The 57,671-nt window shown below is 41.0% G+C and carries 43 protein-coding genes and 3 pseudogenes (1 of these 46 running past the window's edge); 32 read left to right on the top strand and 14 right to left on the bottom strand.

Annotation, left to right across the window (positions count from 1 at the left end; all coding sequences use genetic code 11):
* Window positions 1–118: 118 nt before the first annotated feature.
* From BS333_RS20830 to BS333_RS20840, 3 genes are all read left to right on the top strand, one after another.
* The gene (locus tag BS333_RS20830) at window positions 119–826 is read left to right on the top strand and encodes a S24 family peptidase (RefSeq protein ID WP_101903986.1); all 708 of its coding nucleotides are present in this window, start codon (window positions 119–121) and stop codon (window positions 824–826) included.
* Window positions 823–2,103, top strand: coding sequence for a Y-family DNA polymerase (locus tag BS333_RS20835; protein WP_021709076.1), 1,281 nt, complete (start codon window positions 823–825; stop codon window positions 2,101–2,103). Before BS333_RS20830 ends, BS333_RS20835 begins: the two co-directional genes overlap by 4 nt.
* 345 nt (window positions 2,104–2,448) lie before the next feature.
* Window positions 2,449–3,402: a DNA-binding protein gene (locus BS333_RS20840; RefSeq protein ID WP_021709075.1), complete on the top strand. Its 954-nt coding sequence runs from the start codon at window positions 2,449–2,451 to the stop codon at window positions 3,400–3,402.
* A 139-nt stretch (window positions 3,403–3,541) separates the two neighbouring features.
* On the opposite strand, the pseudogene BS333_RS20845 reads toward BS333_RS20840, so the two are convergent.
* Window positions 3,542–3,733 (bottom strand): annotated as a pseudogene (locus BS333_RS20845) (IS6 family transposase); the annotation flags it as partial.
* Between the two features lie 66 nt (window positions 3,734–3,799).
* Window positions 3,800–3,886: pseudogene (locus tag BS333_RS22410) on the bottom strand (S24 family peptidase); the annotation flags it as partial.
* 878 nt (window positions 3,887–4,764) lie between these two features.
* Between BS333_RS22410 and BS333_RS20855 the strand changes: the two are divergent.
* Window positions 4,765–5,835, top strand: a complete 1,071-nt coding sequence (locus BS333_RS20855; RefSeq protein ID WP_021709073.1) for a replication initiation protein — start codon at window positions 4,765–4,767, stop codon at window positions 5,833–5,835.
* A 29-nt stretch (window positions 5,836–5,864) separates the two neighbouring features.
* Here the strand turns inward: BS333_RS20855 and BS333_RS22705 are convergent, their stop codons facing one another.
* Window positions 5,865–6,089 carry a ParE family toxin-like protein gene (locus BS333_RS22705; RefSeq protein ID WP_033003515.1) on the bottom strand — a complete coding sequence of 75 codons (225 nt, stop codon included), beginning with the start codon at window positions 6,087–6,089 and terminating at the stop codon, window positions 5,865–5,867.
* Between the two features lie 339 nt (window positions 6,090–6,428).
* On the opposite strand from BS333_RS22705, the gene BS333_RS20865 reads away from it, so the two are divergent.
* The 3 genes from BS333_RS20865 (at window position 6,429) to BS333_RS22530 (ending at window position 9,602) form a co-directional block, all read left to right on the top strand.
* Window positions 6,429–7,661, top strand: coding sequence for a ParA family protein (locus BS333_RS20865; RefSeq protein WP_158297105.1), 1,233 nt, complete (start codon window positions 6,429–6,431; stop codon window positions 7,659–7,661).
* 8 nt (window positions 7,662–7,669) lie between these two features.
* On the top strand, window positions 7,670–8,641 hold the full coding sequence (locus tag BS333_RS20870) for a ParB family protein (RefSeq protein ID WP_021709070.1): 972 nt from the start codon (window positions 7,670–7,672) through the stop codon (window positions 8,639–8,641).
* Window positions 8,642–9,470: 829 nt separating this feature from the next.
* Window positions 9,471–9,602: a hypothetical protein gene (locus BS333_RS22530; RefSeq protein WP_255209433.1), complete on the top strand. Its 132-nt coding sequence runs from the start codon at window positions 9,471–9,473 to the stop codon at window positions 9,600–9,602.
* A 199-nt stretch (window positions 9,603–9,801) separates the two neighbouring features.
* On the opposite strand, the gene BS333_RS20880 is transcribed toward BS333_RS22530, so the two are convergent.
* Window positions 9,802–10,317, bottom strand: coding sequence for a hypothetical protein (locus BS333_RS20880; RefSeq protein WP_021709069.1), 516 nt, complete (start codon window positions 10,315–10,317; stop codon window positions 9,802–9,804).
* Between the two features lie 139 nt (window positions 10,318–10,456).
* Between BS333_RS20880 and mobH the strand changes: the two genes are divergently transcribed.
* The 20 genes from mobH (at window position 10,457) to BS333_RS20980 (ending at window position 33,078) form a co-directional block, all read left to right on the top strand.
* A complete protein-coding gene (mobH, locus tag BS333_RS20885) occupies window positions 10,457–12,322 on the top strand; it encodes a MobH family relaxase (RefSeq protein WP_021709068.1) in 1,866 nt (621 codons plus the stop codon).
* Window positions 12,315–12,647 carry a conjugal transfer protein TraD gene (locus BS333_RS20890; protein ID WP_021709067.1) on the top strand — a complete coding sequence of 111 codons (333 nt, stop codon included), beginning with the start codon at window positions 12,315–12,317 and terminating at the stop codon, window positions 12,645–12,647. The genes mobH and BS333_RS20890 overlap by 8 nt, the downstream gene beginning before the upstream one ends.
* On the top strand, window positions 12,622–14,169 hold the full coding sequence (gene traD / locus BS333_RS20895; protein ID WP_021709066.1) for a conjugative transfer system coupling protein TraD: 1,548 nt from the start codon (window positions 12,622–12,624) through the stop codon (window positions 14,167–14,169). The genes BS333_RS20890 and traD overlap by 26 nt, the downstream gene beginning before the upstream one ends.
* A gap of 1 nt (window position 14,170) precedes the next feature.
* Entirely contained in the window at window positions 14,171–14,821 is a 651-nt protein-coding gene (locus tag BS333_RS20900; protein ID WP_033003513.1) for an IncC plasmid conjugative DNA transfer DtrJ family protein, read from the top strand.
* 187 nt (window positions 14,822–15,008) lie between these two features.
* Window positions 15,009–15,308 (top strand): type IV conjugative transfer system protein TraL, encoded by a 300-nt coding sequence (locus BS333_RS20905; protein WP_021709065.1) that lies wholly within the window; start codon window positions 15,009–15,011, stop codon window positions 15,306–15,308.
* A 21-nt stretch (window positions 15,309–15,329) separates the two neighbouring features.
* Entirely contained in the window at window positions 15,330–15,932 is a 603-nt protein-coding gene (locus BS333_RS20910) for a TraE/TraK family type IV conjugative transfer system protein (RefSeq protein WP_021709064.1), read from the top strand.
* Entirely contained in the window at window positions 15,929–16,741 is an 813-nt protein-coding gene (locus tag BS333_RS20915; RefSeq protein WP_021709063.1) for a TraK domain-containing protein, read from the top strand. Before BS333_RS20910 ends, BS333_RS20915 begins: the two co-directional genes overlap by 4 nt.
* Window positions 16,738–18,051 (top strand): TrbI/VirB10 family protein, encoded by a 1,314-nt coding sequence (locus tag BS333_RS20920; protein WP_021709062.1) that lies wholly within the window; start codon window positions 16,738–16,740, stop codon window positions 18,049–18,051. Before BS333_RS20915 ends, BS333_RS20920 begins: the two co-directional genes overlap by 4 nt.
* Complete coding sequence (gene traV, locus BS333_RS20925; RefSeq protein WP_021709061.1) at window positions 18,048–18,650, top strand: type IV conjugative transfer system lipoprotein TraV; 603 nt, start codon at window positions 18,048–18,050, stop codon at window positions 18,648–18,650. Before BS333_RS20920 ends, traV begins: the two co-directional genes overlap by 4 nt.
* A gap of 26 nt (window positions 18,651–18,676) precedes the next feature.
* Window positions 18,677–19,006 (top strand): TraA family conjugative transfer protein, encoded by a 330-nt coding sequence (gene traA / locus BS333_RS20930; protein ID WP_021709060.1) that lies wholly within the window; start codon window positions 18,677–18,679, stop codon window positions 19,004–19,006.
* 16 nt (window positions 19,007–19,022) lie between these two features.
* Window positions 19,023–19,742, top strand: coding sequence for a thioredoxin domain-containing protein (locus BS333_RS20935; protein ID WP_021709059.1), 720 nt, complete (start codon window positions 19,023–19,025; stop codon window positions 19,740–19,742).
* Window positions 19,743–19,753: 11 nt separating this feature from the next.
* Window positions 19,754–22,336 (top strand): type IV secretion system protein TraC, encoded by a 2,583-nt coding sequence (gene traC, locus BS333_RS20940; RefSeq protein WP_021709058.1) that lies wholly within the window; start codon window positions 19,754–19,756, stop codon window positions 22,334–22,336.
* Window positions 22,329–22,880, top strand: a complete 552-nt coding sequence (locus BS333_RS20945) for a S26 family signal peptidase (RefSeq protein ID WP_033003512.1) — start codon at window positions 22,329–22,331, stop codon at window positions 22,878–22,880. Before traC ends, BS333_RS20945 begins: the two co-directional genes overlap by 8 nt.
* The gene (locus BS333_RS20950; protein ID WP_021709056.1) at window positions 22,874–24,025 is read left to right on the top strand and encodes a TrbC family F-type conjugative pilus assembly protein; all 1,152 of its coding nucleotides are present in this window, start codon (window positions 22,874–22,876) and stop codon (window positions 24,023–24,025) included. The genes BS333_RS20945 and BS333_RS20950 overlap by 7 nt, the downstream gene beginning before the upstream one ends.
* A gap of 10 nt (window positions 24,026–24,035) precedes the next feature.
* Window positions 24,036–25,070, top strand: a complete 1,035-nt coding sequence (locus BS333_RS20955) for a TraU family protein (protein WP_021709055.1) — start codon at window positions 24,036–24,038, stop codon at window positions 25,068–25,070.
* A 15-nt stretch (window positions 25,071–25,085) separates the two neighbouring features.
* On the top strand, window positions 25,086–25,532 hold the full coding sequence (locus tag BS333_RS20960) for a lytic transglycosylase domain-containing protein (protein ID WP_021709054.1): 447 nt from the start codon (window positions 25,086–25,088) through the stop codon (window positions 25,530–25,532).
* A gap of 144 nt (window positions 25,533–25,676) precedes the next feature.
* Window positions 25,677–26,348 (top strand): hypothetical protein, encoded by a 672-nt coding sequence (locus BS333_RS20965; protein WP_021709053.1) that lies wholly within the window; start codon window positions 25,677–25,679, stop codon window positions 26,346–26,348.
* A gap of 35 nt (window positions 26,349–26,383) precedes the next feature.
* Entirely contained in the window at window positions 26,384–31,165 is a 4,782-nt protein-coding gene (gene traN / locus BS333_RS20970; protein WP_021709052.1) for a conjugal transfer protein TraN, read from the top strand.
* A gap of 278 nt (window positions 31,166–31,443) precedes the next feature.
* The gene (locus tag BS333_RS20975; protein WP_021709051.1) at window positions 31,444–32,361 is read left to right on the top strand and encodes a hypothetical protein; all 918 of its coding nucleotides are present in this window, start codon (window positions 31,444–31,446) and stop codon (window positions 32,359–32,361) included.
* Window positions 32,362–32,427: 66 nt separating this feature from the next.
* Entirely contained in the window at window positions 32,428–33,078 is a 651-nt protein-coding gene (locus tag BS333_RS20980) for a DUF2726 domain-containing protein (RefSeq protein ID WP_021709050.1), read from the top strand.
* On the opposite strand, the gene BS333_RS20985 is transcribed toward BS333_RS20980, so the two are convergent.
* The 3 genes from BS333_RS20985 to BS333_RS20995 all read right to left on the bottom strand — a co-directional run bounded on the left by BS333_RS20985 (window position 33,065) and on the right by BS333_RS20995 (window position 36,993).
* Complete coding sequence (locus BS333_RS20985; RefSeq protein ID WP_021709049.1) at window positions 33,065–33,655, bottom strand: hypothetical protein; 591 nt, start codon at window positions 33,653–33,655, stop codon at window positions 33,065–33,067. The genes BS333_RS20980 and BS333_RS20985 overlap by 14 nt on opposite strands.
* A 416-nt stretch (window positions 33,656–34,071) precedes the next feature.
* A complete protein-coding gene (locus BS333_RS20990; protein ID WP_158297108.1) occupies window positions 34,072–34,851 on the bottom strand; it encodes an ATP-binding protein in 780 nt (259 codons plus the stop codon).
* Between the two features lie 624 nt (window positions 34,852–35,475).
* Complete coding sequence (locus tag BS333_RS20995; RefSeq protein WP_081638490.1) at window positions 35,476–36,993, bottom strand: ISNCY family transposase; 1,518 nt, start codon at window positions 36,991–36,993, stop codon at window positions 35,476–35,478.
* Window positions 36,994–37,523: 530 nt separating this feature from the next.
* On the opposite strand from BS333_RS20995, the gene BS333_RS21000 reads away from it, so the two are divergent.
* The 5 genes from BS333_RS21000 to BS333_RS21025 all read left to right on the top strand — a co-directional run bounded on the left by BS333_RS21000 (window position 37,524) and on the right by BS333_RS21025 (window position 45,924).
* The gene (locus BS333_RS21000) at window positions 37,524–37,973 is read left to right on the top strand and encodes a hypothetical protein (protein ID WP_033003526.1); all 450 of its coding nucleotides are present in this window, start codon (window positions 37,524–37,526) and stop codon (window positions 37,971–37,973) included.
* Between the two features lie 19 nt (window positions 37,974–37,992).
* Complete coding sequence (locus BS333_RS21005) at window positions 37,993–42,504, top strand: PAAR-like domain-containing protein (RefSeq protein WP_021709045.1); 4,512 nt, start codon at window positions 37,993–37,995, stop codon at window positions 42,502–42,504.
* Entirely contained in the window at window positions 42,501–43,454 is a 954-nt protein-coding gene (locus BS333_RS21010; protein WP_021709044.1) for a hypothetical protein, read from the top strand. Before BS333_RS21005 ends, BS333_RS21010 begins: the two co-directional genes overlap by 4 nt.
* Before the next feature lie 577 nt (window positions 43,455–44,031).
* The gene (locus BS333_RS21020) at window positions 44,032–44,859 is read left to right on the top strand and encodes a hypothetical protein (RefSeq protein ID WP_021709042.1); all 828 of its coding nucleotides are present in this window, start codon (window positions 44,032–44,034) and stop codon (window positions 44,857–44,859) included.
* A 669-nt stretch (window positions 44,860–45,528) separates the two neighbouring features.
* On the top strand, window positions 45,529–45,924 hold the full coding sequence (locus BS333_RS21025; protein WP_021709041.1) for a cysteine peptidase family C39 domain-containing protein: 396 nt from the start codon (window positions 45,529–45,531) through the stop codon (window positions 45,922–45,924).
* 159 nt (window positions 45,925–46,083) lie between these two features.
* Here the strand turns inward: BS333_RS21025 and BS333_RS22415 are convergent.
* The 7 genes and pseudogenes from BS333_RS22415 to brxC form a co-directional block, all read right to left on the bottom strand.
* Window positions 46,084–46,209: pseudogene (locus BS333_RS22415) on the bottom strand (IS6 family transposase); the annotation flags it as partial.
* A 17-nt stretch (window positions 46,210–46,226) separates the two neighbouring features.
* Complete coding sequence (locus tag BS333_RS21035) at window positions 46,227–46,688, bottom strand: hypothetical protein (RefSeq protein WP_021709040.1); 462 nt, start codon at window positions 46,686–46,688, stop codon at window positions 46,227–46,229.
* 597 nt (window positions 46,689–47,285) lie between these two features.
* Window positions 47,286–49,355 (bottom strand): protease Lon-related BREX system protein BrxL, encoded by a 2,070-nt coding sequence (gene brxL, locus BS333_RS21040; protein ID WP_033003524.1) that lies wholly within the window; start codon window positions 49,353–49,355, stop codon window positions 47,286–47,288.
* Window positions 49,356–49,403: 48 nt separating this feature from the next.
* Window positions 49,404–52,124, bottom strand: a complete 2,721-nt coding sequence (gene pglZ / locus BS333_RS21045) for a BREX-1 system phosphatase PglZ type A (RefSeq protein WP_021709038.1) — start codon at window positions 52,122–52,124, stop codon at window positions 49,404–49,406.
* Entirely contained in the window at window positions 52,121–52,567 is a 447-nt protein-coding gene (locus tag BS333_RS21050; RefSeq protein WP_021709037.1) for a hypothetical protein, read from the bottom strand. Before BS333_RS21050 ends, pglZ begins: the two co-directional genes overlap by 4 nt.
* A gap of 2 nt (window positions 52,568–52,569) precedes the next feature.
* On the bottom strand, window positions 52,570–56,226 hold the full coding sequence (pglX, locus tag BS333_RS21055; RefSeq protein WP_021709036.1) for a BREX-1 system adenine-specific DNA-methyltransferase PglX: 3,657 nt from the start codon (window positions 56,224–56,226) through the stop codon (window positions 52,570–52,572).
* Between the two features lie 83 nt (window positions 56,227–56,309).
* A protein-coding gene (brxC, locus tag BS333_RS21060; protein WP_021709035.1) for a BREX system P-loop protein BrxC crosses the window boundary here: on the bottom strand, window positions 56,310–57,671 show its 3' end. The gene runs 2,328 nt beyond the window's last position; 1,362 of the gene's 3,690 nt are visible here — the last part of the coding sequence; its start codon lies off the right edge, out of view; the stop codon is at window positions 56,310–56,312.

The following is a 57,671-nucleotide window of genomic DNA, read 5'->3' on the forward strand; positions in this document are numbered from 1 at the left end:
GCGAAGCTTTGACTGTGGTTCATCACTGAGCAAGGTGTTATGGCCAAGCTTCTCAAACCTTGCCACCTACACAAAATGATCCTAATATAACTGTACATGCATACAGTTATATTTAAAAATGATTACACTTAACACTTACGTACAGGCAGGGATCACCGGCTTTGAAAACCCCACTATTCGCTTTCGAAAAAAATCGCTAAACCTACAAACAATGTTTGTACATAGCCATTCATCTATGCGATTACTGGCTGCCGATAGTACTTACAAAAGGCTGGGGATCGCTAAAGGAGACTGGTTACTCATAGATAGTGTCTTTCAGCCTCTAAACAGCGATCTTGTTGTATTTGAGCAACACGGCGAAAACCATATCGCTCGTTGGAACGAGCTATGCCAACACATTGCTGCATCAGACAAAGAGTGGGATGACTTACATGTCATTGGCGTTATCACTCTCTCTATCCATCACTTCAGACAACCGCCGTTATTACCATGGCACCATGATTTAACCGAACTCGACCTACACCAACTTGTGATCACCCAAGAGCATTCCACCATCTTATGTCGTGCAGCTGGCCTCTCCATGCTGCCGTACATTTGGGACCAAGATATTCTAGTATTGGAGCGCCACCTAACCCCCGAGAATGAAGACGTTATCGTGCTTTCCTTAAACAACGATCTTGTCGTAAAACGCGTCAACCTGCACAACAGAACCCTGTATTCAGATAATCCCAGCTTCAAGCCATACCAAATGAACCCAGACGATTACACTCGCCTACACGGCGTTGTACGTTACAGCTTACGGCTACACCGCCCTATTTCCTTATGATCTGTTTGTGTGATGGCACACGTTTTTATGCAGAAGCATGCGTGACCTACAAGCCCGCCCTAAGAAACACCCCATTACTGGTCACAGCTGGCCAAGGGATCTCCATTGCAGCTAACCGCGCTTGCACTAACATCGGTATTGCAAAATTCACCCCAATTTGGGAAGAAATAGACCGCTTACGGATGCACAAAGGCATTGTGTATAAAGCCAACTTCAACACCTTTTCTCACCATTCAGATCGCTTTATGACAGCCCTTGAAAAGCGCATAGAAGGTGCTCGTTCCATGCGCTATAGCGTAGATGAAATGTTTTTTGATGTGAGCCACCTGCACCGCATTAACGTCGATCTTAATGAGTACGTACAAAACTTACGCAAAGCCATCTACAAAGAAACTGGCGTACCGACAGGAGCAGGTGTCGGTAAAACTCTGACCTTGGCCAAAGTCGCCTCGTGGGCGGCGAAGAACTGCCAACCTTACCAGGGACAATGTGTATTACTCAGTGAAAAAGAAACCGATATGGTTTTAAAGCAAATGCCCGTAGGTAAGCTTTGGAACATTGGAAGACAACTGAATAAACACCTGACACAAGAAGGCATTGTAACAGCCTACCAACTCAAACAGTGCAATATCAAAACCTATCAAAAACGTTATTCCATCAACGTAGCCAACGTCATATCAGAGCTCAATGGCATTACCTGTTTGGACTTTTCCGCTGAGCGAGAAAAGAAAAAACAGATATGGTCTACCGCTTCTTACCGTGATCGCTTACACCATCAAGACGACCTTTTTGCAGAGTTAGCCCACCACTGCGCTGAAGTAATGCGAAAAATACGAGACCAAAAAAGCGAGATGAAAACTCTATCCGTCTTTGTAAGTACCTCAAAATACGACCGTTGCCCACCGTTTTATCGTCGTGGTGAACTCGCCTTAGAGAACGGCCTAACCGATACCTGTTTTGCTCTGAAACAATTACGTGCCTTGTTCGAAGATTTGCTCCCCGATAACCTTGCCAAGCAACCGATATACAAAGTTGGTGTCGGTGCCCCTAGCCTTATTGATGCTGAAGTAAAACAGTTCGAGCTATTTAATCGATTTGATAACAAAGACACCTTGAACAGTACCCTAGATATACTGAACGATCGTTTCGGTAAAGGTGTGATCGGTTTTGCGAGCCAGCAACGCGGCTACCAAGAACGACAAGGTGAAATAGAAATGTTAGAGCTGGAGAACTACTACACCGACATTAAAGACATTGTGGTAGTGAACTGTGTTTAATTTTCCAATACACCAAGCACACTTTTACAAGGATAGTTGTAAAAATAGTAGATGTGACTGAGGTGCTTATCTGAGCACCTCTTTTCATGCGTAAATTCCAAAGATATTGAAGAGTTCATTGAGGAAGGCGGAACTCTACTGCATCCTCAGTTTCGACTCATCACGACGTAATCAAAAATCAAACTGGCCTTCATTCAGTATCCGTATCCCTTCAAACCCTTGAATCGACCACCGTCATGGTGTTTTTTAAGTTCACAAGGGAAACGAATTTATTGGGAAACACTTGTTACCCGTTTCCCAATGGGCTATAATTTATTCAGTTAAGTTTATTTGGAGTGTTCAACCATGGCGGAACAATCAGGCGTGACCTTTGATTTGGTATCAAAAGCTGCCACTGCAATGTTAAATCAAGGGACTAAACCATCGGTTCGCAATGTTATGCAAGTGACAGGTGGCAAGACTGAAACCGTCTCCAAGCTTTTACGCGACTTTAACGACAAGCGAAATGCTGAAGTGTTAAAGATGGCTGATGAGCTAGGTAGTAGTAAGATTGCTCAGTTATTAGCGGATGAAATGCAGAGCGTTGTCGAACGTAAAACTGCGACTCTTCAACAAATGCTCTCCGACCAAAAAGCTCAGTTAGATGAGGCTATAGAGCTATTGGAGGAAAAAGAAAAAGACTGCCTCCACCGTATTGAAATGGCTGAAGCTAAAGCAACCCAATTAATCAATGAAGCCAATGAAAAAGCAACCAAAGCCCTTGAACAAGTCGACAAGGCCGAGCAAAGGGCGACCGAAGCGATAGCCTTGAGCGAAGAAGCTAAGAAAGAAACTGAAAAGTCGATTTCTGATAATGAAAATAAATGTGAGCTTTTAGTCCTCAACGCAAAAAGTGAAGCACAAAGCCTGGTACAAGCGGCAAACCTACGAGCCGATAAAGCTGAGCAAGAATGCACAGGCTTACGAGAGCAAGTGAAGTTGCTCACTGTCGATCAAGCCAAAAGAGAGATTGAGCAAGCTCTCCATGAAAAGACACAACTCCAACACGATGAAGCACTGCATCTACTGGCTAATGAGCGTACAACTGTCGTTCAGTTACGAACTCAAGAAGAAAGCCGCAAAGCGGAAATTGAGCGTTTATCTGGAGAGTTGACAGACGCGAAATCTGACAGTAAACAATTAGCCGCGGCACAAGGTCAACTGGTTGAGCTGCAAAGACAAATATCTCAACTGCAAAGCGACTTGTCTCTATCCGAACGAGAGCGTGAATCTTTGTCTGTGGCTCTTAGAAGTAAATAAAACGGACCGGACTGTCTGTCAGATACTCTAACCATTACCGACATTAAAGACATTGTGGTAGTGAACTGTGTTTAATCTTCCAATACATTAAACACAGTTTTTGTCAGGATTTTTTTGTAAAATAGAAGATGCGACTGAGGTGTCTATCTGAGCGCCTCTTTATTGCGCTTATGAGAGAAGAATAAATCGTGGAGCGATTCATTAATACACCGCGTTCGGCTAACATATCACTGAGGTTTGCGTAGCTCATTGCGGTAGTGCCATACCACCGCACACACCATAAGATAAGTTCAAGGATGAAATGTCGCCATGTAAATTCAGACTTGGCCATAACGCATTGCTCAGTGGTCAATCATAGTTAAAGTCTTGCGGGCTGTGAGGTTTTTGCAACAAGCCCCAATGCATCGAGATCTAAAGGTAACTGACGGTATTCTGCCGCCAGTGATTCAAAACCAGTAATCCCTGCACTGGCAAAAACAAGAATGACTTTCTTAAACTAACATCAGTTATGCTCAATATTGTTAAGTTAACAAAAATAGAAAAATACTTTATTGTTCTTTTTATAAACCTATGATCTTACCTTTAATTTACTTTTGAAAACCTTTGATCACCTCTAAGATCTTATATATACCTATAAGGAGCGAAATAACCACGTAGGGCGCTGATTAATAAAGTTTTTCTTTTCTTATTGTGTATTTTTTTTGGTGTTTATGTATTTGATTTTGTGCGAAATGATCATTTTTTTGTGCTGAAGGATCATTTTTTTGTGATAGGTAGATTTAATTTTGTGATCTTTCGACTTTTTTTTGTGGCTACTTGAATTTATTTTTGTGGTAAATCACAGGATATCTACAGGTTTTGCACAGGTTTGTTTGTGTGGTCATGAGGTATAAGGTTCATTAAAAGCATACATACATCTGAACTCATAAATTTTTTTTGTGGTTTAGCACTTAAAATTTATGAACTTACGCTGGTTTTTGGATGGTTTGAACTTATTTTTGTGCTGGTTGTATTTATTTTTGTGGTGGTTGAACTTAGTTTTGTGATTTTTGTACTGAGTTTTGTGGTTTTTTACTTTTTTTTGTGGTGGGTTTATTCAGAGAGTTCATTTAAAACTTGAGGTTTAGGAAATCCCAATACAAATGGTATAATGAATTAAATGTTTTAAATCAACACCTTAAGATTTTACTTTCATGGGGATACATGCTCTTTGTGAAAATGCTACTAGTAAAAACTCATGACATGCCTCCCATTGTGAACTGAGTTTTGTGCTGGTTTTTACTTAGTCTTGTGCTAATATAAACTGAGTTTCGTGTCTATTGGACCGAGTGTTGTGGTGAAACAACAAATTTAAGTACACGTATGACGGAAAAGAATATAGAGCTGGTTACTGAAGACCACTTAGATTATCACTTTAAAACGCATGGGTTAATTTATGCGTCAACTAGCCTTACATGCCGAATGATGGACATGTTCGCACTGATGCTAACCCATATGAAAGAAAGTGATTGGAACAAGAATAACGATCAACATTTTGTTCCTGAATACAGATTCAACACGAGTCAGTTAACTCAATGGTTTGATATTGATGTTAAGTACCTGGCTACAACCCTGAAGAAACCCGCTAAGTCTCTTGGTGAGAAACAAATAGGGATCGAAGATGACAAGGGGTCGTTCGCGTACTATCCGCTTTTAGCTAAAGTCACTTATGCTGATGGAACGCTTACAATTAAACCTAACGGCGAACTTAGAGAGCTATACATCATCAACTCTCACAAAAATGGTCACGCCAAAATTGATAACAATATATTTAAGAAGCTTACAAATCCCAACACTAAAAGAGTTTTTGAGTTTTTGTGCCGTTACCGTTCCAATCAGACTGAAATGTATTTCATTTCGGTGGATAAGCTTCAGGTACTATTTGGTGTTAAAACCGACAAAGGCAAAGTACTCAAGAAAACATACATTAGGCATAGTGCCTTTATTAGTCGGATTATTGCCCCTGCACTTGCTGATATTGCTACGAATCCAATCGCTAAAGATAAGTTAGAAATCATCACTAAGGACGGACTACAAGGGTATGAGGTTGAGCCAAGCAGCGATGGCGGTTGTAAAATTCGATTTTTGGTCAAGTGGAAGAACCAACTTAGCCTTAAGGAAGCTGAAGCTTGTTACAGCAAAATATCTTCTTTGATGCAACAGAAGCAAGACATTGAATCTGAAGGTGGTGATGTTCTACCAACACTGCGTGAGATTCATAGTTTGTTTTTACGACTTGGCAATGAAGGACATGCTGAAGTTCTGGAAGATGAAATAAATAAACTTGTTGAGAGCAATAGGATTCCAGATGAACCGAATGAAGAAGAACTGAAGCTGGCTGAAAAACGCCGTGAGGTAGACAACATGTTTGAACAAATGTTCTTAAAGAAATAACTTAGCCAAACCAAGCAAGGCTCCCCTATCTACCTTGCTTGGTTGATAAACTTTTCATAGTCACTATGTTGGCTGAAGATATGTATGCTTTCACCGGTCTTTACCATCCTTTCGTACTTGCCCAAGCTGAGGGTTTTATAGCCGTACCGACTTGATACACGGAATCTTATTGCTCCTTCGCTAAGCATTCTTAGTGCTTTCTCTGTCTTCTTTCTAAGTTTTTCGGGTGCGTTTTTAGGATAGATAATATTCATGCTGGTCAAATCCTCTCTTTAATTTTATAACCTTATAGTTTCAAAGTATCACCCTATTAGCTCTTTCCTAAATTAATATTTAATAAGAAAATAACTTATTAGTTGCTTATATATTTTTACCCTCCATTGAAGTTTACGTTCGCCTGTGCTGATAACATTTAATAAGAAAACAACTTATTAAATGTGATTTTTGATTTCACCAAAAATGAACCAAAAAATTAAAAATGAACTTGTTATTGGTTCAATTAGCATGTAGTCTATTTTTAACTCAAAGGACATACTCAACAGGATCAATAACGCATGAACTTCAAAGAAAAAGCTACCGACCTGGGAACCAGAATGTTTCATGAAAACGTATCGCTTAAAGAAGAACTGTTAGAACAGTCAGCGATTCGTTTTAAAGATGACCTTTTGGAAAATGGTGTAACTCGCCTAGTTCATAACCATGCTGTTAACAAAACTACTCTAGGTGTCGATATTCTTGGTTTATCGAAAAACACGTATAACAAGCGAATCGCACAGTTGATTGAAGAAGGTGTTATTGATGAACCCTACTTCTACAATAGAAGCCACATGTTTACACTAGAACAAGTGCATGCCGTAATGAACCACTTTGGCTTTGAAAAGTTCTCTGATAATCATGATTCAACAGTTGTGTTAGTCAGCAACTACAAAGGTGGTACGGGTAAAACCACGACGAACACATCACTTGCTGTTAAGACGGCGCTAGACCTTAATCTGAATGCTCGTGTTCTTATTATTGACCTCGACCCTCAAGGCAGTGCGCGAGGTATTATTAACGTAGAGGATGAGAGTGAAGAAGTTTTCATCACACTATCTGACTTGCTTCGCTCACTATTTAAAGAGTTTGATTCTCAAGAGTTTGTAAATGAAGCAACTGAGTTTCAAGAAGCAGGACATAGTTTTGAGGATGTGGTTCTAGCGGCTCCATTCTCGACACATTTACCAAACCTCGATGTCATGACTGCTTTCCCAACGGATGAGCAGTTTACAAAGCTTTACTGGTCACTGGACAAAGAAAAGCGTGTTGAGTTACTGACAGCGTTTGCTAACAAAGTTGTGCCAATTCTGAAATCACAATACGACATCATTTATTTAGACCTGCCACCTCAGAACAGTCCTATTACTTGGTCAGCTATTGAAGCTGCCGACATGATCCTTTCTCCTGTAACACCAAGAACTTACGACTACGTTAGTACAATGTCTTACCTTCTAACTATGTCTGAGCAGTTAGAGGATTTACCATCTCAAGGTGACAACGTGAAGTGGTTCAAAATCTTGCCAGTAAACTACAACGAGGCTAATAAGCAAGAGCGCAAGACTTATGATCGACTTCTAAGAACGGTGGGGAGCGATATGATCACTAAGGCTATTAAGCATAGCCCGTTCTTCCATGAAGCTGCCGACAAGAATCGTACTATCTATGACATCATTCGTTCTGAAAGTACATGTACTGATATTCAATACTATGATGCAATCAATTCTGTGAACGAGGTATACAATACGTTTATCTCTGATTTGAAAGCGTTAACAAGTAAGAACAATAAGTAGGTGAATCTATGATGAAAAAAGGCAAGAGCTTGTTGACTGGCAGCGCCAAGTCACGCACTAGTAGCCTAACCAGCTCTCAGACTCGAACATATTTAAAAGGGACAGTAACGGCGAAACGTGTTGTCATCCCTGCATCTGAAGTAGAGTCCAAAACAGATATTCACCCTCTCAACCCACGTAACCAAGAAGCACTTACGTTAGACGCTGTCAGAGACATTTTCCCGTCTATCTGTGAGAACGGCGTTAACCAGGAGGGCGTTGCTATTAGATGCCCTACTACTGGCAAGCTATTGCTTTTAGATGCAAGTCGTCGTCGTTTTTCGTGTATCAATGGTGGTGTTGATTTACCACTGTGGGAGTTACAGGAAGGTGTTAGGGATGATCAAATGCTTGGTATCATCAACGATAGCCAAGAGGTTAAGCGTTGGTCATACCCTGAACATGCAAGGTATCTTTTGACCATAGCGGAACGTCAAGGTATTGATGTTGAAAATACTAAGGTTGAAGACTTAGCAGCAGCTCTTTCAATCGGTAGGGAGTCATTACGTAAGCGACTCGAAGCGAATAATGTTGAGCTTTCAATGCGCAAAGTATTTGTGGATTTTGAGGGTATACCAAATAGCTTCTACAGCAAGCTTGCCAAACACCAAAGAGCACTAATTAAAGCGGGTAAAGAAATTGACAAATCAATGGCAGAGTTCAAAAAGAACCTGACTGGTTTGACCAAGGACGTTTCTGAAAGCCAAAGAGAAACCTTAGATTTACTGGAATCGTTCGTCGTAGAGAATACTACCGGTAAGCCTAAAAAAGCCACATGGAAAACACATAAGCTGGCTGAGTTTGATGACAAAAACGCTTATGCCAAGGTAAGTCGCAGTGCTGATAGAAACATGGTGAAATTCGAGTTCTCTCGCATTGGCTCTGAAAAGATGAACAAGATTGATGCATACATCAAACGTGTTTTATCTGGTGATGAGTAAAAACAACCTTTCATCACAGTGACGGTTTAGACCTTATATAACAAGGGGTTAGGCGATTATTTTAAGTAAAACAATGGGGGTTGTCACAGCAAAACAATGGGGGTTGTCACAGCAGTAGCGTTGACGGATAGGTGATTAGCTTAGAGCAAGTGAAAGACCCAATCCCGTAACAATAAACGCGACAATAATCCCTACCTCCAACATTATACTATTGATAATCGCTGACCAAGTAATCGCTTGTTTAAATATTCTGTTCAGCATCAGTTTATAAAGGAATAGGTAGAGCCAAGCTAATAGCAGGTATATTGAGAGTGAAAGTGTAACCCAATGAATTCCATTCGTAATAACACCCACTCTGAACATTTCTATGAGTAGTATGGCAAGGAAGCCAAAGATTAAGCCAAATGGAATTTTCAATAATCCCCGACTCGCAACTACTTTGATTCGGGTTGTCCATGAAGCTTTAGGTAGCAAGTAGCAAACGGATACGAAAGCTGGTATCGCTCCGAAAAAAATAAAGTAGAAAAGCCACTCCATCCTATGCCTTTTTCTTTGGAACTAAAACGTTAATGATAGTCTGGATATAGTTAGCAACCAGAACAATTTACAGATGAGTGTGACCTTGAGCTTGCACTTGAAAATGTTATGGGGCGATTTCCAAAAGCAAAACTGATTGTTGATGGGAATCATTTTAAATGGGTTCAGGTGGGAGTTAACCGTATTTTGCTCAGTCGGTAACAATTGAAATGAAAAGGCTCTTGAAGTTCGCACCTTCAAGAGCCGGATGGTTAAAAACCACCTGCCAGAACTATTAATGGGATTAGTAATAATGGCTGAGAAAATCATAACAGCTTTTCAAACCGGAAAGCCAGTGAAAATTGAAAGCATGAGTTGGTCTGACTTTCTATCTATGCTTGAACAATTAGGAAGTTCACATCAAACAACACTACGGGAGCAATAAGATTATGAAAGAAAGAATCACTAAGTTTCTAAATGTCTATGCGATGACTGGTTTGATTGGGGTTGTCTTCTTTGAACCGACACTCAAACACTATGCATCAATGATACTTAACATTACTGGCTAGATGTACTGGTAAAAACAATAAGGGCAAGCCCATAGCTTGCCCTTTCTCTATCTTAACTTTGTTAAGGTGACTTCCCTACTCCACCTCTCCGATAATCTCTGACATTGCATCATGAGGAATAATGTCAACTTCTTCATAGTGAACTTGATTTCCACAGCATGAGCGAACAAACGCAGCAGGAGCCATTCTGTATCCCAATCGGGACAGAATGAAAGAATAAAAGCTTAACTGCAATTGATCTGAAAATGTTGGGGATGCATGGGATTTGGTATCTACGAGAAAGAACGTTCCATCGTACTGATACATTTGGTCTATCCGTCCATATAGATTTAAGTCTCTGAACAAAAATGCAATGTTTTCTTCAGACTTTGCCAAGGTAGCCAAGCGTACAACGGAGGGCATGTTTTCATTGTTTAGCCAAGAATATACGTTTTGTGGCTGTGGGACTGACTGAAGTTGATATCTGCTTACGGCAATGTGGTGAGCGTGATGCTCAATAATGCCCTTAATTCGTTGTGAGATTGAACGGTGCGTACCCCAAGTTACGAATTGACTAGCGGAAAATGGATAAGTCTTTGTTGCTGTACGCATATCACTCTCTTGGATTTAGGAAACTTATACCGCCAATGTAACATTTAGAGGTGATTTCCAAAGTTTAGAGGTCTATGAAAATATGGTTTTTCTGGGAAATATAGGTGGTCTCTCGCCTTGCTTTTGGAGTGTATGAAAAATGCTTAAACGTTGGTTCAAGAAGTTAGTTTGGCAAGCTGATAAGCAAGCATTGGTAGGCTCAAAGCGCGAGATGTATGGTTTAAATAACCTCGATGACGATGCTATTGGATACCCTCCAAATCCAATAGGTATTCCTGTGGTTCAGCCTCATGTGTTGCTTGAGCGTATGCAGGGGCAAATTAATGCTATTAGAAATGAAATTGGCGTTAGCAAAGAAGTCTTTAACGAATACATATATCCGGTGTTTGAAAGTTTCATTCGATATGCAGACTTACTTCCCGCCTCGGAGTACAAACATCACGCCACTGGCGGTGGTTTAGTCTCGCACTCACTAGATGTTGCGCATCGTTCTATGAGAGCTGCGCAGATGACACATTTTCCAGTTACCGTTGGTAGTTTGACCGAAACACAGCAAAGCAATATTCAATGGCGCACCGGAACAATACTTGCGGGGCTTTTGCATGATGCCGGTAAGATACTAGCAGATGTACAAGTCCACAATGGTAATGCGAAAACATCTGAACGAGTTGTTTGGGATGCTCAAAGCGGTACGACGATCCATGATTGGGCGGCTGAACACCAGATAGAACGTTACTTCATTACATGGAACCGCGATAGGCATATGAAGCATCAAAATGCTTCACTGGTTATGATGGAGCGTTTGATTCCTGCCAAAACTTGGTCGTGGTTGGAGAAGTGCTATGACGGTAAGCACATTCACTCAATGATGTTGGCAAGTGTCGGCAAGACAAAAATGTCTCATCCGATGCCGCAAATTATTGCCGAAGCGGATAGCGCGTCCACGAAAGCTGATATGTTCTCTCGTAACTCTCACATTACAAAAGAGATCAAGCGAGTCCCGCTTTCAGAATTACTTTGCGACCTGATTCGTCATTACATCCTAATTGGAAAATGGAAGGTAAATGAGAAGTCTGCGTACCTGTGGTTTGTTGAAGAACAACTGTATGTAGTTTGGAATAACGCTGTACCTGAATTGATCGAAGAAATGGTAAATGCAGGGTACAACATTCCATCTGTCCCTGAAGTTCTTGCCCGAATCATGGTTGAAGAAGGGCAAGTTACGAGTAATGGTGATGAACTGTATTTTGACATATACCCTGAAATACTCGGTGATGCCAAGAAACCAGTGAAAGTTAAGGTTCTGAAGTTTCGTAATATCCAACGTTTAGTCCTAGAGCCAGAAAAGCTCTATTCACTCAAGGAGCACTCAAAGCGTCCGAAAGTAGTGAAGCCGGTACAAGAACAGGCTGATACACCAAAATTAAAAGAGCAAGTTGTACCGGATAACGAAATTATTGAAGAAATATTTGTTGAGCCAAGTGATTACACAGTCAGTGGCAACATGCATAAGCAAAAGACACATGAAACCAGTAAGGAAACGATGGGGCGTGTGCTCAAGAATATTGGTGTGCTCAAGAATATTGGCAAGTCTATCTCCTTAAAAGCTGCTGAAAAGAAAAAGGCAGTTCAGGTGTCGCAACAGAAAATAGATTCCCCAAAAGATATTGAAGTAAAACCTGATACTAGACTGAACGAAACTGAGCTTGTAGATACAAAGAGTTCAGGTAATACAATAGTTGAAGTGACTGATAGTGTTTCATCTAGACATTCAGAATTGAATGAGAAATCTGAGCCACATACTACTGAGCATCTATCTATCGTTAGCTTTACCACTCCAATAGCTCAATTCATTGCCAAACACTACGACTATGAAGTTCAAGAACAGCGTATTCAAGTTCCAAATGACGCAGTGATGGATATTGTCATGAAAGCAGAGTTAGAGCTTAAAAATGTGTCGATGCTTGATCTGTTTGATTCACCGGAGATTGTAATCAATGACTGATAGTACGAACCCGACCAAATACAACTTTCCCTACAGAACGAATTACGAAGCGTACTTGATCGCTACGTGGCTGATTGCCGCAGTGATTCTATTTTGTCTGCCTTATTTTTTTGAAGTACCCAAGCAAACGTATTGGTATGCGGCACTTGCTTGTATTGTCATTGGTATTGTCACCGGTCATAAAGCTTTCGAAATTCATATTAGAAAGAAAAGACTAAAAGGCTATCCATTGGAGTTTATAGATCCAAGTAGCACTAAAACACTGAAGATGTTTGGTATAGATGGAGAGGTGATAGAGCGTGTCCAACGAAACAGTAAAAAATAGCTTATTCCTGGGGTGGGGAGCTTCTGTAGGTTACAACGAGGCTCAATTAATCTACGACATTACCAAACGTGAAATGGATGACATCATTGGTAAGCAAAATGTCACTGAAGGTAGTGGATATATACATGGCATCTTGGACAAAGAAGAAGATATCCGATTTATGTTCAAGTGGGCTGATTTACACACTCTTATCACTGGTGCTTCTGGCTCTGGTAAAACTCGCTTTTTCGATCTTGTGCTTACTCAGCTTATCTTGAGGAAAGAATGCTGTATTTTTCTAGACCCGAAAGGCGATAAGGACATTAGAGCTATTGCTGAACGAACATGTGCAGCGATGGGAGAGCCTGATCGATATCTCATGTGGCATCCTGCCTATCCAAGAGACACAATTAGGCTTAACCCTCTAAAAAACTTTTCACGCTCTTCTGAGTTGGCAGCAAGGGTCACTGCACTTATACCGGAAGATGGAGACTCATTTTATCGAGATATTGCCAACACCGTATTGCAGTATTTGATCGACGCTATGCACCTAATTAACGAACAAGTTACGCTCACGGCAATTCGTTACTACTATGAACACTTTGGCTTACTTATTGAAAAGGCGGTAATTGCGTGGTGCGAAGTTAATCGAGTCGATTGGAAAGATAAGCTCTACTCGAAGCTAGAATCGTCAACGAACGAAGAAGTGAGAGCGTTACTTTGTGTTGATTACTACCGAAACAGAGTTGCTTCCAAGTTCACAAATGCAACGATTGAATCAATGGCTATTATGTACATTGATAAGCGAAGAACGTTGGAGCAATCAACGGGCAACCTATTGGCTAACCTTTCTAAAGTGACTAATGGTGAGCTGGCAGAAATGTTATCGCCAACCAACCTAGATGATTCTCGCGGTGTATTCGACATGAAAAATATCATCGCTGACAACAAGGTGTTGATCATTGGTACGGATTCACTTTCGGATAGATTGGTTTCGAGCGCAATAGGAAAAATGATTCTTGCTGATGCTGCTGCTGTAGCTTCGGATCGCTACAACTACGGTGAAGAAGATGACAAAGTCATTAATCTATTTGTTGATGAAGCGAGTGAAATGCTGTGTGAGCCGTTAATACAAATGGTCAACAAAGCGCGTGGAGCAAGGTTCCGTTTGTGGATAGCGACACAGACGGTCTCTGATTTTGAAGCTGAATTGGGTAGTAAGGCAAAGGCTGACCAAATAATTGCATCAACGAACAATTTCATAAGTTTTCGATGTGCTGACGTTCCTACTCAAGAGCGAGTCTTGGCACAGGTTCCGAAAACAAGAGTTAGATATGTGATGCGAACACAGGGCTTTAATGCGTCCAACGATGAGTTGGATGGGTTAGGAGCGAACATAGGTGAGCGTTTAATGGAAGAAGAAGCAGACATGTTTCCAATGCAACTAATGGGACAGCTCCCCAACTTGGAGTATGTTGCCTCGTTTGTCGGGGGGAACATCAAAAAAGGTCGGGTACCGATTCTAGCGAAACCAAGGAAATAATATGGCAAAGGACAAGAAAGATATAGGGCTTATTATTAAGCTAATTTTTACTCTGGTAATGCCGATATTGTTAATAGCGACACTCTTTTTACCTTCTATTGTTGAGTCCAGTATGCAGCAAGAGTTGGAAAATATAGCTCTTTTTGTCGGTAGTGATGAATCAATCGAAATTTATGAATCTGTGTCATATCTGTCGGACTCACTACTAGTGCATTCGGGCTTTATACAGTGGTGCCGAGAAGTGTTGCTGCCAGTCGAGTATTTGAAAGGACAAGATATCAATGACAGGCTGTTCTTCAATACTGGATTTTGGAAAAGTGTAGATCAGGCTATTTGGGGCTTGGCGCTCAATTTGGATTTCGTTCTACTCAGACTGTGGGGATTGAAAATCTGGATCGCGGCATTGAGTGTCTTTACTGTGGCATCAATGATGAGTGGATATTGGATACGAGAAATTAAGAAGCATGGCTTTGAATACTCATCACCTATGAGGCATGGCATTAGTAGGCGAGTTCTGTACTCATTACCACTGGTTGCTCTGTTCTATATTACTGTTCCCCTGGCACTTCCAGTTTATTTTGTACCGATAGCTTGCGCTGTCTACTCAATGTCTGTCATGACAATTGTTGCGAACACAATCAAGCGAGTGTAGCAGTAGCTAATTAAGGGGGCGGAGAATGTAAATTAGATTAGAGCGATAGCTTAACTTTGTTAAGTTGTCGCTTTTTTTTTCACCGAAGATAATTGCGCCCACTGTGAAGTCTTTCTTTCTCCGTCGATTTTGGAAATTAAAAAGCATCATTAACATATGAGAAAGGCAATAAATACGAGGCGTTTAAATGTCGGATGAAAAACCTATCTCAATGCCCGATCTAGCTGATGAACCCGTCCATCTTCTGATCTGGCAGTACGATGAAATTGCAACGGTAGCCATTGGGCTAGTCGTGGGCATCATTATTAACTCTCCCATGCTTGGACTGCTGGCAGGTTATTTCGCCAAGGTCGCTTATATCAGGATTCGAGATGGTAAGCCGAGGGGCTACTTCATTCATCGTTTCCGTGAAATGGGATTTGCCTTTGAGAAGATAGAACATCGAAGTTCTATGCAGCCTCCGTTAGTAGATGAATGGCATTCGTAGCAAAGGACTAAGGGATTAATCATGAATTTCCAAAAATTGAAAAAGAGCTTTTCTGAAATGAAAGGCCAAAGTGCGGCAATGAGCTACGCCAATGTGGGGTTGGTTGTCATGCTAGGCGTGTCACTTTGGGGGAACTTCCAGAAAGATATTGTTGTTATAAACAACTTAAATGAGTCGTGCCAGCAGTCCGAGATTTCGTCTAGTTCAATGAACGAAGCAAATCATCGACGTTTGGGTTTCTACTTGGCAGGAATGTTAGGAAACATTACACCGGCTTCAGCTTCATATGTAGAGTCTGCCGTTGCACCTTTTGCATCACCTGAAATCTATCACAAGGTTAATGACCTTATCGCGTACCAAATAGCTAGTTTAGTTGAAGAAGAAGTGACCATGAAATTTTCAGCGGAACGTGCGTTTGTTGAAAATGGCAAAACGTTTGTTACCGGTAAAGGTTCATTGCAGGGGATGACAGGAAAGGCGAGTAGGTATGTTCGTACCTATGAGTTCATTTTCGATGTCCAGAATTACACCCCTACTTTTGATTACATAAATGTGTATGACGACGTTCCACATGACGGTGAATGGAAGCAAAAAAACCGTAAGAAGTTGGAGGCAGATAAATGATAACCTCGATTAAAAAAGTGTCATTACTTTTGGCAGTTTGTAGTGTCTCATCTCTGGCAAGTGCAACGGATATGGCTAAGTTCAAATCGAACACTACAGCGGCGCAGCAAGCTTCAAGCTCAGAAAATAAAAAGCAAGGGTTGTATGTTATTTCGAATCGTCATCCTAACCGTATAGTCACACCATTTAAGAGCCCTTCGCTTAAGATTGATAAAAGTGAAGGGATAACGCATGACGTCCGAGGCAATGTCGTGTACTTGGCAACGAATCTCAACACCAATATCGGGGGGTTTATAACTGAATTGGGCGATGAGTCAGCAGCGATTGATATTGTTTTTAAGCCAATGCCTGTTCCACCACAAGAAGTTGTGTTGAAAGGTGGAATCAAAGGGGGATCTGAGATTGCTCGAAGGTATGAACGTTCGTCGCCTCGCACTGAATCCATTGTGTCGATCATGTCTGGTATTGCTACCGGAAACCTACCTGCCGGTTATCAAGTTGAAAATGTAAATGCTAACTATCTGCCAAAGTGTCAGCAGTTAGAGTTGAGCTTTGATTTTTATAATGGTCAGTTTGTCTCTGGTGGTGATTATGTTGTGTCGATTGGTACAGTCGTAAATAAGTCGGCGCGTCCCGTAAAGTTCAAAGAAAACCTCTGTTATGAGGAAGGTGTCATAGCAGTAGTTGCTTATCCAACGTATCAGCTAATGCCAAAACAAAAGTCTGAAGTTGTGGTTATGTATCATCGAGTGAAAGTTCCAGCTAAGGACGAGCGAAAACGCCAGTCTCTATTGGGAGGTTCACAATGAAGCTCAAGTTCATGAACAAATACTTCTCTCCATCACAGCAAGGGCGTGTCTACGTTGCCCTAGCTGTAGTAGGTGTCTTTGTTGCAGCGGTAGCGATCATGATCATCCTTGAACCTGAGAGGTCTAAACCGAGAACTAAACCAGAAGTAGAGAACGTCATCACTGATCGCAATTCCAGAGAGTTCGGTATCGAAGCCATCAACGATAAGTTGGTGCAGCAGAAACGAAAAATGGATGACTATGAAAAGGAAGTTGAAGTTCTCAACAAGAGAAATGAAGCCTTAGAAAACAAGGTTCAAAATACTAACAAGTTGAACAATGATGTTCGCAACGCACAGCGAACAATAGCTCAGCTAAATGATCAACTCGAAAAACTGCGCCAAGAACAAGCTGCTTTTAAAGATAACCAATTAACTTATTCCAAAAAACTTGATTTAGTAAGAGAACAGGGAAGTGGTGAGATTAAGCATCCAGATTTAAAAGTGAACCCTGAAAGGCGAAAGGTATCGAGTACTTCATTCTCATATAGTGGTAGATCGGAACCGAGTTTAGGGGAGTCATCAAGTTACCAAGGAGATCGCAATGTGGTGGTTTCACCTAGACATGCAGATGAGACAGACACTAGATCAAAAGGGCTATTTACGATTGTCGAGGACACTACCCCTAAGAAAGAGGACTCCGAGCTTGAAATGTATTTGCCGAAAGGTTCTATCCTCACTGGCGTTTTGATTACAGGTCTTGATGCTCCTACTACTGCTAAAGCTGCCGATGAGCCTATTCCTGTTTTGGTTCGCATAAAGAAGGAAGCCATCCTACCTAACTTTGCTGTGCTTGATGAGGTAAACGAATGCTTTGCGCTAATGGCTGGTTATGGTGACTTGGGTTCAGAACGTGCCATGTTGCGAGGGGAGTCGATTACTTGTGTGAGGGTTAATGGAGAAGTTATCGAGGCTGACTTCAGGAGCTTTGCTGTTGGCGAAGATGGCAAAAATGGACTGAAAGGGACGTTAGTTACTCGTAATTCAAAGGTTCTTGCCAACTCGATGATGGCAGGTTTTGCTGCCGGTTTATCCAGCATGTTTGATGTGAACCCTGTCCCTGTTTTGTCCACAACGTCGAATGGGCAAACACAGTATCAAGACGTTTTTAGTACTGATGCATTACAAGGTGGTGCGGCAAAAGGTGCGTCAGACGCAATGAATAGACTCGCTGACTACTACATGAAACTAGCCGATGCGATGCATCCGGTTATTGAAGTCGGTGCAGGTCGAGTAGTGGACATGATTGTGACAAATGGGACTGGGATATGAATTTAGTTAAAGCTATTGGTGTGCTGCTATCTGCGGCGTTATTGGGTGGCTGTGCAGTTGGTCAGAGCGAATTTAATTGTTCTTCTGGCGATGAAAACGCTCTTTGTGGTTCGTCTAGAACTATTTATAAGGCTACTGATGGCACGTTAGTAACGAATGACACTCTGACTTATATCGAAGATGGTGAACCAAGACAAATTACGCTTGATGAGCTTAAAGATATTGAAAATAAAGAAAATAAAAAAGTTGCTTCAAGGATTTCGGAAATTTCCACCTATGGGGCAAAATTTAATTACGTACCTCAATCATTCAGTTTCGATGGGGATGTACTGCGAAAAGATGTGAAAGTCTTACGTGTTTGGGTTGCTCCTTTTGTCGATACAAATGATGACCTTCATTTGTCTTCGATGGTGTACACCGATATCGAACAACGTAGTTGGGAGCTTGGCACTGTCAATCCCAATTTAAAAACGAGAATTGTTCCACCGGTGACAAAGTCCTTGATAAACCCTTCCAAATCAGAACAGCGAAGTGTGAAGGAATATCGAGTACCAAAAGCCGAGAAAGCAAAACTACAAACAATTTTTGATAACAACTAATCATTAAAACCAAACGGAGAAAAATGATGGCAACTAACAACAACGTAAGTTTTACGGCTACAGAAAATAACTTGATGAGGATGAAGTTCGCTTTGTCACTAGTTGTTCTGGCAGTGGTATTCAGTGCGTTCGCATTTGCGGGGGGGGATAAAACATTTGATACATGGGTGACTCAAATGACTGCTTGGCTCACAGGTTCTCTAGGTAAAGGTGTGTCTATCGCATTCGTTACTGTCGGCATCATCATTGGTGTTATGCGTCAAAGCCTAATGGCATTTGCTGTTGGTGTAGGTGCTGCTCTAGGTTTGAACTACACACCAAGCATCATTACCGGCATGTTCTCAGCAGTACTTTAATATTTAGGGGGATGTAATGAAATTCACTAAACTAATTCCTGCAACTCTTTGTTTAACTTTGATTGCGTCCCCTGCTTTAGCTACCAACGGTGCTCAAGAACAGTTAAAAGCATCCTTAACTCAGGCGAGTAAAGCCGAAAAACTACCTAATGCAAACTCTGTTGTTGTCTTTGGTGGCAGTGAGTCCGTAGTACTAACCGATAACCCGCGATGGGTTATAAAAGGGCAGCTATATGACATGTGGCAAAACACTGAGATTAACAGCAAATTACAGCTACATGACGCAGCAAAGAAGATCCCAATTCAAACCATTAATGTAAACACAACCGATGTTGTAGACATAAGAGTGAATCCAGAAAAATCAGAGGTTCTGACGGTTTTTCTTGATCCATTTTTGGAGCATTCAGCCAACGAAATGTACTTGTTAAACAAGTATGCGGCTGACTACCAGATTCGTTACATATTTACCGCGATGTCCCAATCGAACATTAAGCCATTCTTCTCTTTTGCATGTGAGACACAAACCCTTTCAACAGACCAAGTAACAGAAAAGGTTGTTAATAAGCAGTTTGCTTATGGCAAACGCAAATGCAGGGAAGTACAAGTAATGAATAGTTTTGGCTTAACACAGTTTCTGCATATCAAAGAGTCACCAACGCTTATTGCCCCAAATGACGTTTTCCATGTGGGAATGCCTACCGAGTTATTGGGCTGGTTACGAAAGAATACTAAATAGGGAGATAAACGATGTTTGATTATAAGTTTAATGAAAATGAAGCAAGTCGTTTATTTCGACCGCTAGCGTTTGATGCTGATACAGACCTGTTTTTGTGCGATGACAACATGTTGGCGTTCAGCTTCGTTTGTCAGCCAACTAGTGGTTGGGACACACAAATGCTATCAACAATCGAATTGCTATTATCTCAAGATCCGTACCCTACTAAATCTTTGCTTAGCTTTTCTTTGTGGGCTAGCCCTGATGTTAGGGAGTTCCTGAAAGGTTCTGACTATCTGAGAAGATCTTGCCGAGAGGCTTTGCATCGAGAGGTTCATGACAATGCGTTAGGCTATCTATGGTCAGCTACACGCGATTCGGCCGAGGTTGTTCAGAATACGAAAGTACGCAACTTCCAACTTCTTGTGACATTCAAACTGCCTGTAGAGTCATTAGATGTTAATCCTGAAGATATTCAGACTATTCAATCCATTCAGAGAACGATGGAGCAGCGTTTGATTAAAGCACAGCTTGCACCACGGCGAATGAACAGCGTAATGCTGGTCAATATTATGAATACGGTCATGAATTGGCAAGAAAACGCTGAGTGGCGAACTACGCAACAACTACCTGTTGATGAGTTTAGTACGCTTAATGAACAGTTTGTTCAATATAATACTGGTGTGTTCAAAACACAGGATGGGGTTGTACTTGGTAGTAAAAAGAACCCTACATTTGTGAAAATGCTCACGGTTCGTCGTTTTCCCCGTAAAGCTTTTACCGGTCAAGCATTTAAGTGGTTTGGTGATCCATTCGATGGACAAGGCTGTGTAAACCAGAATTTCATGATCACCGTGAACATTCATTACGCTGATCATGCAAAAGAGAAAGGTCAAATAGAGACTAAGAAAAGTCATTACATCAAACAATCTTTCAGTTCACTGACTAACTTTGCCCCAAAAATCAGGGATATGAAAGCTGACTTGGAAGAACTTTCATTATCTTTACAAGACAAGGGGAAAGCGATAAAAGTCACGCTTTCGGCTGCTGTCTTTGGTCGAACTGAAGAAGATGCTGAAGCGGGTATCACTGGCTTACAGTCTTACATGAAACAATCAGGGGTAACGATGGTGTCAGAGGATTCATTCTCTGTACCGTCATTCATCCAATTGATGCCGTTTGGGGCTTGCAACCATGCTGTAGCGCAGTCTCGTCGCTACTTCACGATGGCTTCTAACCATGCGCTACCAATACTTCCTCTCTTTGCTGAGTGGAAAGGTACTGGAACCCCAATGTTACAGTTTGTGAGTCGAACAGGGCAGTTGATGAATATTGACCTTTATGATTCAAAAACTAACTTTAACTGTGTGATTTTTGCAGAGTCGGGAGCTGGTAAGTCATTTCTAACTAACGAAATTATTCGCTCATACCTCAACACAGGTAATAAGGTTTGGACGATTGATGCAGGTGAATCCTACAAGAAACTTTCAAGCAGTCTCAGAGGTAGCTTTACTGCATTTGGCTCAGGTGCAGACCTAAGCCTTAACCCTTTCACAATGATTGATGACTCCGATCCAGAAGCATTTCTTGATTCTTTGGAAATGTTGTCTGGTTGTTTGATTGCTATGGCATTCACGAAAGAGTCTCCGACCGATCTACAGTCTTCAGAAATGGAGCGAATCTTAACTCAGGTTTGGAATGAGAAACGTCAGTCGGCCAAGATTGACGATATTCGCGCTAAATGCTTAGAAGACGAGGATATTCGCGTTCGTGACATGGGCAAACAGCTAAGTGCGTTTTGTTCTGATGGGCAATTTGGTAAGTATTTCGATAAACCACACAACGTAGAGTTCAATGGGAACTTCAACGTGCTCGAATTGGATGGTTTGAGTGAGCGTCCTCGCCTTCAAGCGGTAGTTCTTTTCCTATTGATGGTTCAAATCTCGCACTCGATGTACCACGAGTTCAAAGAAAACCGTGACGTAAAACGTTTGGTGATCATTGACGAAGCTTGGGACTTGCTTGGTAACTCAAAAGCTGTTGAAGCATTTGTTGAAAAAGGTTTCCGACGCTTCCGTAAGTATGGCGGGTGCGGCATTGTCGTTACACAGTCAATTATGGACTTGCAAAAATCGTCATCAGGTAAAGCGATTGCAGAGAACGCAGCAAACACCTTTATTCTGAAGCAAAAAGATTCAACCATTGCTAATGCTAAAAAGGACGATTTGATGGCATTGCCACCGGCTGGTTATCAGTTGTTGAAGAAGGTAACTACTGAAATTGGGCATTACTCTGAGATTTTCTTCAATACCAATGCGGGCATGGGTATCGGAAGGCTTATTGTAGATCCGGTTCGTATCATGATGTACTCAACACGAGCGCAAGATAACCATGCGATTGAATCGTACACCCAAAATAACATTCCACTATCACAAGCCATGAAGCAGGTCGCACAGGATCGGCAGATGATCCGCTTTCCTGTAGAACGCCCTGAATTTCTAGATGAGCCTGTGACTCAAACTATTTCTATGATGGATGCACAAGTCCTTGAGATGCCGAGTAAGAGTAAGCCAACGCTTCACTTGGTAGGAGATGATGGGGTGGTCAATGAGTAGTGAGGGTGTGATGACAGGAACAGACATTAAACGTGCTCATCCATTGAGTTTCCCGATAAAAATGGTTTGGGTTGCAATTGCTATGATTTTTACGTTCCACCTAGCAGTTACAACACTAACTAAGCACTATTTATTGGTGATTGATGGCATGGACGCTAGTGAGAGATGTATCCCTGAGTTTTCCGTGTATTTACTAAAGAGAAAGTACGGTCAAATTGAGCATGGAAAAATCTATACGTTTAAAGCAAAGGGTATGACACCGTTCTATCAGGACAACATGCTTATAACGAAATATGCAGTAGGGTTGCCAGGTGATGAGGTCATTCAGAATGCGAAAGGAGTTTTCATTAATAATGAGCGCATTACTGATGGCTACCCATTGATAGATAAGCTTGGTGTGGAGCAGGCAGATTTGTATAAGAGCTACCGCCTAAAAGATAACGAAGTGTTTTTCATTGCACCGGCTGAGCGTAGTTTTGATTCACGTTATTGGGGAACGGCAGATATCAATGAAATCGTGGGTGAGGCGATTCCGTTATGGTAGCTGCTAAACGAACACTATTGAGCCTTATTTTATTGTCCGGTACTGCATTAACTGGGAACAGCACCGAATATTCCAGCATGCCTAAAAGCATTGTTCAGTCCAAACAAGCTTCATTAACCCAAGGACAGAAAGTTTTGGGTGATGAGTACATGAACGAATTGCTGCGTAAAAATGAATCAATACACTCGGTAACCTTTGCAACTGAAGTGGCAACCGAACAGCAAGAAAGTATTGAGCCAAAAGCCGATATCCACTATGTGATTTTAGTTAGTGACGCTATGGGACAACGCGAGCTTAAACACCTATTCAAATCGTTGTCTCACCGCAACGATGTGTCTTTTGTTGTAAGAGGTATCTTGCCAACAGAAAAGACAATTACCGATGTTGGTAAGCGAATTATTGGACTTATTAAAGACCTTCCTGAAGTTCCGAACGTGAATCTAGATCCGCGACCATTCCAAAACATTAACGCTGAATATGCGCCTCAAATCCTAATGTACAAAGGGGACTCGGTTGTTCTCTTTGCTGCTGGATTAGCTAACCCTAACTACCTAAAAACTGAGTTTGAAAAGGGAAAACGAGGTGACTTAGGAAATTTTGGGAGCATGGTTAAGATATCAGAAAGAGATTTAACTGAGGTTCTAAAAGAACGTGCAGCGTTGCTCGATAAGGAAGCGTTGATTGCTGATGCAAAGGATAAGTTTTGGGATAACGTAGCGTTTACTGCTTTACCGAACGCTACTGAAACACTAGTACGCAGCTTTGTGCCTGAAGTGGTTGTCCGTGAAGATATCGTCACTCCGAATGGTAGTGTTATTGCGTTCGCAGGAGAGAGAATCAACCGCCTGAATACCGTCCCATTTACCCAACGACTAGTCGTATTCGATCCGACTGACCGTAAGCAAATGGAATTTGTTCAGTCATTGCCGGAATCACCGCTACGAACCAAATTTATCGCTACACGTTTCGATAGAAGCCTCAAATGGGATGCTGTTAAGTCGGTAGAAAGGCAACTCAATACATCTGTGTATCAGCTAAAACCAGAGCTAGTCACAGCGTTTGATTTGCAAGTCGTACCAAGCATCGTAACTGCTGATCATCAAAGAAAAGTCTTTGTGATCAGCGAAACCAAAATGGAAGACTGAGACTTTTTATATGCTCAAGAAAGTAGCGTTAGCTGTTGCTCTAGGAGCAATTACGTTCAGTGAAATGACATTAGCAGACGACATAGCACAACTCGGTGAATGTCGTGATGGTGGGGTATTAGATGGCTCTATGTTTACTGACGTTCCGTGGAATGCCATGTATCCAATCCGATTATCAGGAGTCAACCTCAGCCCAAGTGGGAATGGTGCGCCTAGTGACGCTACAAAAAAAGCATTTTGCGCATGTGAAGACGATTTGGGAATAGCAGTACCAGGATTTACACAATCAATGTATGAACCGGCTAGGCTGATTGAGTTGGTACGTGAACCCGACTGCATGATGTCACTAGGTGGTGCAGAAATGGGTATGACTAATGGTCGCATGATGGGGTCTACTGGACAGAATGAGCAAGAGGGTGGTCAAGGTGCTCAGAACGCTTTTTGGCACTATCACTACTTTGCTTATCCCTTGCTATTAATGCTTGAAATGGTTGTCGCTAATCGTTGTGGTGATGGATTTATGTCTATGGATTTACTTTATGTTAGCGAACTCGATCCAACATGGAATGATGCTGAATTGGCGGCATTTGCTAACCCTGAAGCGGCGCTGTTTGGTAATCCTATTGCGTTAGCGTCATGTCTTGCTGATGGGGCTGCTGCGGCTATTGGTAAGTCAATGGATGAGCTGTTTTGGTGCGCAGGGGCATGGGGTGGTATCTATCCCCTTTCTGGATTTATATCGACTAAGAGTTCTATAGCAACAAAAACAAGCTTGTTGGCAACGCGCTCAGTTGCAGCTCTACACCGAAGACTACTAGCGAGAAAAACCACTGGTGATGATGCTCTGTGTGATGCTCCGATTTTCCCAACTATTCCAAAATCACAATACAAAATGAACATGATGTATCCCGTAGCGGAAAGAAAGGAAGCACATGAGATAGGTGAACCATCTCTACAGTGGGGAGAATGGCGAAATATACCATCACAAGAAGACGCGATTTATATGTTGTGGCGATACAACGATTGCTGCACCACCTACTACTAATGTGAGGTGCGAACAATGTTACTTAGAAGGGCTTTGGTTGCTTGTTACGCGATTTCTTTTTCAGCGTGGTCTTTCTGCTTCGATGAAGCGGGTAGACGCTTTGATGTAAGCGTTCCTTTGCTAAAAGCGGTGTGCTTTACAGAATCAAGCATGAGAGCAAATGCCATCAATGGCGGTAACAGCGATGGGACTACTGACTACGGTTTATGTCAAATCAACTCGTGGTGGTTTCCGAAACTGAAAAAGTACGGGATCACTAAAGAGAGTTTGCTTAATGATCCATGCCAAAACACATTGGTGTCTGCGTGGATATTGGCCGGTAACTTTGAAATTACATCGGACGGATGGAAAGCGGTGGGGGCTTACAACGCAGGTTGGAAGAACACACCGGAAAAAGAAGCTGCAAGGCAACATTACATAGCCTTGGTCAAACAGAACTTAGAGAACATGACACATGAGTAAAGTGTGGCTTTTAAACGTAATGATTTTGGTCAGCTTGGTTGGATGTACATCAGCAATTGAATGTGGTCAACCATTCACAATCATAGACGGAATGAAGCAGCTCCAAATAGAAAACAATTCAAGTCAATCAACGGAGAAATAGATATGGCTACTATTGAAAAGCGTAAGTATTCACGCCCCGCAATAAAGAAGATTCTAAGCGTTAATTCGGAGTCAGCTATCAATGCGGTTGAAACGTATATGAATAAAACGCTGAGCGCAATTTATGCGTTGGATGTGATCCTGTTCTACATCAGTGATGAGGCGACAAGTGAAGCCGCTAACCAAAAAGTAGCTGATCTGTTTGATGAAAAAATGAAGTTTTTCAACAAGAAGATTAACCACTATAACAAGATTGTTGAAGACGGTGGGATGATGGATATCGTCTGGACACAAGAGTTTTCTGAAGAATACCTAATCTTCTCGCCCTTATGTGGACAGTATATTCAACTTATCAAAAAGTTCGACATCTTAACGAGTTTGATTGAACAGGCTTGGTTAAACGGACACATTCCGTCGAGTGAGCGTAAAGGCCGACAAAAGTCACTTCAGAGTCACATGCGTAATGTGTCGCGCTATGTACTCAATGCATCCCAAACAGCTATGCGTCTAGCTCAATCTGCGGGTAAGGAAAAAGAGGTTCTTGAATCTGTAGAGCAGATTGGTGTTACTCAAGAGATCGCGAAAGAAGTCTTGGATACTACGAAAGCTGTGCAATCAGCGGAACTTGAAAAAACTGATGATGTTCAAGATGAACCAGTCGCTTACAGCGCCTAAGCAGCACAATTAAATAACAAGATAGGGTTCGCTTGATGTTAAGAGATAGGTTTGATGGGGTCGTAGGGCGACTAATTAGCTACGTGGTTATGATCACAACCACTTTATTACCGTTACGCATGGCATATGCTCAGCAGGAGTTTGACCAGGCTATAGCTAATGCGAACTCATTTGGTCAATCTATGCTTAATCAGAGAGCAAACCCTACCTATGATGCTGAAGGTAATCTTCTGGTAGATGGGCAAGTGTACATGAGCCAGAAGCAAATTACGGGGCAACGTGATAACGATTATCTACCGGCAGGGGTAGATGTGTATGGGTCTGATGCGCAAACCATCATGCAGGGACAAGCCGCGCAAAAAAAGTATGAGGAAAAAACTCTAGCTACGGCTGAAACATCTGGCGAACGCGCTTACCACATTCTAAAGAAATCAATCTCAAACCAAAAACCTGACTTAACGAATGATCCTATTTGGGCAGCTACAGACGATGTGTTCAATAATCTAGAAGTCATTGCTCAAGATTTTGCTAATTGCACAATTGATAAAGAGTTAGTGTCCAATGGGAAGTCCTACCATGTTCCAGTGTATAAGACATGTGAGCGACTGCCAGCAATTGAAGATAACTACAGCATTTTTCATGAGTATGAAGTAGGGGTGATTAAGCATCATTCAGGTGCAACGAACATTGCTTCTTGTGGTGATGGCTGTACGACACTATGGCTAGGTACTATTGGAGACAATTATTGGTCTGGAAATTGTACTATCTATGAACAAGAAATGCAGGTTGAGGTAATCCAGCCTCAAGCCATTCAATCTGCAATTGTTGACTACGCAAAATTTGATGACTGGTTTCAAATTTATCTTAATGGTGAAAAGGTTTATAACGGACCATACCCCGATCAGTTCCCGCCTGAAACTGATGGACGCTGTGAGCTGAGCAATAGTTGGGTAAAAAGACCAAACATTAACGTACTGAACTCTTTTCGTAGTATACCAGAGAAAGGAATCCTGACATTTAAGAATAGAACGTCCGTGTCGGGCAACGGTGAAGGATATGCCAAAATTACGATTAACTACGATGCTAGTGACTTGGTCTATGCAGAAAGTTGGTCAGACCAAGAGCAGATCGATAAAGCCTACGCGATAAAGAAGCAAGCAGATGATGGCTTTTGTGAAGCTTCATTTACTTGTGCGAATATGCCAGCCACCGTTGATGAAAACGGATGCGCCGTGATTAACGGTATACGAGTGTGCGAAGAAAACTTTGATGACAATCCACTATCTGACTTGGGCATTAGTCCATTTTGTCAGCGTATTGATATCGAGAGCAATTGTGGTTTTAACGAGGGGCAAATCTGTACAACCAATATCGAAGGTGTAGAAACTTGCTTTGACAACGATACCGTTGAAAACAACCAATGTGCTCAGTATGAAAATGACTCTACATGTAGTTATATCAAAACAGAGTGTGTTGAAGGAGCCGAAGGTGCTAGCGGTGAATGTTACGTGCAGCTAGATACTTACGATTGTGGTTTCGATGCTTCGACGGGTACGACACACGAAGAAGAAGTTTTGCGCTGTGATGGCCAGATTCAATGTATTGGTGAATCTTGTTATAGCCCTGAACGTGATTTGGCGAACAATGATTTTGGTGAGGTTAACGCCTATCTTGAAATGCTTCGCTATGCGCAAGCAGACATGACTTGCGAAGGTATACCGGAGCGACCATTTGATCCAGTCAATCCACCTGATAGATATGAGCCGGTTCCCAGTTGTCCCGCTGGTTCAGTGTACGATAAAACTTCTGGTAAATGTTTGGCTCAAACAGCATGTACTTATTCAGATAACGACTTCTTTGCCGTAAGCCGCCGTGATGGTATCCAAGTCCTACTCAACAACATGGTTGTTGCAAACGAACCCAGCGTTCTGACTTGTACAACGCTCATCAAAAATGACTCAGCTTACACTTGCGGTGAAGCTCGTAAAAATGTTGGTACAGATACGTTTTATGAGGTGTGTACCAACACAGTAAGCGAACCTACCCCAAACACTTGCCCTTCAGATGAGCATGAACTGAATGAAAACACTGGTTACTGTGAAGTTCCTCCTATCGTAACCTGTTCCGATGGGTTCATGCTGCACCAAGGCAATGATCTATGGAGCTCCGAAGATGATTTTTGCCGCCTAGAAACTCCGGTGACTTACAATTGTGACAAATTACACGAAAACTATAATCCTGAAACGGGGGTTTGTGAGGGGCTACTGTATGACGTTGCCACTTGTGATGATCCAATGGATTTGGTTAATGATATTTGTACTGCGACTCTAACAAAACCTGTGAAATGTCCTTCAGGTCAATCATTCAATTCATCAACTGGACGTTGTAGCCAGACTCTTTATAGCAGAGCTCAGTGTCCGTCAGGCTCTTCATTATCCAATGACCGTTGTAATGGTCTGTTAGTACAAAACGCCTCTTGTCCGTCAGGTCAGACTTTGAAGGGTGGTATGTGTAGTGCCACATTGACATCAGCTGCACTATGTCGTCAGGGTGGCAGGCTACGTGAGGGAAAGTGTCAAGGTATAGATACGCACCCTTTCGGTTGTAAGTCTGGATTTGAGTTAAAGGGACTTAAATGTGTAAGTAAGGATGCAGAATGTAGAGGGCCAACATCGAATAACCGATGCAGTTACACGACCGGCAGTCAATTTGGGTCTACTTCGTATTATTGGAATGGCGAAGAAATTAGAGGTATGTGGGCTGCGTTGAAAGTGGGGTTAAGTTGTAGTCTGCCGGGTACTAAAGTTGGCGAATTTGAGTGCACTAATATGAGCTCTGGCCGGAAAAAAATATGTGAAATATGGGAGTCTACAATCTGCCACAGTCCTGTAGAGTCCCCGTGTAATGCAATTGACGGATTTGTTATAGGGGATGGTTCTCAAGGGTTGTGTGGAAAGTCTTATAGTGAGCCTCCTTTATGTCAAGCGGGCTATGGGTACAACATTGAAACAAATAAATGTGAAAAAACAATAAATAGCAACCCTATTTGCGACACCGGATACCATTTTAATTTAACAACGAATAAGTGCGAATTGGAAATTGATACCTCACCAATTTGCACTACAGGATACAGTTATGACCCTGTGGCGAATAAGTGTAAGAGGATTGTTGAAAGTGAACCCCAATGCCAAACTGGATATGAGTACCAGGATGGATTTTGCTACAAAGAGATATCGTCAGCCCCAAACTGTCCTGATGGGTATGCGTACAGCACTATTACTGGTCAGTGTGAATTAGCAACTAGCACTCAACCCAGATTGAGTTGTGACACTGAGGGTACTAGCTATCACGCCCCAAGTAATACGTGTCGATTGGAAGTTGATGTAGAGCAATCATGTCCAAGTAGTTTTCCTGTGTGGAGTGACGACGAAAACCGTTGTATGTCGGGCTCTCTTAGCCCGTTAGCAAAAGTTCGAACCAAGTTGGAGTCGAACGCAGACATTGACGGCAACAATCCTAATGAGGCTCAGGCTTTAATAGCGTATGCCGTGGCTCCTTTCTCTTATCTTGCTTCAGCACTTTTGCCGACAGCTTATGCAGAAGAAGTTGCAGAGCCAGAAGGTAGTGTCACTCAAGACACAATGAATGCATACATCGGTGAGAAGTTTGAATATGCAGCTCAAACATTTGATTACCAAAAGGCGATGTTTGCTCAAGGACAAAGCCAGCTATTAGGGGGGATGTCTAGTAGTGCACCGTCTGATGGTCAAGGTACAACGAATGTTCAATGTGAACTGTTTAAAGGTGAGGCAATGGAATGCAAGCAAGCGGTTGGTGGCATGCAGGACTGTTGTGAATCGCCAGTCACCGTTTCGCTTGGTGATTACATCACTTTGACAAGACACATGATGAGTATGGACTCCATCACAGGGCAGGTGTTTGGCTTAGAGGGATATACGGGAGTTTGGGACATCGCTTCAAATTGGGCTAGCGAAGCCACTAGTACAGCTTTTGATGCAGTACAGAGCACATTTACGTCTGGTGCTGATGTGGTTGCTCAACAAGGAACAGAAGTGGTAGGTGAAGGTGCAGTGAATGCAATTGCTCAATCTATGATGTCCTATACGAACACATTTCTAACGGAAACCTTTGGTGCTGAAGTTGCGGGGATGTTCTTTCAGCAGGCAGGGATCGATTCTGCCGGTAATGCAATACTTGGAGCATCACCGCAAATGGCCGCTGCGGGACAGGCTCTTATGTATTGCTATTATGCTTATTTGGCATATGTAGTCTTCAATTTGCTCGTAAACATAATTTTCGCCTGTGAGGAAGAAGAACTCGATTTAGCTATGAAAGTGGAGCTACTTTCAGCTCATTATCTTGGTTCGTACTGTAAGACCGAAGTTCTAGGGGCATGTCTTGAAAAGAGAAAATCATACTGTGCCTATGACTCCCCGCTATCGCGTATTTTGATGGAGCAGATATATCAGCAGCCTCAAATGGGTTTGTCTTGGGGCAGCGCGAAAAACCCAAATTGTTCGGGACTAAGCATAGAAGACATTGGCAACGTCGATTGGGATCAAGTTAATTTAGATGAATGGGTAGGGATACTGATTGAGACTGATAATTTTATTCAAGATGACGTTATTGATATTGAGCGTTTAACCGGTAGAGGTTCGTTACTAAACTATGGCGAAACCCCTGAGACAGAGCGCCAGAATGTGTTAGAGAAAAACACTGAAAGATTTGATGCAATTGATGTGGACGAAGTTCGTCGTGACGCTTATGAAGACGCTTGGAACGAGCAACATAATTGATAGGTGAGCAATGAGTAATAACGATGTCGCTTTCGCAAGTTGTGTTAGAACGCTAGAAGACTACTTTAAGTCCAATATCTGTTCTAACAGAACAATATATTGTCAATTTAGGCTAGAGAGTTTAGGGGTTTTGGGCGAACTCTTAGTGCAAGAATCAATAAATAAAAACAATATAGAGTGTGTCATTTTCTGTGATGGGAGAGTGATTAAAAGGAGTTAGGAAAGTAAGCTTCGATAGTACAATAAGAATAACTAAATTAATATAGGTACAGGGAATTATGTCTTTAAAAACGTTATCAATATTGCTTAGTACAGTTTCTCTTACGGCGTGTGTGAATGCACCTAAGCAGGACTATATACACTTGCCATATGACAACGCTCACAGTGAAGCGTACAACATAGCCAAACAGACAAGTCTATCAAAAGACTACTGGTATGGCTCAACAATAAAGAGTCCGTTAAAAGACTTCACGCCAGCAGAAATTGAATCGGCTGAAACTAGTCTACGTGAATATCGTGGCGGTAATGTATCACTTGGCAATGGTTTGCTAAGCATTGCTACCGGTGACCTAACAGGCATTATAACTGTGGCAGGAGGTTCGGTAGCGAACCTAGCACAGTCAGGCCATACCCCAAGTAATCAAATTAGATTGCTTGTTGAGTTGCCTAAGAGCGAATACGCCAGCAATCTCGAGGCTGAAAAATTTATTGTGACTAGCATGAAACAAGCAGGAAACCACGTGCTTTCACAATATGGTCAGGTGACGCAAATATCACCAAAACCTGAAAGTGCTTATGATGCGTTTTGGGTTGAAAAGTCAGGAAAGTCGGCTCCCTTTAGCTTAGTTAATCGTAAAGAAAGTAAGCTAAATGGTGAGTTTATAGCTGAAGCAGCAACATCAATAGATGGTAAAAATGAGGTTCAGTTGACTTACGGTATTATTGGCGATTCAGGAGTCGCGGGGAGTAAGGTTATTGTCAAGCCGCCTATGCCATTCGTTTACTCAGTAGAAGTCAGTCCAATAGATACAGTGGAGTTCTATAAAGAATATTCTGCCCAACTACCAGAAGGGTTCTACATTTACGTACCAAGTTTTCCAAAGACTTCTTGGAATGGAAAAACTTACGTTGATAACTCAGTAATTGTACCGTCAATCTTTACGCAGGGGCAGCAATACCAGTTCATTAAACCATAAATGTCGGAAGACAATAACAAGAATATGGTAGCTCCTCCAAATGAGGGGCTTTTTTACGGAGGTAAAATGGAAAACTTACTGAATAATCCCAATGCTTGGTTAGCAATTGCTCTATTCATTGTACTAAGCGTATTGATTGGCACGAAAGGAACAAAGAAGCATGGTGGCTACAAACCAGTTAGAAATCTAAATACAAAGAGTGAACAAAACTTCTTCAAGCAGCTATTAAGGAAACTACCAAACGGGGTCTATATTACGTGTAAGGTGCGCTTAGCTGATATTTGCTTACCAAAAAATAGCAATGACATTGGGGCGTTCAATGCCATTGCTAAGAAGCATGTTGATTTTGTACTTATTGATCAACAAACAAGTGAGATTCTATGTGTCATTGAGCTAGATGACAGGAGTCATAACTCAGCGGCAGCGAAGAAAAGAGATAGGGTTAAGGATTCGGTTTTTAAAAGTGCTAAAATTCCATTCATTCGCGTCAAAGCATCCAGGTCATATAAAAAAGAGATCGATGGAATATTGGAAAGTATTGCCAAGTATGAGAACACAAATACCACACAGGCCCCCCTCTGGGATGATAGTGGTAAGTGTCCAAAATGCTCATCTGAGAAGTATCAAAAGATCGATTTAAAGGGATTGCAAAAGGGGAAGCACTATTATCTCTGTGAGGTTTGTGGCTTTAGCACCGAGCCTATTAAAATTGTTTAAAGAACAATTGCAGAAAGTGGCGTTTAGAGCCTATCTGGTTTTCTATTCGCTTGATGACTTGTGAAATTGCAGACTTACTTTTGTTACTTTCAATTGCAATGCTGGTAAGAGGCTCATGCTTGGCTAGTTCTTCCAAGATTGACTGAGCATTACCATCAATTTTCAGGAACGCTTCCGCTTTGGTTAGCTCTGCCTTGTTCGCGTGAAACTGTTGAGGTTCTTCATGTAAAACAATATGGGAAATGTCACTGATGAAACGTTTATCAAACAGGTGATTAGCTTTTATAAGTGCTAGGAAAGCTTCTAGATTAGGGATGTCTGTTGATTGGGTAAAAATAGAAATGGATACGTTTGAGTGTAACGCTCGTAGCTTATACAGCTCATGCATAGTTTCGTGAATTGACGTGCCTAAATACAGATCACTAATGATGAACTGACAGCTATTAAAATCAAACTGTTTTAGTTCTTCTAGGGTAGTTAGTGTTGTGATGGTAAGAGTGCCGTTAGATGTTTTTTGAAAGTCTCGGCAAATCGCTTCTGCTATGATAGGTTGATCTTCAATAATGACGATATCCATGTGCACACTCAATATTATTTAAACGGCGAATTTTACATTTCGAGCTATAAAATACCGTAATAGAGAAGGAAGAGAACAATTTAAGCAATAAAATTGCTGGCATCGTTCATGATTATTGGGTTGGGCATGATAGCACTATCGAGAAAATAAATAAAATTTTCAGGCATTAATTTATCTTAATTATCTTTACAAGTATCTTAGGTGTGGGGACTGTATTCTATTTTTATGCAATGAATATAGTTAAAGTCAATTTTATAATTAGTAATTTTGGAGAGATTGAAGTAAAAAAGTAATTGCTTTTTTCATATTATAATGGCAAATATAATATATTAAAGGCATTCTAAAATGGAATTGGCTCTGAAATGAACTCTGAATTGTTAAAGCGCTGTAAAGGTTAAGTCTCTTTGCTTTCACGCTCAGTCGGCTTTGCCGCCGGTTCTTCTATCTATATTAATTATTACACAGTGCTTTGAATCTACTTGATCTGACTGAATAGATATATCCCTTCCATTGGCTAGCCTCTTAAGAGATATAAGTCCCAATCCATAATGGACTCGATTATGAATATCGACTCTCCTTCCGCAAGATAACGTTTCTCTTTTTTCTATCTTTGCAAGTGTTGCGGGAGTTATACCCGAACCATCGTCTAGAACAATTACTGAGTAGTGGGATTGAGATAGCTTTGTCATCACTCTTATTCTATCACCTTTGCCTGACACACTAATGGCGTTTGAAAGAACAATGCTCAAGACCTTATTGAGAGTGCTTGGGCATAACTTTATCACCTTAATCTGTGAGTCTGCGGAGAAGTCGTATTCGAACTTAATACCGTAATGATTTGCCAGTGTGCCATATTCACTTAATGTAACTGATAATAATGGTTCGACACTACGATAAAGCATGGAAGGACTGTGATTGAATGGACTGATTGAAGCAATAGAATATAGTGATTCTTTTATAGATAGTGAATCAGCTAAACTTATTTTTTCATTCTTCTTAGAAGAATAAATTATTGCCTCATTGATCGTATGATTCATTGCATTAACTTTTACGTGAACACTTTTAAGCGTTCTGTTAATAATATGATTTTCAAATGCTTTAAAGCCAAAATAGCCAATTAATGATAAAAAAACAAATAACATGGTTAGTGTTTCAAGCGTCACTTTATAGAACATAAACAGCACAGATGGCAGCATGAATGAACCACAGAGAATTAACTTAAATACTATTGTGCTTATATTATTAAACATAGTTTGGGGGCTATTTTTCTGACAACTATTTACCTGATATATATAAATTAATTTTATTAATATCGGTGGAAAACTAAGGTCGAAACTATTTTGATAGGGTGCATCAGGATGATGCGTGTCAAACAGGGGGGGGGACAACTCAAATGTGACCGACTTTAGTCCCGCTTCTTGAGCATCTTTAAAGACAAACCACCATTTTTTTCTGCCACATCCATTGCTTGTTCAGATTTCAACTAAGTCAAAATCTGCTGTCCGACATGTGCACCTTTTTGCACATTAGCACAAATTTGTAAATAGAAAATTGAGATGAAACAAAAGAGGGTGTTGATAAAACCTAAATTTCAATCTTTATTGTTATGAATCCCTATAAGTGTAACGTCAGTTTTAGTGATTGATGTCTACGGTTGTGTAGCTAAACGAAGCCAAAACTTAATTCTTGTAGGATTCGTATCTTCTTTATAGGTTTAGTTGAAGTGGTATTGTGTGATTACCGAGGGAGGTTGACGGTTTAATTACCGAAGGACTCTGTCATAGTCTTATTAATAGTAGTCAACTATGACAGTTCTGCTCTTATTCGATAATTGATGCCTCGGCACGAGCTTCCCGTAACTCTCTTGTATTCAGCTTTTCTTCAAGCCAGATGTTCCTTACTGTTGAGTGACTAATCGAGATGTTAAATCGCTTTCTCATCTCACCACTGATCCTGATCGATGTTAGATGAGGTAATTTGAGCGTTAATGAGATGACGACATTTCGAGTCTTCTCATCGATGCGGATACTGTGCCTTGGTTGGCCATACATACGTTTCAAAGCTAATGGACCGTGTGCTTCGAGAAGTTGACGGTTGTTGTGAATGCTTTTGACAGAGCAACCGCTCTGCCGAGCAGCTTCTCTCACATTTCCTAACTCCTTGGCAAGTTCAATAGCATCGAGCTTTTTCTGAACTTCTTCCCCGTATTCTTTCCTAGAGCTAGGCTCAACAAGCTCTTTAATGGACAGCTCTCGGTCAGCAAAGTAAGCGGTGAAGTTCCCATCAAGTTGCTTACGTAGCTCAACTTGTTGACTCACGATAGAGTGCCTTAACGGAGAGGTAATTTGGTACATTGCGTTACCATAACTGAAGGTATGGTCCCGACGGATTTTTCGATATTCTTTTTGGATACATATCGCATCGAGGTTTAGGTGTTTCGGAACGGGCCTATGTTCCGAGCGCACCTGCTTAGCGTTGACGGTGAGGGTTGTCGCCCAATAGTCAGGGATGAAAGTGTTTTGCAGGTAATCATTTGCGCTATTCATATCGGTGACCCCCGCCAGTCTTAACTCAGGGACGAGACGATCTTGGAACGTATCGAAGGCGTGTTCGATACGCCCTTTTCCTTGGGGGGAGTTGGCAAAAATAATTTCTATACCAAGCTCTTCGCAGGCTCGTTGCATCTGAGAGAAGTGGCAGCGTTTTGGTCCACCAAAGATACCCGCTCTATCAACATAAAGCGTCTTAAAAAGCCCCTTTTTTTCGATATAAGCCTTCATTACTTTGAGGCACCCTTCCGTAGTTTCTGAAGGAAAGAACTCCGCATGAACGTCACTGGTTGCGTCATCAATCATAGCGATAAGGCAGGATTTTTTGTCCCCGAACCAAAGGTGAGTGCTGCCGTCCATTTGCAGCATTAAGCCTTCTGCCTCCATGCGCTCTCGTCGTCTTCTTACTTTGGAGCGGCGATGTTTAGCTCGTTTTACATGATGGATTTCGTGCGCCCAGGTACGAAGTGTCTCTCGCTTTACTTTGATGCCTTCAAACACTTCCAGCATGTCTGCCATATGAAGCATGTTAAAGTCGTAATACTTGGCTTTTATCAGAGCTTGAACTTGCTTCTTTAAGGTCACGGGGATTTTATTAGCGGGTGCTCTTCCTGTGTTGCCATGAACAACGAAACGAATACCATCGGTACGGTATCGTCTGAGGTAACGTTCAATGGTTCGGGGGGATTTATTGAGCAGTTTCGAGGCATTGAGAATAGAGATTTTGTTAAGTGCCACTTTAGCAATGACATCCACGGTAAGCTGGGATTTAGCATCCATAACGATCATCCTATACACCCTTTGACTAATTCACAGTGATAGTCAAAGGATTACGTAAAAAGTAGGACCGTCAATTTCCCTCGGTAATTAGGCTAACGACAAAGTCGCTTGGTAGTTAAGGTACGACAGAATCGCTTGGTGATCACATTAGTTGAAGTGGTATTGGCAAACTCATTTATGCCCCTTTTCCATTTAGAGCTTTTACTCATACGCATTTTATTAGTTCTATTTTGACTTAGTAAAACTAATTTGAAAAGCCAACCTTTTAAGCGAACAATAAAACCCTAAAAAGCAGATTACCTATTACTATTAATTTGTGACTCATCTCATATTTTTAGTCTGTTTTACGAAATTGCACCTCAGTCTAAATAACAGGTCACTTCGTCACTATGACTACATCGAACTAACAACTTGAATAGCCATTAACTCTTATACACTAGGCCATTTAGGTAAAGTGTCTTCTGGTATCAATTAAGTTGTTTAAAATTATGATGTTACCATGTCTTGTTAAGCATCAGTTAAACAGGAACGGCATGACGATGTCAAATAACAATGACCTTACAATAGAAGTTAATTCTCGAATAGGATGGATAAGTGAAATTCACCCAGACTTAACCCGAGTTAAAATTGACTTTGAATCTAACCCTTTTGGTGAACCAATATGGGGCACTTTAGGACGAGCGTTCTCTAAATCCGATATAGAGTTAGCCATTGATAATAAACTGGACTGTCGTGTTGATTTTTTTGGCGGTGATATCAGCCTTCCCACCATCCTAGATATTTATACCTCCCTTCTAAAAAAAGAACAAATTGTCTTCCGTGCCGAGCGGATGCGCATTGAAGGCGATGAGGAGCTGACATTACGTTCAGGAGATACCCAAATCACAATGACGGCCAAAAACGGCACCATAAAAACTGAAGCAAAACACATCAACAGCATGGCTGAAAGAACTCAAAAGATTCAAGCCAAGAAAGTCAGTTTAAATTAATTAAGAAGAGAGAATAGGCATGGCCGTAACGATTGCAGCAAATGGATTAAGTATTGTACACAAAGGCTCTGGGGGAGAGGCGAACGCATCGGTCCCTGATGTGTGCTTAACCAAAGTTGGTAAGCCTGTTGTGCCTATTCCCTATGGTAATAACGCTAAATCATCTGACTTAGTTGATGGTTCAACAACGGTTTTCGCTGACGGTGGCAATAGTATCGCTCTACAAGGTAGTAAATTTAGTAAGAGTACCGGAGATGCAGGAGGCGATAAAAAAGGGGTGAGTTCTGGCACCATTGAAGCAGAAGCTCAGTTTGTCACCTCTTCACCCACCGTTCTTATTGAAGGCAAAGGCGTGGCACGCCAAACAGACCAAATGACAATGAATAAGGCCAATACCATGTGTTTTGGTGTTCAAAACCCGTCAGTGAGTGTGGATGAAGATTTAGAAGAAACACACGATTTAGAGGTTTCCATTCGTTACCCTAACGGAAAGCGCTTAACGAATGCCCCTTTTGAGCTGATTAACGAAGCGGGTGCTGTTGTTGGCTCTGGTACTCTTGACGGTCAAGGCAAAGCCACTGTGACAGGACTTAAACCGGACAAAGTGAAGTTGGTCGCAGAAGAAAGTCAAGATGACTTGGTACTCAAACCCCTTCGCCGAGATAACCCTCATTATCAAGAATCAGTATCAGATGAAGATTTCTTTGAACTAGCGACAAAAGGCCAACGTGGATTCTGGCAGCCAACTCGTGTGGATACCCATGGTACTGCATGGGGTTGTATGGGAACAAACTTGAGTGAAGACAAATTTTTTCAAGACATCATTGAAACAGAGATAAAAATGCACTTTTCGCATTTTTATGCATCTAATGAGTATGACTTTGATAAAGTATGCGCTTCTGCGTTGTGCCACCTCCGTCAACCGCTTCCTCATACTACCGAGGCTTTGTTAGCTAGAACCATGCCTCATGCTCTTGAAGAAGGCGACATACTCTCTACTATTTTGTGTTTAGACCCTCGTGAGACTTCAGATCGTATGTTGGCCTATATACGAGGGCTTGGGCAGGGTAACCCGAAAAGTTATCTTGAACGTTATGATTGGGAAGCGGCCAAAAAAACTATGAATAAGCATTTTGAGTCCTTAGACAAAAAAGTGCGAGACCGTGTTTCCTATCTTCGTGATGAAGCTCGTAAGGAATACGCACATTTAGAAGATATTTTGAATGAGCATCTTAATAAGCTCGATGCTTATTCGAAAGCGAAATCGGAACTTATATCTAACACATTCAATAAGTTAAAATCTAAAGCTACAAAAATTCTTGATGATATAGAGAACGTTAAAGTTAATAATGACGAAGGACTTGTCTCAACAGAGAGCCGAGAAGTTACCTCAGTGGTAAACGCCATACCAGAAGTAAGTGTTGCGCTGCCTGCTCCTGAAAAAATAGCAGGGGTAATACAAGATAAGATCCCAATTTACCCTGTTCGCTATGGCTATGCAAATGTATTTGAAGATCCAATGCCCGCTCAGGCTCCGCCAACAATGATTGAAATGTCTCAAGCATCAAGCTTAAAAGAGACGGGAGGGTATATCCTTCGTCTTCTGTGTGAAGGTTGGATCTATATCAAGGAAGAAGGCGACTCAGGGAAACGTGCTTGCCATATCTTTAAATATCTTCAAACGGAAACGCCTAATGGTGTTTTGGAAAGGTTTGAAAAATATAACTTTACTAATGGTAAAAATGCCCAAGATGGGCTGACACTAGATACATCATCAGGAAGCGATTTCTACCCTTTTGCCTTTGTTAATGCTCAGACTCAGGAAATATCCATTGCTTATTCCGCACATGAATGGGCAGAGTCAATCATAGATAAAATGAATGAAGACGAAGAGTTTCGTCAAAAAGCGATGCAAAGGGTCGATTTAACCTCTTCGCAAACTGATTTTAGTGTTGAAGCGACCGAAGAAAACCTAGGTTCTATGGTCGAAGATTACCGTCCAACGGACAACAAATGGTTTAAGGCCGAGAAATCAAGTAAGCCGACGGATATGGGGCTTGAACTTTTTACAACTCAAGATAGTTATCCACTCTCCCCTGAGGGAATTGTAGAAACTATGCAAAAAAGTCATAGTGAAAAGAAAAATGGTGTGCTGGTTGCTCTTTATGATCCAGTTGGTCGACAAGCCGATATCACTTTTTTGCTCACCATGATTTTCACTATAGAAAAGTCTTATGAAGCAAGCCGCGTTTATCCCAAAACGATTGGAGACATGATTTTACATTTACAAAAAAGTGGGAAAGGAGGGCCTCTAGAGCAATCAATTAATAAATATATTAATTTATCTGAACTTAACAAGTTCTACAAAGAAAATAAAACATTTGCTAAAGAGATATCGGACCGAAGAAAAGAGATTTTAAAACTGTATTCAGCATTCTCTTACCTGAAGGATGGAGAAGAGGGGTTAGCGGATGGCTCACTTGGCTCTTTGAATGCCTATTTTGAACACTACTTTGATAGCCAAAATCCTAAAGATTTAATCAAAGAAATGGAGAAACTGAGCAAAGTGATGAAAGTCACTTTGGAAGGTTTAGAAAGCTCAGAAGAAGGAAAAGAAATAGTCTACTTTATGGTTAGTGATGAGGCCAGCGGAGGCGCTTATGGGATATTTCAAGATCATCTCAAAGTTATTTTACTTCAATGTCAAGATAATGTGGACTGGGCTGACGTCACTAATGTGCTACTTAAAAATACAGCTAATGTATTAGAGTTTGTCTTTTGCTGGGTTAGCTCAATAGCAAAGTATACAAAAGAGGGAACGATAACTTCTGCGAAAATATTAAGACCAAAACTCTATGGAAAGCTATTATCTTTTATCCCAATAATATTTGAGAAAGGTTATGGAATAAAGGAAATCAAGGGAGAGGTGAAGATAACCCTAGATAAGTTAGCAGAAATACTGGCTAAAAATATTGATTCTAAAGGAAAGAATGATCGGCCCATTAAACGAACTCTCTCAGCTCTCGATAAAGGAACAAAGCTAATTAATTGGGCAAATGATGAATGGAAACATAAAATGCCACATTTTGAGGAAATAGCCAATAAAGCGAATTTACCTGAAATAGTAGTACCTAAATTTGGCGGGCGCTATACATCGTTTTCTGCAAATTCAACCTTAGAATTGTTAGGGTCGAGAGTAGATGGTGCAATTTCGATGGTATCCTTGAAAGCTAACATTGATGTTCTAGTTCAAATAACACAAAATGATAGATTTGATGTAGAGTTGGATCCCGCAACAGGACAGCTTCCCTTTAACTTTATTCTTAACTACAGTGACTCTGTAGCCGCTCTTTCTGCAGGTATTACAGATACGATTGGAGTACTTAATTCGCAACTTATTTTCCAGAGAAGATTGTTAAATTCTTTTAGGTTGTACTGGGCATTAAGAACATACCTACCAAAATTATTGGCAGTATCATCAATCGGTGTAACTAGGCTTTTAACTAAGTCTATTGATGGAAGACTATTGGTACTTCAAAAAATCGCAGAAGGACAAGCACTTTCTAGGCTCGTTGCTATTTCAAGTTTAGCCGTCATGGTAACAGCTGGAGTGGGTGTCATAGATGCTTATGAAACAGGTGATAGAGATGCATTGAATGGGCATATTTACACTATCATGGGTTCCACCTTTGTGCTTGCAGCACCTTTTAGAACGATGCAAAATATTGCTGTTTCATCGAGACAAGTTCTTTGGCTGTACTTTTTTGCAATGATGTACTTACTGGCAGCAGATAATTACAAAAGAAGGGCACACAAGAGTGATTTTGAGGAACTCTTGTATAGGTGCTTCTGGGGAAATAGTAATAAATATGCATTTTGGCACTTCGAAAATAGGGGTAAATTTACTATTCCACAAAGGATTGAAAAGGCAGCTGAATTAGGTGATAATCCGAAATATAAACTAGCACTTGAAATGGAGACTCAAGAGTTTTATAACTACAGTTATATGCCTCGACTTTATGTTGAAGTTGTAGAGGAGATTTCTAGAACGAGAAAACGCTATAAATATATTTTTACCCTGCCTCATTTTAAATTAGGAGAATCAAACGTTGTAGCCGCAGTTTATAATAAAGGTTGGATTGATCCACGTCGCCCTGCGTATCTTCAACAAATTCAAAAAGGAACATTCAAGGTTAACGAAGAAGCTACCAAAGCATTTGCACAAGCTTTTGCAAAAGCAGAAACGGGCTTAGATTACCATTTCCCTTCCCCTGAAAAGCTTGCAGATCCAGATTATGAGTATCACCTACCATCAGAGTTGACAGTGCAAGATGTTCTAGCTAACTTCCAAATTATATTCGAGGTAGAGATGGATAATCCAATTGGTTACGATCTCGAACTTCATTGGTATTATGAACAGAGTAAAGATCTGACTGTACCTAAGCGAAGGCTAACGAAAGATGGAAGGTTACTGAAAACTTACCTTGGTATGATTGACGGTAAACTTGCAGATTATGAGAGAGATTTATGATAAATAACAATAATGATGATAAGTTATTCATTAGATCCAAATATGCTCAAAAACTTATTAATGGCAGAGACTTTTTTTTACAGCAAAAAAATATAGGGCCGGAAGAAGAGCCTCTTGAGCCATTTATGCGTGTTACAGATGACATACTTTGTGTTCGTGAACACAGGTATAATATACGCTCTGTATATATAATCCCATTTGTTATAGCGTGGTGGATAATCTTAATATACGCAGTTAATGGGATAGGTTTGGATTCAGCATCTATTAATACAGGAATGGAAAGACTAGTCCAGTATGAAGAGATGCAAGATGAAGGAAGATATTTTAGTAGTTACAAGACTAGAGACTATAATTATTATAAATTGATATTCGGAGAAGAAAAAAACTACTCTCTTTTCCGATTTATTAAAGCGGTCCACTTGTATGGTGGGGAAGGGATACGTGAGCATGTGAAAGGTATGCTTATAATTACATCTATCGTAGCAATCATTACATTATATCTTACTTTTTTTCTAATAAAATCACCAAGGCCTGCTGATATTTATTTTGATCGTAGGCGAAAAATTGTTTATACGTGGGGTCTAGGTCGTTTAGCAGCTTGTCGGTTTGAGAATTTGGGTTTTTTAGAGAAAAGCACAGGTGTTACTTTCTATCTTTACGGAGATAAAAGGAATGATCACGGAAATTATGATCTGATCCGTATGAAAGTACAGCCGACAGGTGGTATAATTCTTAATTCAGAAGAAGGAAATAACTATTTTCTTCAGCAAATATTCAACTTTATGGAATTTGGTAAAAGCTCACTTATTACTGGAGATACCTTTAAGAGAAGTCAGCCTAAAACATATGTTTTCAATGATAAGAAACCAGAACCATTCGAAGAAAGACTAAAAGATATTCTAGAACAAGAACATATTCTTCCTAAATTATATCGCCATCTAAAAGAATAACTGAGCATTAGATACTTTAAGTCCACAGTTTTACTGTGGGCTTAACTACTAATCTTAAATGTTAAAGCGAATCTATATGGATTTTCCATATTAAAACTTATCCATGAGCCTTTAGCTTTAGATTTTTTGAAACTGATTTTTGTCCAAAAGTATGCCGAAGGGGCATGGAACACGAAAAATGCCCCAAAACTAGTTAGACTAAATAATCCATACATGTTGAGGGCGTGCGTTTTTCCTACAAAACCTAATACCAATTCCATGGCAGATTTACCTACCATCTTTAGTCTTTTTTGTATATCTACACAGTTTATTAATGGTTTGTTTTTTATATCTTGGATAACATACATTGTTAAAAAATGATAACACGCTGGCGCGATTTATGTGCGGTAGAGTAAAAAATCTCGATGTATTTTCTTAAATCTTTAGCGTCTTATGATAAATTAATCGGAAGTTGTGGAGCCAGCTCAAGAAGATGTTGATCTAATTGAAGACTATAACTATAGACCTGATTTACTAAGGTTCAATAGCGGATATTAAACAAGTAAGGAATATAATTACATGATAGGTTGCGATTTTTATGGAAATTTATTCAGATAATAAATTAGATGTAGGTGTTAAAAGGTATTCTCTATTATTGTTGTTTTTTTGTTTTCTGCCATTTCAGATAGGATATTCTATTGGTTCTGAATATTACATCCCCAAGATTTATTGTTGGTCTATGCTTTTAATTACGAGTGCTGTACCATTGGGCACATTGACTAAGAACGGGATTGGTTTAATTCAAAAGAAACTTGAATTTGCTTTAATTTCTCTTCTTTATGTTATTTTTCAGCTTTCAGTTTTCATAATTGAACCTGTAATTGTCAGATCTAAAGATATCTTTGACATTAACTTTTACATGTTCTCTTCTCTAATTGCTATGAATTTTCTTGGTGTTCTCTCTGGTGTTTTTTTTAGTAATAAAAACAATTTTCATAATAAAAAATATATTATCGTCAGAGGTGATGAAATTGAAGTTAGAGGGTCAGATATCTTTGGTTTGCTTAGTCTCCACAGAATGCCTTTCCTCAGAAAACCATTAAAGAAAGTGAGAAACGGTCTGTATATTGCAAGCTTCTTTATTGGGACTAGTGGTGCTGGTATCGCTATGGGAATGGCAGAAGTACTCAAACATTCAGAAATTGTAAGTGCTGAAATAGGGGTTCATTCCGTAGTGTTTTTCAGTATTGGCATGCCAGTGCTGTTCACGTTCGGGATGTTGACTTATTCGATGGTGGCTTATTTTCTTGAGTGGAGGAAGTTGATTGCTGGCATAGAGAAAGAGTTTGGTGGGCATAAAATCATCTATAATTTTAATAAAAAGCCATACAAGAAGATTAGAGAGATATTAGACTCACAAGTATAAATCGAAAAAATATATTCAGAAACCGCTGATTCTACCAGCGGTTTTTTAGCTTCAAAATAGCCAGTTCTACCAGTTTTAAGTGCAAAACCGATCAAACATATTGTCTTTAGACATGTGTTGATTCAACTTGAAGTGACGCTGTCACATTTCATATTTTTTATGTTATTTTAATAGGGGTTGGTTAGATTTTCTCAATGTTAACCCAATCTGTAATACTAAACAGTTTTACAGATTTGTACGAGTGTTTGGTTTTTTATTAGTTGTTATAAATCAATTGGTTATATGATTTTTGGGGGTTCTTTTTTACCAAGAGTAAGTGTCGCTTTCGAAGTGATAGTATGGGGATTTTCATTGTTTCACCTAAACAATAGGAACCAACGGCGAAAATTACCTGTCTCGAATTTTCAAGCCGAACGCCACGCTACTCTGCAGCGAGTTTGGATGTGGCTTCTACTAGATACTAGAAAACGCCTTTGCCCTACTAAAACTTATCCGGTTAAGTTGATAACTTAGCATTACCGTATTTAGGCGATATTTTGAAATTTAGTATCCCTTGTCTTACTTTAAATTATTGATTGTTAATTGAATTAATATGACTAAGAGTGCATTATATAGAAGAAAAAGACGACAGTTTGTCGACTAATAAGCGTTAGGGCTCTTGGAGAAATAATGAATCGAGTAGTGCAAAGAAAGTATGCACAAGGGGACTGTGGTGTTGCATGTATAGCAATGGTTACTGGATTCACTTATGAGCGTGTTGAAGAAGCTTTCTACCAGCATAATTTGGTGGTCGATGGTCAGTATTACACCTTTCACAAAGATCTCATCAAAGTCTTAGACACATTAGGTTTTGCTGCAGAACGTAAAAGGTTTTGTTCTTGGAGCAATGTCCGTACTCCATCTATCGTGAAAGTGAACGTACGCCCCGGAAATTATTGGCACTGGGTTGTTAAGGCTAGTGATAGGGTTATTTTTGATCCCAACCCATCGGCTCCTTCTGTAATTAATCACTATAGAGGTCGTAAAGGGGCTGGTCAGTATTTGTTAATAAGTCCCAAGCCCTAACACATATGAGCCTTCTGCCTGTCAATAGGCAATAACATCCTGTTGGCTGCGCGAGCAGCCAATGCTCTTCGAACGGGCTTGTTGCAAAAATTGGAGATGTTTATGAAGTGCTTATCAGAGCACCTCTTTCCATTCGTAAATTCCAAATATATTGAAGAGTTAATTGAGAAAGGCGGATCTTTCCTGCCCCCTAAGTTTCGGCTCATCATGACGTAACCAAAAATCAAACTGACCCTTATTCAACATCCGTATTCCCACAAAATCTTGAATCGCTGACCATGCTTTTATTAAAACCCTTATTCTTATTTAATAAGCTTCAGATAGTTTGTGCTTTTTTCAGACATTATAGTTTCATCCGCAAATTTTTGGCACAACTTATGGGATGCTTCGTTTTCTTTGTCCACTTTTAGTTCGATGTAAAATTCAGTGATATTATTACGGCTAAGACCATACTTTAGCTCTTCTATTGCTTTCATCAGAATTGTCTCAGCATTACCTTGTTTTCGGAACTTGTGAAAAGTACTAACCCCGATATCAAAGCAAAGCTTCTTCTTGTATGGTTCTCCTACGATTGCAACACAAAATGATTTGACTCTTGTGCCTGTCGCCATTAAAGCGTATGAAAAACGTGGTTTACCCTTTGGAGTATCTGAATAGACCTGAATTTCTGGGTGAATTTCACCTTTTTGCGTTTTGATCAAATTCTTGTTTAAAGCTTTTTGAAATATGGTTAAACCTAACTCTGCTGTTTCTCGATTGTTCATATCTGTTCTCAATGATTGTTTTTAGAATTTTAAGTATCATGCCAGAAGTAAATAAAAGTAATGTTGCATATCAATATTCTGTCTCATTGCTAAATCTATTGTTTGGAGAAGGCACTTCACTGAGGATTGTGCGCTGCACACTGCACACAGGCTTATTCTGCAACCTAATGGATTACGCTCTATGGCCCTGCCGAAAAGTGGGGCTAATCCCTCTCTATAAAGCATTTTATGTACTCCCTCTAGTTTGTTGCTGAACGTAGTCATCCCTTTCACATTTGAATATTCTAATAATCTAAATCAACCTCTGAGATATGCACTTTGTAGTACAATCCATGCCGAGAAAATTTAGCAGTGATGGTCTGTTACCTGGCCGATAAGTAAAGGGCGGTATCATTTTGAATTTAAGGTATAGGGTAACGTTTGGGTAAGCAGGAGCTTACAAGTTTCTTTAGAGCTAACTTTTGCCCCAAAATTGCTTAGAGTTATGCTCCAAAAGTTAAGATAGCGAAGCCATCGACTGAATAGTTATGCGTTCGATGGCTATCGTTTGATTTATCCTAGTTGTGCAATGTAGGGTGTCTATGAAATAACGCTGGGTTAATTTACTCCTAGCGCCTTATAAACCGCATCCACTGGATCACTGTAGAAGCTAACCTGAAACTTGGTAAATGTTTCCGCAGGTACAGTCGGAATATCGGTAGCCGAGGCCATTGGGATTAGGATTTTAGTTGCACCTGCTTCTAGGGCTACCTGCATTGAACCAGCGAGGTCTTGCACAGGGTTTAGAACTCCACCTAAGGTCATAGATCCAAGGACGACCATCGACTCTTGCATCGGCTTGCCGAGTAAGATAGAACAGTTTGCTATTAGCGCTGGTAAGCTAGAACAGTGGCTATTCCCAGACAATTGAAGATCTACAAAATGCAGGTGGAATTCATGATCTGAGAACTGATTGTTAGCTGCAATCCTAGATAAATTGCCTTTAAAGTACTCAAACCCTACCTTAACTTGTTCTTTAGCTTCAGTATCTGAACCAAGACCAGATGTCGTCAGTTTTCCATTACCAGCGGTCTTTTGAGTCTCGATTCGGAATACTCCAAGCTTTCCTGCTGTTCCTGGACTTACAAAGTGAACAACGCCAGCGTTTGGCATTCCTGGAGGAATAATTTGCGATCCCCCCTGTTCAGGAACATTTACGAAGAACTCTTCTAGTGAGTCATTATCAATGTATGAGAAGTTTACATCGAAGAACTCCATGCCACCGATTTTCTTGAGCTGCTCCTTCACTCGGCGTCTAACTTCTAGTGCGTAAGTTAAGCAAACACGCACGTCTTCTTTACTGTACTCACCGTGTGGAAATAGAAGCTTTAGAAGGCCAGACGTTGTTCTGCGAACTGCGATTACATCACGTTGGTTAAGGTTGTTACCTAGCTTGAAGAATTTATCGATAGCGTCCGCAAAGGTATGCTTACGCATATCTCGCATGTATTCCGCCAAGTAGTCAGTGATAAGTCCAAAGCGATCGGTAAAGAACTCTGGTCGCATCTTTGGTATTTCCCATCCAGGGATATAGGCGTGGAAACGGTCAAAGAATGCAGAGTCGATCATTTCGGTTGGGAATGGAGCTAACAAGTGGCTAGTTTTTACCAAAGTCTCCACACTCTGATCAATGTTACCGACGAACACCATTGAGGCTTTCGCTTCTATAGAATCACGACCTCGGCTGAATGAGCCAGAAGCCATGTAATCTTTCATGATCTGGACGCCATCTTTATCCTTGAATCGGATACCAGCCACTTCGTCAAATGCAACTATGTCCCACATGCCTACCAGTCCTACCTGACGTGAGGACATATTATAGAAAAGGTTAGCTACTGTAGTCTGGCCGCCAGATACTAAAAGAGAGTTAGGAGAACATTCTTTATAAACGTGTGATTTACCAGTACCACGAGGGCCGAGTTCACATACGTTATAGTTGTTTTCTACAAATGGGATCATGCGAGCAAGTATGTGCCATTTGGCTCTTTGTTCCAGATTTGCTGGCTCCATACCAATAGAGCGAAGCAGCATGTCCAGCCATTGATCCATGCTGAAGTTACGTCTGGCGTCGAAGACTTCTTGCATGTTCATTGAAGGCATCTGAATAGCTTTCAGCCCGATCACCGAGAATGGCGATGTCTTTTGGCCTTCCTCATAGAAATAGCTGAGGGTTACGATGCACCAAATACCACCGGTTAAGAGTTTTTCGTTTTCCTTAACGATATTGGCTGGGATAACCGCATCTTTAATGCCTAAGTTCGACAGACTAGCTTCATAGACATCTTTCTTTTGATTGAGTCGAACAGAGACCTTATCGATAACTTTATGTGTGCCTTTCTCTCTGATCAGTGACTTAACTTTTTCTGCTTCATCTGGGCGAACGTAGTTATCGGTCAAGATCTGCTTAACGCGAGCAAGGCCAGCTTCAATCAGGTCGTCTTCAGCAGATGAGCAGTACATACCTAGTAAGTACTCAAGTACATAAACAGGGACGTTCGCGCCCTCTTTAAGCTGTTTCGTTAAGTCTTTCCGAACAACACGCCCTTTAAACTCGGTAGTCATCAGATCGTCTAGATCTGCATCCTTTATTTCTTTGATCTCTTGCGCGGAGTCAATTGATGAAGTCATATTCTCTTCGTTATCGTAGTAATCGTAGTAATCGTTCATTAGTGTCCCTTAGAAGAAATCATCTTCAATAGCTATATCAATAGTTACTGAATGTGGTTGCAAGTCTATCGTTTTGTTTGGTTGTGTTACATCGCGCATCATCAATTTGTATGAGGTAGTTCGATCAAATCCTGAGCCGCTAAGCATAATCACTACACTGCGTTTACGATCTTCTTGCCTTTCAGATGTTGCGTCAAAGAGCATTTTTTGTTTGTGAGAGACTACTTGACCGTTTGGACCTTCAATCCAGATTTCTAGCTCTCTTGCCATGTATTTACTACCGACAGCACCAGCTTGGAAAAGCTCGATTTTATCAGCTAAGGAAACGAGGCGAATAGGATTCGATAGTGGAACGACAGGTACTCGCTCTTTGGCATGTTTAGTTTGCTGCTTCTCTGTCTTCAATTGCTTGACCTGAATGACAGGAACACAAATTTCCTGCGGCATGATTCCACCGTGGATGAACTTAGCACCGCCAACAAAATTAAAGCGGTTAGAGCCTCTAGGTACAATGAACTCAGCATCTGAACAGTTTTCAGTACCTTGTTGGCTAGCGTCTACAGTTAGGTTTGCTGTTGCTGCCATTTTGGCTTGTCGATAAAAGTCTTCACTTGGTAAGCTTTCTCCGATGATATAACGCTTTTTAGCTTCCACTGCACCTTTAGGTTTTACAGTTAAGGCGGTTTTATCTGACTCAACCACATCGCTGGATTTGAAAATAAACCCATGGTCAGCAGTGACCAATACACGACTGCCGTTTAATCTGTTAATAATGCGCTCTACAAGGAGTTTGATTTCAGATATTGTTTCTGCACAAGCTTCAAACGTTTGATTCTCCGTTACTGCTTTATCGCCGATGGCATCAATTCTATCGTGATAGATGTACACAATACGCGCATCATGAACCTTCTTACGGCCTTCTTCGTTTGTCCAGCTCAGTACCTCGGAAGCCTTGAACGCTAAACCGTTGCGTTTCGCCAGTATCTTCTGGCGGTTCTCTGTTCCGTGGACGCTGATACCATCAGCTTTATACTCAACTTTTGAACCAATATGCGCAGTTAATTTGTTATATGGTAGTAGTGAAGCCATACCCAGTTGAGTGTATGAAGGTACTACACCAAGCTGAGATTTTAGCTCAGCAGCAAAACGCTCTTCGTTGTTTATCTCATCGCTGATTGCATGAGCCACATCGTATCTCAACGCATCAGAGATGATTACGAAGACCTTTTTAACCTGAGATGTATTGAAAAGCCCTTCCACTTGATGACGATAGAAATCATATTGATTTGGAACGCCTGGAATTTTCCATTTATCTAACAGATCTTCATCATCGACAAGCTTATCCCACGCTATAGCAAGGTCGTGGAGATACCAGTCAACATAAAGTGTTTCGATATTGCCAACTAGCCCTGTCATCTTAAGGATGTCTGAACCATTGTGAGCGACTTTTAGCGCGTGCTCACAGAACTCTCTATAGGCTGAGTCGAACTTGTAAAGTTCACTTTCATACGCTCGATACATATCTTTCGCAGAGGCGTATTCAAATCCATCAATGTACTTATGCTTGAGGGAGTAGAAGTGCTTAGCTGCGCGAATGGCCTTCAAAATGGAGGAGTAGTTAGGCTGATGATATGTCCAGTGAGTTGACAGTCGGTGAGAGATTAATGCATCTACTTCAACTTGCTCCAGCTCATTAAGTTGCTGAGCAAGTAAAACGATAAACTGTTGCTCAGCGTATTCGAACGTTTCTACTCGCTGTAAGTGTCTTGGCAATTTCACCATTGACAATACTTGCTTAAGCTCGAATTCTTGTTCCACCGCTTTTGCTAGCTTGTTATAAGCAGCAGACATAGAGCGGTTCTCGCGCATGTTTTTGATTAAGCTGACGGCAGTCGCTCTCTTTGAAGAGTTGACTCCAGAGCGCTCAGAGTTGTCCCGCTTTCCAAACTCGTTTAAAGAAATTGGCAGTAGGTGCTGAGTAAAGCGAACTAAGATATCTGAGGTATTGCTAACTCCGCTGTTGATTAGAGATTGATAGCATTCGGTAAGCAGCAGCTTCGCTGCTAAATCGGCGAGGTCAGGTTGTTGCTGACTCTCTTCACTGTCCGCTTTTTCAATGTTGTACCCAACGGTATTTGAAGCAAAGTGCCAGAATGTATCTACTAGGTTGTATTTCTCTAATTCTTTGAACAGAGGCTGAAATTCAGTGCCGCTAGCTAGTTTAGCTAGTAAGTCAAGAAGTATGGTTACGAATGTCGCAGATTCAACTTTTAGAGTGGCGGCAATGAGCGCCAGTTCAAGTTCTTCTTTATTAGCATTGTGAGGCAATAACTTTTTAAGGCGGGCAACACGAGATTTGTTTGTAAAGAAGGCGCGATAGTTAGCAACAACTGGTCGAAACTCCATGCGCATGCCAAGCTCGTTTAAGATCATCGAACTTGAATCAGCATAGAAGTTTTCCGAGTACAGGCGTATATCGTAGAGCCAGTCGCGCTCGGGTTTGCTGGTCTCCTTTGTACTGTAAAGGACAAAGCGGGTATTAGGCTCAAGCAGCTCTATGCGCTCCTTAACCTGGAAATGAGAGAAGTCATCAATGCGAATTACCTCTATCCCATCGATTGACAGTTCTTCAAGTTGGCTTGTGAACTCTTCGTCTGTGTCCTGCCAAAAGACCAATCGACAGTTATCGAACTTGGCTAGAAGCCCTTGTGAAATTTGGTCTATATTCATTGTGTTATTTCTATCTTAATTGCTTTAATCACTTTATCCAGATAACCCATTATTTCATCGTATCTAGTCAAAACTTCATCTCTGTCCTTAACCTTCCACTGATGGACTAACCCGTTACGAAGGCTTCGAATGTTCATCGCCCCACGCTTCTTTAAAGTCGAGTTAATGATTGGCTTCAGAACATTGTCTGATACCTTAATGTTGTATGCCACAAACGCTGATTTTACCGCAGGCAAGGGTAGAGGAGCATGTGTTTCATTAACTTCTTTGTTGGCTTTGGCACTGCGGTGGAAGTTCCATACTTTTCGAGTTAACGTTTCAAAAGCGATGTAGCACAACAGGAATGACTCAGCGCCTTCAAAATTCTTGTATGAAGGCAAAGAGTCCGAAATTGCTTTCAGACTCTTTTTCTGTTGTTTCGAAAAGTTTAGCTTAGTTTCCAAAACTATTTGATAGCCTCAGACTTCTTACCATGAATGGCTTTGACATCAGCAAGTAGATTACCAAACTTGCCATAATTGACCTTAACACCGTCATCTAAGTCGAAACTGATCTTCATCTCAGCAAAGTGCTTCAGCTCTTCATCGAAGGCACGTAATTCAGATTGCTTCTTCTCAATAGACTTCAGTTCTTTGTCGATACGGCGTTGTTCAGCACCACTTGCGTTAGCTCGGCTCTCTTCAAGTACAGAATACTGAGACTCCATTCTACCCATAAGAGGCGTGACATACTCGGTACGCATACGGGCTAGTGTGCTTTCGTTGTAGCGATGCAGGTAAACCAGACATTCAAATGCTTTTTCTTTACCAGAACTAAACAGCCAGTAGATAGGGCGCTTCTTGTATGTTTTCAGATGATCTTTGTAGAACTGCGAAGAGAAGTAGCGACGAATTGTATCCATTGTACGTTCGTTCTTCTTCGGTTTGATTGCATCCAAGCAAAGGCTTTCTGCAACAAAATCTAGGTTCTCTTGCAGGTGCTCTTCACCCCAAACTGTTTTGACAAAATCACGGAAGCGGCTGGTGGCGTCGTCTTCAAATAACCACTCTTCAGCCGCTAATGGGATAATGCCGTCATCATCAGCAGTGAAGGTGTTGTAAGCGCCTTGGGCTACGAGTTCTTTGAAACCTTGGTTGCCTGAGTGTGCATAGACTAAACCTTCTCGGTCAAGGGAGTATCGGCCCATCATGCAGCCCGTTGAAAAGCTTAATAAATCAGCAATTGTTTCTGATTGAAGGCGGTCATCCTGAGCTTCTAACGTAGAAAACCTATAGTGTTGGTTTCCGCTCAGCGTTATTTCAGTTTCAGGGATGGTATTGTTAATTACTGAGTCGAGATCGTACGCGGAGATTGCTAATTTGTTCAGTTTTGTCTCCAAAAACCTAACCCTCTGAACTGATTCACAGTTCGACTGAAGCCAACTTTTGTATGCTTCACTTATGTTTTTATCTTTCGTGATTAGCGGTGACGATGCGTAATGGATAGAAGTCTCATATTGATTCCAATCATTTTTGTGAATTGCTATCAACTCTTGAACGTCAGCCAAGTCGAACTGTATTTCACGAAATGGTAACGATGTTACGTTGCCTAGCTGAATCTTTGACTCGTTAAATAGACGAATTAGCTTTTCCGCAACAGGACTGTTTAAAAGCACCATTAACTTAGGTATATCACCTTGGTCAAAGATTATGCTTGCGCCTCCAACATCGAACATTGCGTCATTAGGGAGTAAGCGAAATCCAGGTTTTCCGCTAGTCACCATACTCCATGTGATGCCTTCTTTATACCAATGCTCTTCAGATATTAATCTAGCTGTACGATTTTTTTTATAGTAGGCGATAGTCGCTTCATCCCAAGCAACGACATAGTCGATGTTACCAAACCACTTGCGTAGTTTCCCTCCTTTTGCATATTGAAGCCAGTTCTTACCTATTCCTATTTCTGCACTGTCAACTTCCCATGGCCTTCTCAGAAAGCGTTCATTATCACCAGTAAGATTTAAGCTTTGGCTACGGGCGTAGCCCCCAATAAAGCTATTGGTATTAAAGGTGTTTAAAACATCTTTTTCGATCCAGTAGCATATAGGTTGCTCTGGTAAACGTTTAAAGTCTTTGATGGTAGAATGTGAATACCTAATATCATCGGAGTGAAATAGAATTTTCTTTTCATCTTCCGAACCACCGTCTTTTAGATCAAGAAATACGCCTTTATAACTATCCAGTTTCTCTTTTCTGAGAGAAAAAGCCGTCGTGCGTACAACCTCTCCTGAGATGCTATCGAACGCGCGAGCACCTAAGTGAATCATGTTGTCTATATAGCATGTGTTAAAAATGTTGTTTCTCAAGCCCTCAAAAGCGGGTAATGACATCCAAGATTGCATCGTGATAAGAGATGTATATCCATTATTTTGAGTAAGTTGAATACATTTTTCTATAAACGCGGCGTAAACATCCCAAATACTTTCGGGGTAGTTTTCTTTCAAGAATGGTTTGAGAGGCGCGTACATACCTTTCCGCCCCATATAGGGAGGATTAGCAATCGTTACATCAAACCTTGAACTCAAAATGATACCTTGTTCCACAATAGGAAGAATAGTACGGGCTGCTTCGGCTTTAGTTGAGGAGCTTCCTTCTAATGCTTTTAATAAGACCGTTCTGAGTTTTTCTAGGTTGACCAGCTCAGAAGAATCAACATTAATTAATGAGCCAAACGTTTTAGCGCTCTCAAATACAGAAAGAAGATACTTAATGGTTCTGAAGTGAGGGTTCATAGTTTGCTGGGAGCAAGCGTTATGGTTGGAAGAAAATAAATCGTGGGTTTCATCAATGCTATGTTGGTTTTCCAGATCTAGCTCATTCCATATCCGATCTAAGCTGATATGTTCAGTAGATTGTACTGAATAAATATTAGGTCTAAGATCGTTATCTTCCATGCGACTGAAAATGCGGCGGTCATCTTCACGAGCCTTCATTAGAATGGCAAATGACGCCATCTGTGCCGCGCGATCATCGATATCTAAACCAAAGATGTTCTTGGTCAGTATTAGCTTAGGAATCTCTTTGATGCTGTAACCACTTTCGAGGTAGATTTCGCGCAGCACTTCATACACTTCAACTAAGATGTGACCACTGCCGCAAGCTGGGTCTAACACTTTGATTTTTTCAGGATCAATACTGTTTGGGGTAATCGCTTTAAGCTGTTCTATAACATCGTCACTTTGCTCCGCAGGAGTGATGTAATACTCCATTTTGTCTTTGAGCTCGGAGTTAGGGTAGGTTGTCAGCCATTGGCGGCCTAGTGAGTTTTGCACAAGGTACTTAACAATCCAGTTTGGTGTAAATAGCTGAGTCGCCGCAGGGATATCTTCTTTTTTTACTACCTTGCCGATGACTGCATCTTTGTGCTCAGAAATGTAGAACTGGTAAAGCCAACCGATAACTTCAATTTGTCCCTTGTCTTCATCGAAGTCTCTCCAGTTGTCTTCTGGAAGAACGTTGACAAGGTCTTTTAGTATTGAGTCTGTTTTAGTCAGGTTATCGGGTAGCAATAGCTCTGTCGCATCATCCAGTTTCTCAAACATAAAAGGCATAATGCGGCTGAGCTGGTGGCACTGACCTAGCAGAAGCTCACGGAATAGCTCTTCTTCTTTATCACCCGCCAGCACCATCTGAACAATCTCTGATTTGTTCAGATCTAGGTCTTCAGCTACATCCGCTGCATGAGCTAAAATTTCAAAACCTTCACCAAATTGGGCGTTCTCATCTTTACTTAAAACACGTAAGCCATGATCAATGTATTCGTTGATTTCCATGTAGCGGATTGCAGTAAATCGGTTAAACCAAGTGAATGCCATCTCATTGATAAATTGGTTATAACCTTCTTTGCCGCCACCAAGTGCTTCAATCCTTTTTACCAATTGTTGGCGTTGTTGGCCTTGTCGGCGGGTAAAAATACGACCCTCAATAAGAGTGTCTGTACCTTGTGTTGAAGCTTCACTAATGCGGCCTTCGTAAATACCTAGCACTGCTGCACGTTTTCTAACTGCATCCATAAAGGCCAAACGGGCTTTAGGTGCATAAGCTTTGAGTTTATTCGTGTTCATAAGAGACTCATTTATCTTGTTTAAGGCTTGATTGCTTTGTATCAAGCCTTGTCTATTCGTTGATTAATCAGCGCTTCGTTGGCTTACTTAATGCGCACCTTGTGGTCGCTTTCAACCAGTGAGACTAGCTTCTCACGTAAGATTTTCAGGTAACTATCCACATCTTCAACCGTCTCCATGTACGTAGAATCTGAGAACTCCTTGTACACCTCCATTGCATTGATAGCCTGAGTTGGCTTCGCTTTTGGCGTTGTAGCAGCCTTCTCTCGTACTTGCTCTGGAGTTGCGGTAGTAGAACCTGATCCCATAGCGTAAGCACCTTGAGTTGATGAAGTTGACCCCGATGCTTTAGATTCTTTTTCTTTATTTTCTTGGGCTTTTTTCGCAATAGCTTGCTGTTGGCGAATAAAGTTATTAACCGCCGTCTCTGCATCTGTAAACCAATCATCAGCTTCTGATAGCTCGTGCCTTATTAGAGAAACGCTATTCTCGTTTTGTATTCGTTTGATAGCGTTCAGGAATGGCAAAAGTGCTTTGTTACTGATGTCATCAGGAGCCCCAGCATTGCTAATCAGCTCTTGTACTTCTGTAATTCGGTGTTCTAGTTTTTTCACCGTGTGTGAGCGCTGTTTTTCAACAAGCTGATTGTTGATTGATGCGAGCTTTTCAATCAGAGGTTTAATTTTACTTACTTCACGATATGGGCGTGGGTTATGGAATATCGCTGTTAACTTATCTAAGGCTGTTTTTGCCTCTTCAACTTTTTCAAGGAAAGACCTGTTCGCAGAAAAAGTAATGTGAAGCGCACGATCAAGGCTTTGCCACATACTGAACTGAGTTTCGTAGAAGTTTTCCAGTGACTCATACTCTTCTTCAAAATCAAGTAAGTCATTGCCTTTGGCAATAAATGTATCGATAAACTGGAAGCTTGTTTTTAGCTCAGTCAGCTCTGAGAGTAACAGTATTCCATCATCAATTTGCTCAACCCCTGGGTAAGAGCCTGTAGAGGATTTAGACTTAAACTCTTTTAGCTTTTCTAGCCACTTGTCAAGCTTTTCAGTTGCTGCATTGAAGAGTTCTTTTTCCGCTGAAGGTGCAGTACCAAAGCTCAAGTTTTTAAACAGCTTTTTCGCTTTCTTGAGGTTGGCTTCTGATTGTTGCTTAATGCGTCGAATACGAAGGTTTGCACGCTTCTGTGACTTGCTTAAGTGTTCATACAAGCTTTTTAGAGGAATTTCCTGTTGGTTAGCTTGGAAGACGAGTTTATTGGCTAGCCCTAAGCGAGCAAGAATCAGGATAATTTCATCAGTGTTCCACCCATATGGGCGCTTAGCGAATTTTTTGATGAGATCTGCTGCTGTTACTGGGTAACCATGATCATCACTCAGCGCGACGTGCTGCTCAATCTCCATAATTGCCAGAGGGTTAGCCTCTTCTCCACCAAG

The sequence above is a fragment of the Vibrio azureus genome, assembly GCF_002849855.1.
In the GTDB taxonomy this organism is placed as follows: domain Bacteria; phylum Pseudomonadota; class Gammaproteobacteria; order Enterobacterales; family Vibrionaceae; genus Vibrio; species Vibrio azureus.

What these genes read in the sequence shown, in the direction of transcription:
- BS333_RS20935 (WP_021709059.1), top strand. Translation starts at nt 19,023, where the DNA reads ATGAAATTCACTAAACTAATTCCTGCAACTCTTTGTTTAACTTTGATT.
- BS333_RS20915 (WP_021709063.1), top strand. Translation starts at nt 15,929, where the DNA reads ATGATAACCTCGATTAAAAAAGTGTCATTACTTTTGGCAGTTTGTAGT.
- BS333_RS20900 (WP_033003513.1), top strand. Translation starts at nt 14,171, where the DNA reads ATGGCAAAGGACAAGAAAGATATAGGGCTTATTATTAAGCTAATTTTT.
- BS333_RS20890 (WP_021709067.1), top strand. Translation starts at nt 12,315, where the DNA reads ATGACTGATAGTACGAACCCGACCAAATACAACTTTCCCTACAGAACG.
- BS333_RS20975 (WP_021709051.1), top strand. Translation starts at nt 31,444, where the DNA reads ATGTCTTTAAAAACGTTATCAATATTGCTTAGTACAGTTTCTCTTACG.
- BS333_RS22530 (WP_255209433.1), top strand. Translation starts at nt 9,471, where the DNA reads ATGGCTGAGAAAATCATAACAGCTTTTCAAACCGGAAAGCCAGTGAAA.
- pglZ (WP_021709038.1), bottom strand. Translation starts at nt 52,124, where the DNA reads ATGAATATAGACCAAATTTCACAAGGGCTTCTAGCCAAGTTCGATAAC.
- BS333_RS20945 (WP_033003512.1), top strand. Translation starts at nt 22,329, where the DNA reads ATGAGTAGTGAGGGTGTGATGACAGGAACAGACATTAAACGTGCTCAT.
- BS333_RS20920 (WP_021709062.1), top strand. Translation starts at nt 16,738, where the DNA reads ATGAAGCTCAAGTTCATGAACAAATACTTCTCTCCATCACAGCAAGGG.
- brxL (WP_033003524.1), bottom strand. Translation starts at nt 49,355, where the DNA reads ATGACTTCATCAATTGACTCCGCGCAAGAGATCAAAGAAATAAAGGAT.
- traA (WP_021709060.1), top strand. Translation starts at nt 18,677, where the DNA reads ATGGCAACTAACAACAACGTAAGTTTTACGGCTACAGAAAATAACTTG.
- BS333_RS20950 (WP_021709056.1), top strand. Translation starts at nt 22,874, where the DNA reads ATGGTAGCTGCTAAACGAACACTATTGAGCCTTATTTTATTGTCCGGT.
- pglX (WP_021709036.1), bottom strand. Translation starts at nt 56,226, where the DNA reads ATGAACACGAATAAACTCAAAGCTTATGCACCTAAAGCCCGTTTGGCC.
- BS333_RS22705 (WP_033003515.1), bottom strand. Translation starts at nt 6,089, where the DNA reads ATGAATATTATCTATCCTAAAAACGCACCCGAAAAACTTAGAAAGAAG.
- BS333_RS20910 (WP_021709064.1), top strand. Translation starts at nt 15,330, where the DNA reads ATGAATTTCCAAAAATTGAAAAAGAGCTTTTCTGAAATGAAAGGCCAA.
- BS333_RS20990 (WP_158297108.1), bottom strand. Translation starts at nt 34,851, where the DNA reads ATGCTGCCATCTGTGCTGTTTATGTTCTATAAAGTGACGCTTGAAACA.
- BS333_RS21020 (WP_021709042.1), top strand. Translation starts at nt 44,032, where the DNA reads ATGGAAATTTATTCAGATAATAAATTAGATGTAGGTGTTAAAAGGTAT.
- BS333_RS21035 (WP_021709040.1), bottom strand. Translation starts at nt 46,688, where the DNA reads ATGAACAATCGAGAAACAGCAGAGTTAGGTTTAACCATATTTCAAAAA.
- BS333_RS20870 (WP_021709070.1), top strand. Translation starts at nt 7,670, where the DNA reads ATGATGAAAAAAGGCAAGAGCTTGTTGACTGGCAGCGCCAAGTCACGC.
- BS333_RS20955 (WP_021709055.1), top strand. Translation starts at nt 24,036, where the DNA reads ATGCTCAAGAAAGTAGCGTTAGCTGTTGCTCTAGGAGCAATTACGTTC.
- BS333_RS20855 (WP_021709073.1), top strand. Translation starts at nt 4,765, where the DNA reads ATGACGGAAAAGAATATAGAGCTGGTTACTGAAGACCACTTAGATTAT.
- BS333_RS20960 (WP_021709054.1), top strand. Translation starts at nt 25,086, where the DNA reads ATGTTACTTAGAAGGGCTTTGGTTGCTTGTTACGCGATTTCTTTTTCA.
- traN (WP_021709052.1), top strand. Translation starts at nt 26,384, where the DNA reads ATGTTAAGAGATAGGTTTGATGGGGTCGTAGGGCGACTAATTAGCTAC.
- BS333_RS20835 (WP_021709076.1), top strand. Translation starts at nt 823, where the DNA reads ATGATCTGTTTGTGTGATGGCACACGTTTTTATGCAGAAGCATGCGTG.
- BS333_RS20905 (WP_021709065.1), top strand. Translation starts at nt 15,009, where the DNA reads ATGTCGGATGAAAAACCTATCTCAATGCCCGATCTAGCTGATGAACCC.
- traV (WP_021709061.1), top strand. Translation starts at nt 18,048, where the DNA reads ATGAATTTAGTTAAAGCTATTGGTGTGCTGCTATCTGCGGCGTTATTG.
- BS333_RS20985 (WP_021709049.1), bottom strand. Translation starts at nt 33,655, where the DNA reads ATGGATATCGTCATTATTGAAGATCAACCTATCATAGCAGAAGCGATT.
- BS333_RS21010 (WP_021709044.1), top strand. Translation starts at nt 42,501, where the DNA reads ATGATAAATAACAATAATGATGATAAGTTATTCATTAGATCCAAATAT.
- mobH (WP_021709068.1), top strand. Translation starts at nt 10,457, where the DNA reads ATGCTTAAACGTTGGTTCAAGAAGTTAGTTTGGCAAGCTGATAAGCAA.
- BS333_RS21005 (WP_021709045.1), top strand. Translation starts at nt 37,993, where the DNA reads ATGGCCGTAACGATTGCAGCAAATGGATTAAGTATTGTACACAAAGGC.
- BS333_RS20865 (WP_158297105.1), top strand. Translation starts at nt 6,429, where the DNA reads ATGTTTCATGAAAACGTATCGCTTAAAGAAGAACTGTTAGAACAGTCA.
- BS333_RS20965 (WP_021709053.1), top strand. Translation starts at nt 25,677, where the DNA reads ATGGCTACTATTGAAAAGCGTAAGTATTCACGCCCCGCAATAAAGAAG.
- BS333_RS20995 (WP_081638490.1), bottom strand. Translation starts at nt 36,993, where the DNA reads ATGATCGTTATGGATGCTAAATCCCAGCTTACCGTGGATGTCATTGCT.
- BS333_RS20980 (WP_021709050.1), top strand. Translation starts at nt 32,428, where the DNA reads ATGGAAAACTTACTGAATAATCCCAATGCTTGGTTAGCAATTGCTCTA.
- BS333_RS20830 (WP_101903986.1), top strand. Translation starts at nt 119, where the DNA reads ATGATTACACTTAACACTTACGTACAGGCAGGGATCACCGGCTTTGAA.
- traC (WP_021709058.1), top strand. Translation starts at nt 19,754, where the DNA reads ATGTTTGATTATAAGTTTAATGAAAATGAAGCAAGTCGTTTATTTCGA.
- BS333_RS21000 (WP_033003526.1), top strand. Translation starts at nt 37,524, where the DNA reads ATGTCAAATAACAATGACCTTACAATAGAAGTTAATTCTCGAATAGGA.
- BS333_RS20840 (WP_021709075.1), top strand. Translation starts at nt 2,449, where the DNA reads ATGGCGGAACAATCAGGCGTGACCTTTGATTTGGTATCAAAAGCTGCC.
- BS333_RS20880 (WP_021709069.1), bottom strand. Translation starts at nt 10,317, where the DNA reads ATGCGTACAGCAACAAAGACTTATCCATTTTCCGCTAGTCAATTCGTA.
- BS333_RS21025 (WP_021709041.1), top strand. Translation starts at nt 45,529, where the DNA reads ATGAATCGAGTAGTGCAAAGAAAGTATGCACAAGGGGACTGTGGTGTT.